The 57,671-nt window shown below is 69.3% G+C and carries 46 protein-coding genes and 1 pseudogene (2 of these 47 running past the window's edge); 26 read left to right on the forward strand and 21 right to left on the reverse strand.

Annotated elements, in window-relative coordinates; all coding sequences use genetic code 11:
• A protein-coding gene (locus J2739_RS17745) for a DUF4781 domain-containing protein (protein WP_309903962.1) crosses the window boundary here: on the forward strand, positions 1–1,895 show its end. The gene continues 6,883 nt to the left of window position 1, outside the view; the window shows 1,895 of its 8,778 coding nt (coding positions 6,884–8,778); its start codon lies beyond the left edge, outside the window; its stop codon occupies positions 1,893–1,895.
• A 6-nt stretch (positions 1,896–1,901) separates the two neighbouring features.
• Here the strand turns inward: J2739_RS17745 and metC are convergent, their stop codons facing one another.
• From metC to J2739_RS17765, 4 genes are all read right to left on the reverse strand, one after another.
• A complete protein-coding gene (metC, locus tag J2739_RS17750) occupies positions 1,902–3,101 on the reverse strand; it encodes a cystathionine beta-lyase (RefSeq protein ID WP_309903964.1) in 1,200 nt (399 codons plus the stop codon).
• A 23-nt stretch (positions 3,102–3,124) separates the two neighbouring features.
• On the reverse strand, positions 3,125–4,162 hold the full coding sequence (locus tag J2739_RS17755; protein ID WP_309903966.1) for a Bug family tripartite tricarboxylate transporter substrate binding protein: 1,038 nt from the start codon (positions 4,160–4,162) through the stop codon (positions 3,125–3,127).
• Between the two features lie 17 nt (positions 4,163–4,179).
• The gene (locus J2739_RS17760) at positions 4,180–5,763 is read right to left on the reverse strand and encodes a rhodanese-like domain-containing protein (protein WP_309903968.1); all 1,584 of its coding nucleotides are present in this window, start codon (positions 5,761–5,763) and stop codon (positions 4,180–4,182) included.
• Between the two features lie 100 nt (positions 5,764–5,863).
• Positions 5,864–6,454, reverse strand: a complete 591-nt coding sequence (locus J2739_RS17765) for a cysteine dioxygenase family protein (protein ID WP_309903970.1) — start codon at positions 6,452–6,454, stop codon at positions 5,864–5,866.
• A 96-nt stretch (positions 6,455–6,550) separates the two neighbouring features.
• Here J2739_RS17765 and J2739_RS17770 point away from each other — a divergent pair, with 96 nt between their 5' ends.
• The 5 genes from J2739_RS17770 to J2739_RS17790 all read left to right on the forward strand — a co-directional run bounded on the left by J2739_RS17770 (position 6,551) and on the right by J2739_RS17790 (position 18,507).
• Positions 6,551–7,441 carry a LysR substrate-binding domain-containing protein gene (locus J2739_RS17770; protein ID WP_309903972.1) on the forward strand — a complete coding sequence of 297 codons (891 nt, stop codon included), beginning with the start codon at positions 6,551–6,553 and terminating at the stop codon, positions 7,439–7,441.
• A gap of 172 nt (positions 7,442–7,613) precedes the next feature.
• Positions 7,614–15,149 (forward strand): DUF4781 domain-containing protein, encoded by a 7,536-nt coding sequence (locus tag J2739_RS17775; protein WP_309903974.1) that lies wholly within the window; start codon positions 7,614–7,616, stop codon positions 15,147–15,149.
• A 68-nt stretch (positions 15,150–15,217) separates the two neighbouring features.
• Complete coding sequence (locus J2739_RS17780; protein WP_309903976.1) at positions 15,218–15,667, forward strand: helix-turn-helix transcriptional regulator; 450 nt, start codon at positions 15,218–15,220, stop codon at positions 15,665–15,667.
• A 37-nt stretch (positions 15,668–15,704) separates the two neighbouring features.
• The gene (locus J2739_RS17785) at positions 15,705–16,115 is read left to right on the forward strand and encodes a VOC family protein (protein WP_309903978.1); all 411 of its coding nucleotides are present in this window, start codon (positions 15,705–15,707) and stop codon (positions 16,113–16,115) included.
• A gap of 4 nt (positions 16,116–16,119) precedes the next feature.
• Positions 16,120–18,507 (forward strand): excinuclease ABC subunit UvrA, encoded by a 2,388-nt coding sequence (locus J2739_RS17790; protein ID WP_309903981.1) that lies wholly within the window; start codon positions 16,120–16,122, stop codon positions 18,505–18,507.
• Between the two features lie 36 nt (positions 18,508–18,543).
• Here J2739_RS17790 and J2739_RS17795 read toward each other — a convergent pair whose 3' ends face one another.
• Complete coding sequence (locus tag J2739_RS17795) at positions 18,544–19,446, reverse strand: helix-turn-helix domain-containing protein (RefSeq protein WP_309903983.1); 903 nt, start codon at positions 19,444–19,446, stop codon at positions 18,544–18,546.
• Positions 19,447–19,670: 224 nt separating this feature from the next.
• Here J2739_RS17795 and J2739_RS17800 point away from each other — a divergent pair, with 224 nt between their 5' ends.
• The 7 genes from J2739_RS17800 (at position 19,671) to J2739_RS17830 (ending at position 27,523) form a co-directional block, all read left to right on the forward strand.
• Positions 19,671–21,248, forward strand: coding sequence for an ABC transporter substrate-binding protein (locus tag J2739_RS17800; protein WP_309903985.1), 1,578 nt, complete (start codon positions 19,671–19,673; stop codon positions 21,246–21,248).
• A 16-nt stretch (positions 21,249–21,264) separates the two neighbouring features.
• Complete coding sequence (locus J2739_RS17805) at positions 21,265–22,308, forward strand: M14 family metallopeptidase (RefSeq protein WP_309903987.1); 1,044 nt, start codon at positions 21,265–21,267, stop codon at positions 22,306–22,308.
• The gene (locus J2739_RS17810) at positions 22,293–23,270 is read left to right on the forward strand and encodes an ABC transporter permease (protein WP_309903989.1); all 978 of its coding nucleotides are present in this window, start codon (positions 22,293–22,295) and stop codon (positions 23,268–23,270) included. The genes J2739_RS17805 and J2739_RS17810 overlap by 16 nt, the downstream gene beginning before the upstream one ends.
• Positions 23,271–23,317: 47 nt before the next feature.
• A complete protein-coding gene (locus J2739_RS17815) occupies positions 23,318–24,280 on the forward strand; it encodes an ABC transporter permease (RefSeq protein WP_309903991.1) in 963 nt (320 codons plus the stop codon).
• Between the two features lie 5 nt (positions 24,281–24,285).
• Positions 24,286–25,284 carry an ABC transporter ATP-binding protein gene (locus J2739_RS17820; protein ID WP_309903993.1) on the forward strand — a complete coding sequence of 333 codons (999 nt, stop codon included), beginning with the start codon at positions 24,286–24,288 and terminating at the stop codon, positions 25,282–25,284.
• A gap of 4 nt (positions 25,285–25,288) precedes the next feature.
• Entirely contained in the window at positions 25,289–26,383 is a 1,095-nt protein-coding gene (locus tag J2739_RS17825) for an ABC transporter ATP-binding protein (RefSeq protein WP_309903995.1), read from the forward strand.
• 183 nt (positions 26,384–26,566) lie between these two features.
• Positions 26,567–27,523, forward strand: coding sequence for a helix-turn-helix transcriptional regulator (locus J2739_RS17830; protein WP_309903996.1), 957 nt, complete (start codon positions 26,567–26,569; stop codon positions 27,521–27,523).
• A gap of 267 nt (positions 27,524–27,790) precedes the next feature.
• On the opposite strand, the gene J2739_RS17835 is transcribed toward J2739_RS17830, so the two are convergent.
• The 6 genes from J2739_RS17835 to J2739_RS17860 are packed head-to-tail and all read right to left on the reverse strand — an operon-like array spanning position 27,791 to position 34,698.
• Positions 27,791–29,020, reverse strand: a complete 1,230-nt coding sequence (locus tag J2739_RS17835) for a porin (protein ID WP_309903998.1) — start codon at positions 29,018–29,020, stop codon at positions 27,791–27,793.
• Between the two features lie 33 nt (positions 29,021–29,053).
• Complete coding sequence (locus tag J2739_RS17840; protein WP_309904000.1) at positions 29,054–30,682, reverse strand: 3-(methylthio)propionyl-CoA ligase; 1,629 nt, start codon at positions 30,680–30,682, stop codon at positions 29,054–29,056.
• 37 nt (positions 30,683–30,719) lie between these two features.
• Entirely contained in the window at positions 30,720–31,703 is a 984-nt protein-coding gene (locus J2739_RS17845; protein ID WP_309904002.1) for a quinone oxidoreductase family protein, read from the reverse strand.
• A 43-nt stretch (positions 31,704–31,746) separates the two neighbouring features.
• A complete protein-coding gene (locus tag J2739_RS17850; RefSeq protein WP_309904004.1) occupies positions 31,747–32,718 on the reverse strand; it encodes a Bug family tripartite tricarboxylate transporter substrate binding protein in 972 nt (323 codons plus the stop codon).
• A 23-nt stretch (positions 32,719–32,741) separates the two neighbouring features.
• Positions 32,742–33,800, reverse strand: a complete 1,059-nt coding sequence (locus J2739_RS17855) for a beta-keto acid cleavage family enzyme (protein WP_309904006.1) — start codon at positions 33,798–33,800, stop codon at positions 32,742–32,744.
• Between the two features lie 49 nt (positions 33,801–33,849).
• The gene (locus J2739_RS17860; protein ID WP_309904008.1) at positions 33,850–34,698 is read right to left on the reverse strand and encodes a TauD/TfdA dioxygenase family protein; all 849 of its coding nucleotides are present in this window, start codon (positions 34,696–34,698) and stop codon (positions 33,850–33,852) included.
• A gap of 206 nt (positions 34,699–34,904) precedes the next feature.
• Here J2739_RS17860 and J2739_RS17865 point away from each other — a divergent pair, with 206 nt between their 5' ends.
• Positions 34,905–35,918 carry an AraC family transcriptional regulator gene (locus J2739_RS17865; protein WP_309904010.1) on the forward strand — a complete coding sequence of 338 codons (1,014 nt, stop codon included), beginning with the start codon at positions 34,905–34,907 and terminating at the stop codon, positions 35,916–35,918.
• 29 nt (positions 35,919–35,947) lie between these two features.
• Here the strand turns inward: J2739_RS17865 and J2739_RS17870 are convergent, their stop codons facing one another.
• The 3 genes and pseudogenes from J2739_RS17870 to J2739_RS17880 form a co-directional block, all read right to left on the reverse strand.
• Complete coding sequence (locus tag J2739_RS17870) at positions 35,948–36,721, reverse strand: glycosyltransferase (protein WP_309904012.1); 774 nt, start codon at positions 36,719–36,721, stop codon at positions 35,948–35,950.
• 170 nt (positions 36,722–36,891) lie between these two features.
• Positions 36,892–37,050 (reverse strand): annotated as a pseudogene (locus tag J2739_RS17875) (aldo/keto reductase); the annotation flags it as partial.
• Positions 37,051–37,064: 14 nt separating this feature from the next.
• Positions 37,065–37,604, reverse strand: a complete 540-nt coding sequence (locus J2739_RS17880; RefSeq protein ID WP_309904014.1) for a JAB domain-containing protein — start codon at positions 37,602–37,604, stop codon at positions 37,065–37,067.
• 156 nt (positions 37,605–37,760) lie between these two features.
• On the opposite strand from J2739_RS17880, the gene J2739_RS17885 reads away from it, so the two are divergent.
• Positions 37,761–38,630, forward strand: a complete 870-nt coding sequence (locus J2739_RS17885) for a helix-turn-helix domain-containing protein (RefSeq protein WP_309904016.1) — start codon at positions 37,761–37,763, stop codon at positions 38,628–38,630.
• On the opposite strand, the gene J2739_RS17890 is transcribed toward J2739_RS17885, so the two are convergent.
• From J2739_RS17890 to J2739_RS17910, 5 genes are all read right to left on the reverse strand, one after another.
• Complete coding sequence (locus tag J2739_RS17890) at positions 38,590–40,347, reverse strand: sensor histidine kinase (protein ID WP_309904018.1); 1,758 nt, start codon at positions 40,345–40,347, stop codon at positions 38,590–38,592. The genes J2739_RS17885 and J2739_RS17890 overlap by 41 nt on opposite strands.
• Positions 40,337–40,819 carry a putative pterin-binding protein gene (locus tag J2739_RS17895; protein WP_309904020.1) on the reverse strand — a complete coding sequence of 161 codons (483 nt, stop codon included), beginning with the start codon at positions 40,817–40,819 and terminating at the stop codon, positions 40,337–40,339. The genes J2739_RS17890 and J2739_RS17895 overlap by 11 nt, the downstream gene beginning before the upstream one ends.
• 83 nt (positions 40,820–40,902) lie before the next feature.
• Positions 40,903–41,670 (reverse strand): SDR family oxidoreductase, encoded by a 768-nt coding sequence (locus J2739_RS17900; RefSeq protein WP_309904022.1) that lies wholly within the window; start codon positions 41,668–41,670, stop codon positions 40,903–40,905.
• Positions 41,671–41,916: 246 nt separating this feature from the next.
• Positions 41,917–42,948 carry an aldo/keto reductase gene (locus tag J2739_RS17905; RefSeq protein WP_309904066.1) on the reverse strand — a complete coding sequence of 344 codons (1,032 nt, stop codon included), beginning with the start codon at positions 42,946–42,948 and terminating at the stop codon, positions 41,917–41,919.
• 42 nt (positions 42,949–42,990) lie between these two features.
• Positions 42,991–44,181: an MFS transporter gene (locus tag J2739_RS17910; protein ID WP_309904024.1), complete on the reverse strand. Its 1,191-nt coding sequence runs from the start codon at positions 44,179–44,181 to the stop codon at positions 42,991–42,993.
• A 79-nt stretch (positions 44,182–44,260) separates the two neighbouring features.
• On the opposite strand from J2739_RS17910, the gene J2739_RS17915 reads away from it, so the two are divergent.
• From J2739_RS17915 to J2739_RS17950, 8 genes are all read left to right on the forward strand, one after another.
• Complete coding sequence (locus tag J2739_RS17915) at positions 44,261–45,205, forward strand: LysR family transcriptional regulator (RefSeq protein ID WP_309904026.1); 945 nt, start codon at positions 44,261–44,263, stop codon at positions 45,203–45,205.
• Positions 45,202–45,825: a paraquat-inducible protein A gene (locus J2739_RS17920; RefSeq protein ID WP_309904027.1), complete on the forward strand. Its 624-nt coding sequence runs from the start codon at positions 45,202–45,204 to the stop codon at positions 45,823–45,825. Before J2739_RS17915 ends, J2739_RS17920 begins: the two co-directional genes overlap by 4 nt.
• On the forward strand, positions 45,822–46,484 hold the full coding sequence (locus tag J2739_RS17925) for a paraquat-inducible protein A (RefSeq protein WP_309904029.1): 663 nt from the start codon (positions 45,822–45,824) through the stop codon (positions 46,482–46,484). The genes J2739_RS17920 and J2739_RS17925 overlap by 4 nt, the downstream gene beginning before the upstream one ends.
• Positions 46,481–48,112, forward strand: coding sequence for a PqiB family protein (locus J2739_RS17930; RefSeq protein WP_309904031.1), 1,632 nt, complete (start codon positions 46,481–46,483; stop codon positions 48,110–48,112). Before J2739_RS17925 ends, J2739_RS17930 begins: the two co-directional genes overlap by 4 nt.
• The gene (locus tag J2739_RS17935; RefSeq protein WP_309904033.1) at positions 48,109–48,738 is read left to right on the forward strand and encodes a PqiC family protein; all 630 of its coding nucleotides are present in this window, start codon (positions 48,109–48,111) and stop codon (positions 48,736–48,738) included. Before J2739_RS17930 ends, J2739_RS17935 begins: the two co-directional genes overlap by 4 nt.
• A gap of 59 nt (positions 48,739–48,797) precedes the next feature.
• Entirely contained in the window at positions 48,798–49,340 is a 543-nt protein-coding gene (locus J2739_RS17940) for a methylated-DNA--[protein]-cysteine S-methyltransferase (RefSeq protein ID WP_309904035.1), read from the forward strand.
• Between the two features lie 109 nt (positions 49,341–49,449).
• On the forward strand, positions 49,450–50,886 hold the full coding sequence (locus J2739_RS17945) for an MFS transporter (RefSeq protein WP_309904036.1): 1,437 nt from the start codon (positions 49,450–49,452) through the stop codon (positions 50,884–50,886).
• A 169-nt stretch (positions 50,887–51,055) separates the two neighbouring features.
• On the forward strand, positions 51,056–52,624 hold the full coding sequence (locus J2739_RS17950; protein WP_309904038.1) for an MFS transporter: 1,569 nt from the start codon (positions 51,056–51,058) through the stop codon (positions 52,622–52,624).
• 39 nt (positions 52,625–52,663) lie between these two features.
• Here J2739_RS17950 and J2739_RS17955 read toward each other — a convergent pair whose 3' ends face one another.
• Complete coding sequence (locus J2739_RS17955; RefSeq protein ID WP_309904040.1) at positions 52,664–53,116, reverse strand: hypothetical protein; 453 nt, start codon at positions 53,114–53,116, stop codon at positions 52,664–52,666.
• Between the two features lie 322 nt (positions 53,117–53,438).
• On the opposite strand from J2739_RS17955, the gene J2739_RS17960 reads away from it, so the two are divergent.
• From J2739_RS17960 to J2739_RS17970, 3 genes are read left to right on the forward strand one after another with little or no spacing between them, the layout of a single operon-like run.
• Complete coding sequence (locus J2739_RS17960) at positions 53,439–53,636, forward strand: hypothetical protein (RefSeq protein WP_309904042.1); 198 nt, start codon at positions 53,439–53,441, stop codon at positions 53,634–53,636.
• A 25-nt stretch (positions 53,637–53,661) separates the two neighbouring features.
• On the forward strand, positions 53,662–54,960 hold the full coding sequence (locus J2739_RS17965; protein WP_309904044.1) for a hypothetical protein: 1,299 nt from the start codon (positions 53,662–53,664) through the stop codon (positions 54,958–54,960).
• Complete coding sequence (locus tag J2739_RS17970; protein ID WP_309904046.1) at positions 54,957–56,441, forward strand: Dyp-type peroxidase; 1,485 nt, start codon at positions 54,957–54,959, stop codon at positions 56,439–56,441. Before J2739_RS17965 ends, J2739_RS17970 begins: the two co-directional genes overlap by 4 nt.
• Before the next feature lie 128 nt (positions 56,442–56,569).
• Here the strand turns inward: J2739_RS17970 and J2739_RS17975 are convergent, their stop codons facing one another.
• A protein-coding gene (locus J2739_RS17975; RefSeq protein ID WP_309904067.1) for an MATE family efflux transporter crosses the window boundary here: on the reverse strand, positions 56,570–57,671 show its 3' portion. The gene runs 245 nt beyond the window's last position; the window shows 1,102 of its 1,347 coding nt (coding positions 246–1,347); the start codon falls outside the window, past its right edge — the gene reads right to left on this strand; the stop codon is at positions 56,570–56,572.

Here is a 57,671-nt window from a genome sequence, read left to right on the forward strand (position 1 = left end):
GCCGGGCCGACTACCGCCACGCCTTGGAGACGCTGGCGCGCGATCCGGCCGATGCCGCCGCGCTCGCGACGCTGGAGCGCGGCGCGGCCGAGCGCGCCGCGCGTCCGCTGATCGGCAAGCGCGGCTGGGTCAAGCGGGTGCCGCCGGCCTTGCGCACGCAGTACGCGCAGGCGCTCTCGAGGCTCGAGGCCGGCAAGGCCACGGTCGACGACCAGGCGCTGCTGCTCACCGCGCCCGAGGTGGGTCGCGGCACGCAGCACGCGGGTGCGTTGCGCGGTCGCGTGCTGCGCAACGTCCCCGGCGCCGACCGCGCGCGCTACCGCGAAGCCATCGACACGCTGAGCAGCCGGCAGGGCGATGTCAACGCTGCGCTCAAGACGCTGGAGGGCATCCCGCTCGACACCGTGCAGCGCCACACCACCGGCGCGCGCGGCGCCGTGCGCGGCATTCCGAAGGCCGACCGCCAGAGCGTCGCGATGGCGGCGGAGACGCTGCGCGCCAATCCCGCGGATCAGCGCTCGCAGGATGTGCTCGATGGCAGCCCGGGCGCACTGACCTCGCCGAATTCGCCGCTCGGCCGCGCGCTGTTCGGCGCGCGGGTGCTGAGCTTCGGCCTCAGCCACTCGGCCGGCACGCGGCTGTACCTCAATCCCTTCTTCGACGGCGCCGCGCATCAGTGGACCTGGAACATCAGCACCCTCGATGGCGCGCGGCAGTGGATCGGCAACGAGGGCAGCCTGCACTACGCCATCGGCAACGCCACCGGCCTGGGCGCCACCGTGGCCGGCCGCTACGCGACCATCGAGAAGGCGCGCAGCGGCCTGGACATCAAGGAGCGCGGCGAGACCCCGCCTGCAGCGGGCACCACGCCAGACCCGACCGCGGTGCCGCTGGGCAAGAACGGCAAGCCGGTGCCGGTCTACAAGGCGACCGACAGCAACCCGTGGTTCATTCGCTTCCTCAAGGGCCTGGGCAATGCCGACGCGGTCAAGCATGCGGGGGTCGATGCCGACGGCAAGCCGATGGTGAAGCCCTCTTTCGTGCAGCGGCTGCCGCAGTACTCGTCCTGGGGCGACTCCAGCGGCACCGTCGCGCTGACCATCGCCGACGGGATGCAGGGCCTGATCTACGCGAAGGCCGGTCAGTGGGACCTGGCCGCGCCGCAGATCCTCAAGGTGCTGTCGGACGTGGGCATCTTCCGCGGCACGCAGAAGGACTACCTCGACGAGTACGCCTCCAACCGCAAGATGGGCCCGCGGGTCTACCACACGCGCTGGACCAACTACGTGAATGCACCGCTGGGCGAGGCCAAGGTCACGCCGACGAAGATCTCCGACGGCTGGATTCGCCGCGGCTGGCCGCCGCTGGTGCTGCTGGGCGTCGCGGTCGGCGGGCGCGTGCTGGCAGAGGAATGGTCGGTGCACGAGAAAGAGAAGGCCGCGGCCGCGGGCATCACGCCGGGCGTGCGGCAGACGACGGGGCCGGCGACGCCGAGTCCGGCCCCGAGCAGCAGCACGAGCCCATCGCCGAGCGCATCGGCATCGCCCAGTCCCGCGCCTTCACCCGCGCCCACACCCGGCAACACGGCCACGCCGGACCCGGGCCCATCGCAGCCGACGAACCCACCGGCGCAGCAGCCCGATCCGCAGCAGCCGCAGCGCCCCGAGTACTGGATCGTCGACGGCCAGGTGCGCGAGCGATCCAGCTTCAGCCGCATGGCCGAAGCCAAGGGCGAGCGCGACGGCATGGGCTACGACGAGGCCCTGGCGCAGCTCTTCAACCTCAATCCGCAGTACCGGCGCTCGCTGATGGACGGCTATGTGGACCCGGTGCGGCTGGATGACCCGGACACGCTCAACAACGGCACGCGCATCCGGGTGGGCAGCCTGCCATGAATCGGCTCAGCACCGAAGCGACCCAAATGCGCGATCGAGGTCGTCCATCAGGTCGTCCGGCGATTCCAGGCCGATGTGCAGCCGGATCACCGGGCCGCGTGCGCGCCAGTCCGTGACGCTGCGCGCGCGCGTCATGTCGGCCAGGGTGGCGAGACTCTCGAATCCGCCCCACGAAGCGCCGAGGCCGAACAGCGACAGGCCGTCGATCAGGCGCTCCGCCGCCGGCACGTCGAACTCGCGCCGCAGCTCGAAGGACAGCAGCCCGTTGGTGCCGCTGCAATCGCGCAGCCAGAGCGCATGGCCCGGGTCGTCGGGCAGCGCGGGGCAGAAGACGGTGGCGACCTCGGGCCTGGCCTGGAGCCAGCCGGCAACGCGAAGCGCGTGCCGCTCGTGCATCTGCAGGCGTGCCGACAGCGTGCGCAGGCCGCGCATCACGAGCCAGGCATCGTCGGGGCTCACGGTCATGCCGAAGGCGTCGCTGCGCTCGGCCAGCGGCTGCCATGCCGCCTGCGTGGTGCAGACGGTCCCCATCATCACGTCGGCGTGCCCCGACAGGTACTTGGTGGCGGCCATGATCGAGATGTCCGCACCGAGCGCCAGCGGGCGGTACTGGCAGCCCGATCCCCAGGTGTTGTCGGCGGCGAGCAGGGCTCCGCGGGCGTGCGCCATTTCGGCCAGGCGCGGGAGATCGCACATCTCGTAGACCAGCGATCCCGGCGCCTCCGCATAGACCAGCCGCGTGGCCGGCTCCATGAGCGACTCGGCATCGCTGCCGTCGGCATTGAAGAAGGTGCAGCGAATGCCGTAGGGCGCGAGGAAGCTGTGCGCGAGATGCCGCGCCGGCTCGTAGACGCTGTCGGACATCAGCACGTGGTCGCCCGGCTTCAGGTAGGCGAGCAGGCTCATGCCGATCGCGGCCAGGCCGGTCGGGAAGAGCCGGGTCCGGTAGCCGCCTTCGAGTTCGCTCACCGCATCTTCGAGCGCAAAGGTGGTGGGCGTGCCGCGCGCGCCGTAGGTGAAGAGGCGCTCGCCGCCGCGGCGCGCACGCATCTCGCGCTGCTGGGCGACGTTGTCGAAGAGCACGGTGCTGGCGCGCACCAGCGGCGGGTTGACCGCGTGGCCGCCCTCGAAGGCCGGCGCATGTCCCGCGCGCAGCAGGCGGGTCTGCCATTGAAGGTCGTCGGGGGCGGGGTGGGGAATGGGCATGGAACGATTCTGTGCCGCGTCCTTCAGTCGACCCGTGCGCCGGAGAGCTTCACCACGCTGGACCAACGGTCGATGTCCTGGCTCAGCTGCGCCTTGAACTCCTCGGGCGAATTGCCGACCACTTCGCTGCCGCCCTCGGTGATCAGCCGCGCGACCTCCGGCATGCGCAGGGTCCGCACGATGGCATCGTGGAGGTAGGCCACGCGTTCGCGCGAGGTGCCGGCGGGCGCGAAGACGCCGTACCAGTCCTCGAAGCGCGCGTTCTTGTAGCCGAGCTCCTCGAGCGTCGGCACCTTGGCGAACACGCCGATGCGGCGCGGGCTGGTCACGGCCAGCGCGCGCAGCTTGCCGTTCTGGATCATGCCGGCCACGGAGGCGGTGGAGGTCACCAGCACGTCCACCTGGTGTCCCATCAGGTCCGTGATGGCCGGCGCCGCGCCCTTGTAGGGCACGTGCGTCATCTGCGCGCCGGCTTCCTTCTGCAGCACCACGCCGACCAGGTGCGACAGGGTGCCGTTGCCGGGCGAGGCGTAGGTCAGGCGGCCGGGCTGGGCCTTGCTGCGGCGGACCAGCTCATCGAAGTCCTTGAGCGGCGAGTCGGCCGGCACCACGATCGCGAGCGGCGCTGCGTTGAGCTGCGTGACCGGCACGAAGTTCTTCAGCGGATCGAAGCCTGCCGATGCGTAGAGCGTCGGGTTCACCGCCATCAGCGAGACCTGCGCGGTCAGCAGCGTGTAGCCATCGGGGCGTGCGTCGGCGACCGCCTTGGCCCCGATGTTGCCGCCGGCACCGCCCCTGTTCTCGACCAGCGCCGGCTGGCCGGTCACCTCGGGCAGGCGCGTGGTGACGAAGCGCGTGGTGGCATCGTTGCCGCCGCCGGCCGGGAACGGAGAGATGAAGCGGATCGGCTGGGACGGGAAGCCGTCGCGCGCGGCGAGCACTTCGGCAAGGGCCGGCGGCGGGCCGGCCGTTGCGAGGGCCGCCGCGAAGGCGGCGAAGGCGGCGAGCCGGCGAAGGGGCAGCGACGCGGAGAGGGGGCGGGGCAGGGCGGCAAGGGTCATCGTGAACTCCGGTGAAATCAGGTCAGGGCGGGCGCAGGCAGGCGGAAGGCGGCGAGCTCCTGCGCGTCGAGCTGCGCGACCAGGCCGGTTTCCCAGGCCAGGTAGCGGCGCGCGGCCTCCTTGTTGCCGTCGTGCCGGTCGTGCACGAAGAACAGGAAGTCGATGCACTCGGCATCGGAGGGAAGCGCGGGGCTCCGCTCGACCGGCAGGCCCGCGTCTTCCCAGGCCTGCATGCCGCCTTCGAGCAGCGCGGGCGGTGGCAGGGCCGAGGGCCAGTCCGACGCGGCAGCCCACCGCGCCGCCTGCGGCTGATCGGCGACCAGCACCACCGGCCGGGTCTCGCCCGCCAGCGCGCCGGGCAGCCGCGGACGGATCGACCAGCGCGCGCCCGCGATGTGTGCGGCGCGGAACTGCATGCTCGAGCGCAGGTCGAGCACCGCCGTATCGCCGCCGCGAAGACGCTGCGCCAGCGCCTGCACGCCGATCGTCGCGAGCGCCGGCGGCTGGGTGATGCCGGCCGGCGCCATTGCCAGGCCACTTCGAATGCCGTCGACGAGCACCGACGCGTCGTGGCCCATCTGCCGCAGCCAGCTCGCCACCGCGGGTGCGCGCACGCCGTCGTCGTCCAGCAGCACCAGCCTGGCGCCGCGCACGCCGACGAACTGGTCGGTCGCCTGCATCAGCTGCCCGCCGGGCGTGTGCTGCGCGCCCGGCAGGCTGCCGCGCGCGAATTCCTCCGGGGTGCGGACATCGCAGAGGAAGAGCGTGCGCTGCGGATCGTCGATCCAGCGCGCCACCGTGTCGGCGTCGACGAAGGGCACCTCGAAGCGCCGCGCCAGGGCGATCGCCTGTTCCTTCAGCGCGGTGCTGCCGCTGGCGTCGGCGTAGCGGCGCTGCCCGCCGTGCTCGAGGGCATGGTCCGCCAAGAACCAGCCCTGGGTGCCGTTCTCCAGCGCATAGACCGGGTTGGGCAGGCCGAGGTTGATCAGGGTCTGCGCGCCGATGATGCTGCGCGTGCGGCCCGCGCAGTTGATCACGATGGGCGTCGCGTCGTCGGGCACGAGATGACGGATGCGATAGGGCAGTTCCCCGTTGGGACAGCAGACCGCGGTCGGGATGTTCATCTTGCGGAACTCGCTCACCGGACGGCCGTCGAGGACCACCACCGGCTCGCCGCGCGCGATCATGGCGGCCAGCCGGTCGGCGCTCACGCGCGGCGTGTGATAGACCTGTTCGGCCAGCTCTCCGAAGGTCTTCGAAGGCAGGTTGACGCCCGCGAACAGCGGGTAGCCGGCGGCCGTCCAGCCTTGCGTGCCGCCGCGAAGCACAGACACCTCGGCATAGCCGAGGGCCGCCAGCCGCGCGGCGGCGCGCTGCGCGACGCCTTCGGCTTCGCCCGCCTCGTCGTACACCACGGTGCGGGTGGAGCGTCGCGGCACCAGCCGCGCCACCTCGGTCTCGAGCACGCTGTAGGGCAGCGGCGTGCCATGGAACAGGTGGGATTCGCCGAACTGGCCGTGCTCGCGCACATCGAGCAGTGCCAGTTCGGCACCGTCGTGCAGCCAGTGCTTGAGGGTTCGGGCGTCGATCTGTGGGTGCATGGGAACGAAGAGAGCGTGAGGAGGAACGGGACACGGCCGCGGCCGTGCGGTGCACGGCCCGAATCGGCCGCGCACGGCTTGCCGCGATCGGCGGGAGGGATCAGCGCCGGGTCTGCACGCCGATGCCCATGGTCTGGCAGGTCCCCTTCTCGAGGTCGTAGCCGGTGCGCCGGTCGAGGGTCTCGAGAGCGCGGCCGTACATGTGCAGGTGGCGGATCACCTGTTCGCCCTGGATCTCGACCGAATGGATGTCCTCGGGCATGAGCGCGATGCCGGTGCCCGGCGCGACCACCACGCAGTCCGTCTCGGCCAGTCTCGCGACGCCCGGCACGCTGCCGTCGTCGAGGCGCTCGTAGACGCGGTTGTGCTCGGTGCCCTCGACCGCGGCAATGCAGGCCCAGGTGGTGTGGTTGTGCGGCACGATGCGCTTGCCGGGCCGCATCACGTTCAGGTAGAGCGCGTAGCTCTGGTCCGGGTCTTCGGCGATCAGGTAACGGGCCTGGTGCTCGCCCGCCTCGGGCGCCGGGAAGTCGGCCTCGGTCCAGAGCTCCCGCCGTGCGGCCAGCGCCATCAGCGTGTCCAGCACGTCGGCCAGCGCCTCGCGGGTCGGCTCGCCCGTGCGCGTGGCCTGCTTCATGCGGCCGATCGATGCGGCGACGGCTTCGTCTCGTTGGGGGGATGGCTTGCTCAAGAGGTCTCCTGCGTTGACGATCGAGTGCCACTGTAGGCAGGACCGGGATCGCGAACAATCCAGCGCGGGCATTGAATCCATCAATAAGATTAATGGATGAAAACCCTCGACCTCGAACTGCTGCGTTCGCTCGACGCGATCGTCTCCCACGAAAGCTTTGCCGCCGCGGCCGTCCATCTCGAACGCACGCAGTCCGCGGTGACGCAGCAGATGCAGCGCCTGGAAGAGCAGATCGGCCACCCCCTCTTCGAGAAGCAGGGCCGGCAGAAGAAGCTGACCGAGCAAGGCCAACGATTGCTGACCTATGCGCGCCACCTGCTGGCCATCAACGACGAGGCGATACGCAACTTCCAGCAGGGCCGGCTCGAAGGCGTGCTGCGCATCGGCGCGCCGCACGACGTCGCCGATACCATGCTGCCGCCGCTGCTGACCGAGGTGGCACGCAGCTCGCCGCTGTTGCAGCTCGACATCCACGTGGGGCGCAGTCCTTTCCTGATGGAGTCGCTCAAGCGTGGCGAGATCGACATGGCGATCTCCAACCGCGTCGATCCGGAACTGGAGGGCGTGGTGCTGCGCACCTCGCCGACCGTGTGGCTGTGCAGCGCCACCTACCTGCACGACGAGGCCAAGCCGATCCCGCTGATCGAGGCCGACGGGCCGAGCATCTTCCGCCGCCTGGGCCGCGAGGCGCTCGACGCGATGGGCGTCGCCTGGACGCCGCGCTACACCTCGAGCAGTCTGATCGGCATCAAGGCCGCGCTGCGCGCCGGCCTCGGCGTGACGGCACGCGGCGTGGAACAGCTCGACGCCGGGCTGCGCGTGCTGGGCCTGAACGACGGCCTGCCGCGCCTGCCCGACCTCACCTACCACCTGTACGTGCGCAGCCACGTCGTGAACCCGGTGACGCGGGAAGTGTTCGAGATCCTCAAGAGCCGCATGCGCCTGCTGCGCACCGGCGCCCAGCGCGAGCCTTCGGCCGGCGCCTGAGGTGGTCTCGGAGCTCATTGCAGCGCTGGTCGAGGTCATGGCGCAGGCCGATCTGCGCCGGCATGTCGCATCCGCGCACTACGAGTTTTCGTGGTGCGCGGCCATGTGCGTGTCACGCGGGCCGGGCTAATCTCGGGAGCGCATCCCCCCGAGAAAAAGCCCAGGAGTCTTCATGGTCGCACCCGCATCCTCTTCCGGTTCCACCCAGGCGGCCATCGACCACGCGGCGGCGATGCGGGCTGCCGAGGAAGCCCGGCGCCGGGCGGAAGAAGCGGCGCGGCGCGCGGCGGAAGAGGCCAGGCGCGTGGCCGAGGAAGCCCGGCGGCAGGCCGAGGCAGCGCGCAAGAAGGCCGATGCGATCGATGCGCTGAAGAAAGAAGCCATCGCCAACCTGCGCGAGAAGGAGGCCAAGCTCGCTGCCTCGAGGCTCGACGATGTGCAGCAGCGCCGTCCGGCCAACGATCCCTCGGAAGCGACGCGGGCCGCGAAGACGGAGGTCGACGCGGCGCAGAAGACGGTGAACCTCTACGAGCCGCCGCCGGCCGGCCAGCAGCGGCCGGCGCTGCCGAGCGCCAACACGAAGGCCCTGCTCGACAAGGCGCAGAAAGCCGCCAAGCCAGTCTTCGAGGCCCAGGCGCGCGGCGGCGATGGCACCGCGGCGCAGAAGGCCGCGGTCAATGCCGCCGTCGACGAATGGCTGCAGGCCGCGCAGCAGGACATGCGCAATGCCGCCGTCCAGGCCCGTGCCGAGGGCAAGGACCCGAAGGCCGCCATCGACCAGGAGGCCGCGAAGGTCGAGCGTGCGGTCGACGAGGGCGGCGTGTTCGACCCCGAGTGGATGGGCGCTCAGATCGAGAAGGCCCAGGACGGCGTCAAGGCCGAGTCGCCGGCGGTCCGGCAACTGCGCAGCGAGCAGTACCAGGTCAACCAGTCCGGCAAGAAGCAGGTCGCCAATGCGCGCACCGAAGCCGGCGATGCCGAGGCCGCGGCCGTCAAGGCCGAGAAGTACGCGGCCAGCTTCGGTGAGGGGCCCGGCGGCAACGACACCCTCATCAGCGCCAAGCAGAACGCGAAGGACGAGGCGGCACGGCTGCGCGCGGTCGCGAGCCGCGCGAATGCGAAGCTGAATGGCCTGGTCAAGGCCTACGGCACCAGCGATCCTTCCGACCCGCAGAACCCCAAGACGAACGTGGTGGGCGCGGTCAACGCCGACTATGAGGCACGCGTGGCCGACCTGGAGGTGCAGGACTTCAGCGACAAGTACCAGCAGGCGGTGGCCGGCGGCGATGCCAAGAAGATCGCGCAGGCCGATGCCGCGCTGCGCGATGCGCAGGATGCGCAGCGCTATGCCCACGCACTCTCCGATGACGAAACGGCCCAGTTGGACCAGATCGACGCCGGCGTCGAATCCACCGACGCCGAGGCCGCTTGGAAGGCCGAGTCGCAGCAGCAGCCCGGCACCTACACCGTCACCGAGCGCAACGGCGACAAGACCAGCACGAAGACCGAGAAGGCCGAGGGCTACGACCCCGCCTTCTGGGCCAAGCCCGGCAGCGAGGAAGGCAAGAAGGTCCAGGCCATCGACGGCAAGTACTACTACGTGGACGGCGACAAGAAGACCGAGCTGCACCCGGCGACTGCGAGCCTCTGGGCCGCGCACGACAAGGGCGAAGCTGCGAAGGCGCAGGCGGTGGACACCGGCAAGACGCTGGCGCAGGTCAAGGAAGACCTGGTCGGCGGCGCCGACGGCAGCGGCCCCAAGCTGGACGAGGCGCTGTACCTCGACAACGCCGACGCCATCAACCAGCGCCTGGCCGATGCCAATGCCGCCGTGAAAACGGCGCAGGCCGGCCAGAACGCAGCCGAACGTCCGCCCGGTTTCATCGGCCCCGTGGTGGCGCCCAGCACGCCGCAGCAATTGGGCAAGGCGCTCGAGACGCAGCGCGTCGCGCAGGCGGAGGCCGATGCACTGAAGGCCATGCAGGATCTGCGCGGGGCCGAGCGCGACCAGGCCGCGGGCAAGGCGGTGGATGCCGGCCAGCTGCAGGGCCTGCGCGACGCCGCGCGCGAGGCGCAGCGCAAGCATGAAGAGGCGCAACCCAAGCTCGCGCCGCAGGACGAGAAGAAGATGCGCGACACGCTGCTGCCGCAGGCGCGCACCGATGCGAAGACCAAGAGCGACACGGTCGACAAGCTCACCGCCCCCGGCAGCACCGCCACCGAGGCCGAGCGCAACAAGGCGATGGACGCGCTCGATGCCGCCAAGCTCACGGTGCGCGACTACGAGACGAAGCTGGAGCTGATCGATGCCGAGCGCGACTGGTACGCGGCGCAGTACCAGTACGGACAAGCCCACTTTGCCAAGCCGCAGCTGTCGATGTTCATGAAGGACGGCGAGTCGGTCACGGCCGACATCTATCCGGAGAACTACGACCCGACGTGGAACCTCAAGCCCGGCGCCGACGGCAAGGTCAGCGCCGAGGGCCTGCCGCGCGGGCTCTCGCCCGATGACATCGAGGTGCGCCACGACGCGTGCGGCGGCGGCTACACGGTGATCGTCAAGAAGGACTCCGAGGTCGTGGGCTGGCAGAAGTCCGAGCGCTATGGCGACCTGCGCCACTTCACCGTGCGCGAGGGCGAGTACAAGATGAACCCGGCCACGGCGCGGCTGTGGGACACCTCCGAGTTCGGCAACGGCCGGCTGGCGCAGGCGCGCAGCGAGCGCGGCAAGGTCGAGAAGCTGCTCGGCGATGCCGCGGCCGAGGCGCCGCCGCCGCCGGAGGCCCAGCCGCTGCTCGGACCGGACGGCAAGCCGGTACCCACGCTGCGGCTTGGAGACGACCTCGGTCCGCGCAAGAAACAGGTGGACCAGAGCGTCGCCGACGCGACCACCGCGCGCGACCAGGCCCAGCACGCCTACGAAGCCGGCACCGGCGACCGCACGCAGCTCAAGAACGCGCTGGACGATGCCAACGCGCGCCTGTCCATCGCACAGAACGAGCAGGCCGCGGTCGATGCGGTGCTGCTGTGGCAGGAGGCCCACCGCACCCGCCAGCTCTACGAGGCCAACGAACGCGCCGGCCGCGCGCAGACCGCCTGCTACGCCAAGCCGCCCTCCGAAATGGAAAGCGACGCGCGCGCCAAGGCTGTCGCGGCACGCAGCCAGTGGCTGGACTCGCACAACAAGTTCTACACCGACACCGCGCAGCGCGACCTGGGCACCGCGCAGGCCGCGCACGACACGTGGAAGCGCGCGCATCCCGGCCTGGCCGAAACCGGCAGCACCACCTGGGAGGCCTTGCAGGCCGCGCAGGCCAAGGTGGACACCGCCAAGCGCTACCAGGTGGCCGGGGCGACCGAAAGCGCCAGCGCACGCGAGCAGAACTTCATCGCGCAGAACCTGCGGCCCGACCAGCACGAGAACGGCGCCGAGCTCTACAAGCTCTTCATGCGCGACCCGACGCTGATGGGCCAGTCCATCATCAACAGCCACTACGTGCAGTACGGCGGGCAGTTCACGCAGATGCAGGGTCGCACGCAGCTCGAGAACGCAGTCGCGACCGCGCTGGGCTGGAAGCCCGACGTGACGCTGGACCCTTCGACGCCGGCCAACAACGAGCGGCTGCAGCAGACGCAGAGCCTGTTCACCAAGCTCACGAAGGAGCAGCAGGCGGTGCTGGACCGCACGGTCGACAAGATCGTCGAGGAAGGCGGCGACAAGGCGCGCGTGATGGCGCTGCCGGTGGTCTACGGGCTGGAAGGCGAGCAGGGCGGCATCGTCAAGACCGCCGTGTTCAAGGTCGAGACCAAGCCGGGCGAGTCGAAGCTGGTGGACGAGCAGGGCTGGGTCTACGACGACCTCGACGACTACCGCGCCAACAACAGCCTGCCGGTGCAAGGCGTGAACCTGGTCACGCCCGAGGACGGCAACTTCAAGCTCGACGCCGGCGGCAACGTCAAGCTCTTCGCCGGCGACGCACGCACCGAGACCGGCTGGGAGAGCTTCCGGCGCACGACGCACCTCGACGTGGTGGCCGGCGTGGTCGGCGTGGTGGCGGGCGTGGTGCTGACGGTGGGTTCCTTGGGCACGCTGTCGGCGCCCGGCGTGATGCTGATCGCCGGCTCGGCCACGGCGCTGGCGGCCGGCTACGGGATCGCCACCTCGGCCGAGAGCCTGTACCGGCAGGGCAGCCATGGGCAGGACATCAATCCCTTCAGCAGCACGCAGGCGCGGCTGGACTGGCTCAACCTCGGGCTGTCGGCCGTCAGCGTTCCCGTGGTGGGCGCGTCGACGCGCGCCACCATCCAGGCCATGCGTGCCGGCAATGCGCTCAAGGCCGCGGCGGCGGCGCGCGGCGCCAAGGACATGGTGGCCGCCGACAAGCACCTGGCGGACTTCGCGCGCTACTCGCAAAGTGCCCAGGGCTGGGGCCGGCCCGCTGCGGCGGCCGCCAAGCCGCTGGGCGTGGGCAGCGTCTACGCTTTCGAGGAAGGCGCGCGCTACATGATCGACAACTGGGAGCACATGACGCCCGGCGAGCGCCAGAAGCAGCTGGGCATGCTGGGCCTCAATGCCGCCGGCTTCGCCTCGCCGGTGTTCGCGCGCGGCTATGCGCGGGTGCACAACGCGCTCAAGCCGCAGACGGTGGCGGCGGCGCAGCCGGAGACGGTGAAGGCCGGCAGCACCGCGGCGACGAAGAGCGATGTGACGGACGGGGCGGAAGTGATCTCCTTGGCCAGCCGGCGGCCGGCCCAGGCGGCCGACGATCCGCAGGCGCCCACCGCGGCGCAGGACGCCTTGCAGCCTTTCCGCGAATCGCCGGCGGCGCGCGGCGAGGACGCGATGCAGGCGCCCGCCGAGATCGTTCCCCTGCATCCGGATGGCCCGCCGCCGGTCGTGGTGGCCGAGTCGCCCGATGCGGCACTGGCGCCGGTGATCCCGCTGGTGCTGCGGCGGCCCGCGGGCGATGGGCCCGACCCCGGGCCCGGGGCGGTGCCGGCATCCGCGCGCCGGCCGCAGGAACAGCAGCTGCCCTTGGCTGCAGGCGGCGAAGAGCAGGCCGCCAATGCCCCCTACACCCGCTCGCCGCATCGGTTGGCAACGGTGCGCGAGCTCAGCCCGCAGGCCTCGGCCAACGCGGGCGGACAGGGCACGCACGGACAGGGCGGATCGGGCCAGCCGGGAGGCGCGGTCCCGCCCACCGGCGCCCATGCGAGCGGCGTGCCGCAGGGCTCGTCGTCGCCGTCATCGTCCGCGGGTTCCGGGTCTGGCTCCGGCTCCGGCTCTGGCGGTCCCAAGGGACCTTCGGCGCCGGCCGCATCGACGCCTTCCGGCGGCGGCTTCCGCGGTTGGGTCGCGCACATCACCGGGCCGACCAAGGCCCTGGCTGCCTTCGCTTTCACGCAGGGCACCGCCATCACCGCCAAGATCTTCGGCGCCGGCGGCTTCTTCGACCACGTGACCGGCGGCCCCTGGGCCACCTGGATCAATCAGACCCGGGGGCTGGGCACGCGGGGCGCCTACTACACGGGCAAGCGCGGGCTGGAGAACGCGCTGGAATTTGCCCGCAAGGGCGACGCCGCATCGGCCGTGCAGCAGGTCGAGCGGGTGGCCAAGCGCGCGCCGCTGCGCGGCCTGTCGCCCGCGGAGATCGCGAGCAAGAAGCAGAAGGCGGTCGACCAGCTCGGCGAGTTCGGCGAGGCGGTCGCGCGCTACCGGAAGGGGCTGGACGACGCGGCCGTGCCCAAGGACGTCGCCGAGGCTTACCCGGTGCGCCTGGCCTCCGAGGCCGAAATCAAGGCCGGCGCCGATCAGCAACTGCCGGAGATGGCGCCGGGCACGCTGCTCGATGCGCTCGGCAAGCGCGCGCTGCTAGGCCGCGCGCTGCACGACCCGAACGCCTCGCCCGCGGCGCTGGCGCGTGCCGTCGATGCCTACAACGCCGGCGACGCGCAGACCGTGGCCGCCTTCAACCGCCTGCGCCCCGAGACGCGCGACCGCGTGCTCGCCGCGCGGGAGGCCGAGCTGGGCTACGGCCGGGCGCGCGAGATGGTCAACGAGAAGGGCAACCTGATCGACATGAAGGACGTGCAAGGGGCGCTGGGCAGCACCATGCACATGGGCTCCAGGGTGGGCGTCACCTTCAAGTACCTCGCGCTCGGCTTTGCCACCAACTCCGGGCTCGGCGCCAGCTACAACTTCGTCAAGCAGGCCTTCACGCCCGGCTCATGGACCAGCATGAAGGGCGGCCTGCGGACCGCCGGCATGTCGGGCGAGGTGGTGGGCAACGTGCCGAACATCGGCATCCAGTGGAGCTACCTGCGCGCGCTCAACACGCGAACGAAGTTCTCCGATGCCGGGCCCGACAGCCAGGTGCCGATCGCGGAGGTCAAGGCCTACCTCGACAAGCGCCTGAAACGCATGGAGTACCTGCGCGACACCTGGTGGACGAACCGCGAGAAGTGGATGACGCAAGGGGCCCGCGACAAGGCGGAGGCATCCATCCAGGCCGACAAGAAGGCACTCCAGGACGCGAACGATCGCGGCGACCCGCCGCCCGCGGAGGACCGCACCTGGGGCAAGCACGTGCTGCTGCGCAAGGCGCAAGCCAACGAGCGCGTGGAGGCCATCGAGAAGGCCATCGCCGAGGCCGAGCGCACCGGCGACGACAGCCCCCTGCGCGCAATGGCCAAGACCGAGAGCGAGAAGGCCGCCAAGTCGATGAACACGGCCGGCGACTTCATGGCGCTGCCCAGCATGTACCGCTACACCTTCATGGGGGTGCTGCTGGCTTCCACGGGCCATCCGGTGCTGGCGGGCATCACCATGTTCCACGGCATCGTCTCCAACGGCGGCTGGCTGCGCGCGCAGCAGGGCAAGGGCACGATCTACGGCGTGCGCATGGCGCCGCGCGGCCTGTATGAGGGCAACGGCCTGTTCGGCGTGGGCAAGCGCATCGGCCGCGGCTACAACCAGGCCCTCGACCAGGTGCCCGACAGCGTGGGCGAGACGCTGGCCGGCCTGGCGAAGAAGACGCCGGTGGTCAAGCGCTTCGCGAAGAGCGACAACCTCGTCGATTCGCTGAAGCTCGACGGCACGACCGAGGGCGCCGCCAACCGCCGGCGTGTCCGCCTGCTGCTGACCGGCGCCACCGCGCCGACGGTGAACCTGATCAATGCGCTGTTCGCGGAAGATGACGGCAAGAAGAAGGCGCCGCCGTCCACGCCGCCGACGAGCGGGCCCGGTTCATCGCCGACGAGTCCGCCGACGGCATCGCCGACAACACCGCCGAGCACAACGCCGAGCACAACGCCGACGACACCGCCGCCGACGACACCGACGACGACACCGACGACGCCACCAACAACACCGCCGAAGACGCCGCCGGATGACCCCGATGACCCCGGGACGGAACCCACGCCCACGCAGCCGCCGGTCAAGCCTGTCCATGTCGTCGTCGACGGCGACCGGCGCGAGAGCGCCACGCTGTGGGGCATCTCGGAGCACAACCTGCAGACCCTGCTCACGCCCACGGCGCTGGCCGAGGCGCGCGAGGAGGGCGGCGAGAACCACGTGGTGAGCGAGGCGCTGTCGCAGCTCTTCAACCTCAACCCGCGCTTCGACAAGCGGCTGATGGACGGCGTCGTGACCCACGTCGAGGGCGATCCCGACACGCTGATCGACGGCTGGCAGATCCGGGTCGGTTGACGGATTCGCTGCGCCGTGCACCGCCCACGCGCTTGAGCGCGCGGGTGCGGCGTGGCACGATCGTCCGGATGAGCACCAGACCCGAAGAAGCGACGAAGCTGCGCGAGCTCGCACGCCTGCGCAGCGTTCGCGACCGGATCGACCGGGAGTACGCGCAGCCGCTGGACGTCGAGGCGCTCGCCCGCGGCGCGTCCATGTCGGCCGGGCACCTCAGCCGCCAGTTCAAGCTCGCCTACGGCGAGTCGCCCTACGCCTACCTGATGACGCGGCGCATCGAGCGCGCGATGGCGCTGCTGCGCCGTGGCGACCTCAGCGTCACCGAGGTCTGCTTCGAGGTCGGCTGCGGATCACTGGGCACCTTCAGCACGCGCTTCACCGAGCTGGTCGGCATGTCGCCCGGCGTGTATCGGCGCCACGCTGCGGCCGCGACGGTGGGGATGCCGTCGTGCATCGCGAAGCAGGTCACGCGGCCGATCAGGAATCGAGAAGCGCCGGCCACCGAAGCGCAACTAGACTGACCGCCATGGACCCCTTCATTCACTTCGATTGAGCACCATGGACATCACCATTCACTCGAGCTTCCTCCCGCACAACGACCCGGACGCCTCCCTGGCCTTCTACCGCGACACGCTCGGCTTCGAGGTCCGCAACGACGTCGGCTACAAGGGCATGCGATGGATCACGGTCGGCCCTGCCGGCCAGCCCGGCACGTCCATCGTCCTGTACCCGCCATCCGCCACCCCGGGCATCACCGAGGACGAGCGCCGCACCATCGCCGAGATGATGGCCAAGGGCACCTTCGCCACGATCCTCCTGGCGACCCGGGACCTCGACGGCACCTTCGAGCGCCTGCAGGCCAGCGAGGCCGAGATCGTGCAGGAGCCCACCGAGCAGCCCTATGGGGTGCGTGATTGCGCCGTTCGCGATCCCGCGGGCAACATGCTGCGAATCCAGGCGCTGCGCTGAAGCGATGAGCAAGGCCAGGAACCAGAAGAGCGAGCCGCCCGCGACCCACGCCGCCGACAGCCACGACCTGATCCGCGTGCACGGCGCGCGGGTGAACAACCTCAAGGACATCAGCATCGAGCTCCCGAAGCGCCGGCTGACGGTGTTCACCGGCGTCTCCGGCTCGGGCAAGAGCTCGCTGGTGTTCGGCACCATCGCCGCGGAGTCGCAGCGGCTGATCAACGAGACCTACAGCGCCTTCGTGCAGGGCTTCATGCCGACGCTGGCGCGGCCCGAGGTCGACGTGCTCGAAGGGCTGACGACCGCGATCGTCGTCGACCAGCAGCGCCTGGGCGCCGACGCGCGCTCCACCGTCGGCACCGCCACCGACGCCAACGCGATGCTGCGCATCCTCTTCAGCCGGCTCGGCAAGCCGCACATCGGCTCGCCCAGCGCCTTCGCCTTCAACGTGCCCTCGGTCCGGGCGAGCGGTGCGATCACGATCGAACGCGGCGGCGGCAAGACCGTGAAGCAGACTTTCTCGCGCACCGGCGGCATGTGCCCGCGCTGCGAGGGCATGGGCTCGGTAACCGACTTCGACCTGGCGGCGCTGTACGACGACAGCAAGTCGCTCAATGAGGGCGCGCTCACCATCCCCGGCTACAGCATGGACGGCTGGTACGGCCGCATCTTCCGCGGCTGCGGCTTCTTCGACCCGGACAAGCCGATCCGCAAGTTCACCAAGCGGGAGCTGCACGACCTGCTGCACAAGGAGGCGACCCGGATCAAGGTCGACGGCGTCAACCTGACCTACCAGGGCGTCATTCCGCAGATCCGGAAATCCTTCCTGTCGAAGGATGTCGACGCGCTGCAGCCGCACGTGCGCGCCTTCGTGGAGCGGGTGGTGACCTTCAGCACATGCCCCGAGTGCGGCGGGACGCGGCTCAGCGAAGCCGCGCGCTCGTCGCGCATCCGCAAGCTCAACATCGCCGATGCCTGCGCGATGCAGATCACCGACCTGGCCGAATGGGTCCGCGGCCTCGACGAGCCGTCGGTGGCGCCGCTGCTCGCCGCGCTGGCGCGCACGCTCGACGCCTTCGTCGAGATCGGGCTGGGCTACCTCTCGCTCGACCGGCCCTCGGGCACGCTGTCGGGCGGCGAGGCGCAGCGCGTCAAGATGATCCGTCACCTCGGCTCGTCGCTCACCGACGTCACCTACGTCTTCGACGAGCCGACGACCGGCCTGCATCCCCATGACATCCAGCGGATGAACGAGCTGCTGCTGCGGCTGCGCGACAAGGGCAACACGGTGCTGGTCGTGGAGCACGAGCCGGAGACGATCGCGATCGCCGACCACGTCGTCGACCTCGGACCGGGCGCCGGCACCGGGGGCGGCACCGTCTGCTTCGAGGGCAAGGTCGCAGGGCTGGTGGCCAGCGGCACCGTCACCGGCCGCCATCTCGACGACCGGGCCTCGCTCAAGAAGACGGTGCGCAAGCCCACCGGCCAGCTGCCGATCCGCGGCGCGGCGGCGCACAACCTGCGCGAGGTCGATGTCGACATCCCGCTCGGGGTGCTGGTCGTGGTCACCGGCGTTGCCGGCTCGGGCAAGAGCTCGCTCGTGCACGGCTCGATCCCCGCCGGCGCGGGCGTGGTGGCCGTGGACCAGGGCGCGATCCGCGGGTCGCGCAGGAGCAACCCGGCGACCTACACCGGGCTGCTGGACCCGATCCGCAACGCGTTCGCGAAGGCCAACGGCGTGAAGCCGGCGCTGTTCAGTGCCAACTCCGAGGGTGCTTGTCCCCACTGCAATGGCGCCGGCGTCGTCGACACCGACCTCGGGCCACTGGGCAGCGTCGCCACGCCGTGCGAGGTGTGCGAGGGGAAGCGCTACCAGCCCTCGGTGCTCAAGCATCACCTCGGCGGCCGCGACATCAGCGAGGTGCTCGCGATGTCGGTGACCGAAGCCCAGGCCTTCTTCGGGGACGGCAAGGCACGCACGCCGGCCGCGCACGCGATCCTCGAACGGCTCCAGGATGTCGGGCTCGGCTACCTCGGCCTCGGGCAGCCGCTCACGACGCTGTCCGGCGGCGAGCGGCAGCGGCTCAAGCTCGCCACGCACATGGCGGAGAAGGGCGGGATCTACGTGCTCGACGAGCCGACCTCCGGCCTGCACCTCGCCGACGTGGAGCAGCTGCTGGGCCTGCTCGACCGGCTGGTGGATGCCGGCAAGTCGGTCATCGTCATCGAGCACCACCAGGCGGTGATGGCGCGCGCCGACTGGATCATCGACCTCGGGCCAGGTGCAGGCCACGATGGCGGGCGGGTCGTGTTCGAGGGTACGCCGGCGGCGCTCGTCGCGGCGCGCTCGACACTCACCGGCAAGCACCTTGCGGCTTACGTGGGCGGCTGAGCGGTCTTGAATGCGAAGGTCGGATTTCCAAACACATCACTCCACGATGCCGTTGCGCGCCGAAGGCGGCTGCAGCGCATCGAGCGCCGACAGCCGCCGGTACTCGCCCGGTACCACCGCGTAGGTGCTCAGGAAGGTCTTGTGCAGATGGCTCTGGTCGCTGAAGCCGGCCGCGTGCGCCGCGTAGGTGACGCGCGCGCCGCCGGCGATCAGGTCGCGGGCGTACTCGATGCGGTGGCCCACCAGCAGCTCGTGCGGCGTGAAGCCCCAGGCGCTCTTGAAGCGGCGCTGCAGGTGCACCGGATGCCAGCCCACCGTCTCGGCGAGGCCATCGAGCGTGAGGCGCTGGTGGAAGCCCGAGGCGATCAGGCCGTAGAGGCGGTTCACCCGGTCGTCGCCGCTGTCGACGGCGAGCATGGCGGCCGGTTGCGCGTCGTGCGCATCCGCGCCTTGCAAGGGCATCCATTGCGCGAGGCGTTCGCGCATCAGCGCACGGCCGACTGCACCGGCTTCTTCGTTGCCGCTGCGCGCGGCTTCCTGCAGCAGGCGGTGGCATTCGAGGAAGTCGTGCGCCGCTGAAGGCTGCGAGAAGACGGCGACCGCCGCGTCGCCTTCGACCGGCTGCACCTGCGCGCCGCCGGCATCGGCGGGGCTCACGCATCGCGCGACCGCGAAGCTGCAGTACATCGCGTCTTCGCGCCAGGGGGTGCTGCGGGCCTGCACCGAATGCCACACCTGCGGCGCGATGCGCAGCAGCGTGCCGCGCGGCACCACCATCACGCCGCCGGGCGTGCGCACCTGCAGCTCGGTGTCGCACACCGCGAGCGTGAAGCCCCCGTGACGGTGCGGCCGGATCTCGCGCTGCAGGAAGCGGTTGGCTGTGAACTGAAGCCCCGCGAGTTCAGCGTCTCGCCAATAGCAGGAGTCGAGGAGTTCCATCGAAGGCCCAGGTCCAGCGGACCTTAAGAATCTACAAGGCGAAAGATTCGCCCCTTGGTAATTTCGCGGTCATCGATTGCGGCGCAGTCGATTCACCGATTCGAAGGGCTCGAAGCATGCCAGTGCCGATCGATTCTGTGAAGGGCGATCGGCATCTTCGACACGCTTCGCACGCGTGGGGGATGCGCTCGTGCAAACCAACGTTTTCGAATCGGAGAAGACCCATGAGATGGAGACAAGGGCGCCTGCGCGACTGGCTGTGCGCGGCATCGGTGGCGCTCGCCGCCTGCGCGCTGCCGGCGCAGGAACTGCGCATCGGGCTGGCCAGCAATCCCGGCACGGTGGACCCGCACTTCTACAACAACGATGCCGTCAGCGCGGTGGTGAGCCACGCCTACGAGACGTTGGTGGCATTGGACCCCGACACGCGCCTGGTGCCCGCACTGGCCACCTCGTGGCGCGCGGTCGACGACCGGACCTGGGAGTTCAAGCTGCGCGATGGCGTGAAGTTCCACGACGGCAGCAGCCTGAGCGCGGAGGACGTGCTGTTTTCGCTCGACCGTCCCGCGGCGATCGCCAACAGCCCGAGCTCCTTCGCCACCTACACGCGCAGCATCACGGGCAAGAAGGCGATCGACCGGCTGACGGTGCAGCTCACCACCGCCGCGCCCGCACCGCTGCTGCCGAACGACCTGACACGCATCTTCATCGTCTCGAAGAAGGCGGCGGAGAAGGCGAGCACCGACGACTTCAACCAGGTGAAGGTGGATGCCGGCACCGGTCCCTTCAGGCTGGTGAAGTTCAGCCCCGGTGCGTCCGTGCAGTTCGCGCGCTACGACGGCTACTGGGGCGCGAAGCCGGCCTGGTCGGCGCTCACGCTGCGCATGCTGCCGGCCGATGCGGCGCGCATGTCGGCGCTGCTGTCGGGCGACGTGCAGCTGGTGGAGAACGTGCAGGCCAACCTGGTCGCGCAGTTCCGGCAGAACAAGGACCTGAGCGTGTTCGACAAGGTGTCGAGCCGCGTGATGTTCCTCTACACCGACCACCGCGACAGCTCGCCCTTCGTCACCGACAAGGAGGGCCGGCCGCTGGCCAGGAACCCGCTGAAGGATGCGCGGGTGCGCCACGCCATCTCGAAGCTGATCGACCGCAAGGTGCTGGCCGAGCGCGTGCTGGACCGGCTGGCCGTGCCCACGGCCAACATCGCCGCGCCCGGCATGTTCGGCTTCAACCCCAAGCTCGAGCCCGAGCCGGCGGACGTGGCCGGCGCGCGCCGGCTGCTCGCGCAGGCGGGCTACCCCGAGGGCTTCGGGCTCACGCTCTTCGGCCCCAACGACCGCTACATCAACGACGAGCAGGTGGTGCAGGCGATCGGGCAGATGCTCACGCGCGGCGGCATCGCGACCCGGGTGCAGGTCTCGCCGATGTCGACCTACGTGGGGCGGGCGTCGAAGAAGGAGCTGGGCTTCGGCCTGCTGGGCTGGGGCGTGGGCGGCGGCGAGCCCTCGGGCGCGATGCGCGGCCTGCTGGGCACGCCGGACAGGGAAAAGGGGATGGGCGCCACCAACTGGAGCAGCTACGCCAGCCCGCAGTTCGATGCGCTGCTGACCGAGGCCCTGCGCACGGTGGACGACCGCAAGCGCGAGCAGCTGCTGCAGGACGCGGCCGAGCAGGCGCTGGCGAAAGACTTCGCCATCATCCCGCTGTACCACCAGGTCGCGACCTGGGCCGGCCGCAAGGGCATCGCCTTCGTGCCACGGGTGGACGAGTTCACGCTGGCCTACCAGGTCCGGCCGGATTGAGGGGAAGGGGAACGCGATGCTGCAGCAGCTCGACCACCTGCCTCCGGGCTTCATGACGGCTTCGGCGCGCGAGCTGCATCGCGTGCTGCCGGGGCCGACGCTGATCCATTTGCCCGGCGATGCGCCGGAGCCCTTGTTCGTCTCGATCCTGCTGCACGGCAACGAGGATGTGGGCCTGCTGGCACTGCAGTCGGTGCTGGCCAGCCACGGCGCGCGCCGGCTGCCGCGCGCGCTCTCCATCTTCGTCGGCAATGTCGAAGCGGCACGCGCCGGCGTGCGCCGGCTCGACGACCAGCCCGACTTCAACCGCATCTGGTCCGCGTCGCCGCCGGCCACGCCCTTCGAGCACATGGCCGCCGCCGTGGTCGAGGTCATGCGGCAGCGCACCGTCTTCGCCACGCTGGACCTGCACAACAACTCCGGACGCAATCCGCTGTACAGCTGCCTGAGCAGCATCGACAGCCGGCAGCTGCGGCTGGCGCGCCTGTTCTCGCCGCTGGCCGTGCTGATCGAATCGCAGGCTTCGCTGGGCGCGGCCTTCGCAGCCTTCTCGCCGAGCATCAGCTGCGAATGCGGCGAGATCGGCAGCGCGCAGGGCGTGTTCCGCGCGGCCGCGCTGATCGAGAAGTGCCTGCGTGCCACGTCCGAGATCTTCGAGGCCGGCGAGGGCGAGCCGCTCGACATCTTCCAGGCCTTCGCGATGCTGAAGGTGCGCGATGCGCTCACCATCTCCTCCGACGGCGCGGAAGGGGGCGATGTGCGGCTCGTGCCCGACATCGAATCGCTCAACTTCTGCGCGCTGCAGGCCGGCCATGTGATCGCGACCACGGCCGCGCACCTGGACATCGAGCCGCTGCAGGCGCTGCGGCTGGACGGCCGGCCGATCGAGGGCTTGCTGCTGCGCGAAGGCACGCGGCTGAGCCTCGCGCAGCCCGCCGTCGCCGCCATGCTCACCCGCGACCTGCGCGCGATCCGCCAGGACTGCCTGGGCTACCTGATGCGGCGCGTGCGCGTGCCGCGGTCTGAACAACTTTCGCCCGACCCATGCTCGCCTTCGTGATACGCCGCCTCGGGCAGAGCCTGCTCGTGCTCTTCGCCATGTCGCTGCTGGTCTTCGCCAGCGTCTACCTGATCGGCAATCCGGCCGACATCCTGATCAGCATGGATGCCGACCAGGCCGAGCGCACGCGGCTCGCGCAGGCCATGGGCCTGGACCGCTCGCTGCCATGGCAGTACGCGCAATTCCTGTGGCGGGCGCTGCATGGCGACCTGGGGCAGTCCTTCGTCCATGGCGTGCCGGCGGTGGCGCTGGTCTTCGAGCGCCTGCCGGCGACGCTGGAGCTGGCCGCGGTCGCGATGGCGATCGCGATGGGCATCGGCCTGCCGCTGGGCCTGTGGGCCGGGCTGAAGCCCGAGTCCTTCGCCGGCAAGGCGATCATGACCGGCTCCATCCTCGGCTTCTCGCTGCCGACCTTCTGGGTGGGGCTGATGCTGATCATGGTGTTCTCGGTGCAGCTGGGCTGGCTGCCGGCCGGCGGGCGCGGACCGACCCGGGAACTGCTCGGGCTTCAGCTCTCGCTCTTCAGCCTCGAAGGCTGGAAGCACCTGCTGCTGCCGGCGCTCAACCTCGCGCTCTTCAAGCTGGCGCTGGTCACGCGGCTGACGCGGGCCGGCACGCGCGAGGCCCTGACGCAGGACTACGTGAAGTTCGCGCGCGCCAAGGGCCTGTCGCCCGTGCGGGTCGTCGGCGTGCACGTGCTGAAGAACATCCTGGTGCCCATCGTCACGGTGGTGGCGCTGGAGTTCGGTGCGCTGGTCGCCTTCGCGGCCGTGACCGAGACCATCTTCGCCTGGCCCGGCGCCGGCAAGCTGATCATCGAATCGATCGGCCTGCTCGACCGCCCGGTGGTGGTGGCCTACCTGCTGGTGGTGGTGGCGATGTTCACGCTGCTCAACCTGCTGGTGGACATCGCCTATTCGGCGCTGGACCCGCGGGTGCGCGTGGGCGATGCCGCCGCCTGAGCGGCACGCGCCACCGCTTTCACGACAACAACGAACGATCCAACCACATGAGTACACAGTTCGCCTCCCTCGGGGAGGGCACCGCGGTGCCCGCCTCGCCGGTCCCGAAGCCCGCAGCCGCCGCGGCACCGGCCGATTCGCCGCTGCGCCTCTTTGTCCGCCAGTACGCCGAATCCAAGATCGCCTTGATCGGCGCGGCCCTGCTGCTCCTGCTGGCACTCGCCGCACTGCTCGCGCCGGTGCTCGCGCCGCAGAACCCCTACGACCTGGCGCAACTCGACATCCTCGATGCGCGCCTGCCGCCGGGCTCGCACGCGGGCGAGGGCGGCCGCCTCTATCTGCTGGGCACCGACGAGCAGGGGCGCGACATGCTCTCCGCCATGCTCTACGGCCTGCGCATCTCGCTGGCCATCGGCATCGTCGCGACGGTGGCCGCGCTGTCGCTGGGCTGCACGCTGGGCCTGCTCGCGGCCTATGCGGGCGGGCGGCTCGATGCCTTCCTGATGCGGGTGGTGGACATCCAGCTGTCCTTCCCGGCGATCCTGCTGGCGCTGGTGCTGATCACGGTGCTGCAGCCGGGCGTCGGCAACGTCGCGCTGGCGCTGGTGGCGGTGCAGTGGGCCTACTACGCACGCACCGTGCGCGCCGCCGCGCTGGTCGAGCGCAAGCGGGAGTACATCGAGGCGGCGCAGGGGCTGGGCCTGTCGGGCGCGCGCATCGTGTTCCGCCACCTGCTGCCCAACTGCCTGCCGCCGGTGATCGTGGTGGCGGCGCTGCAGGTGGCCAATGCGATCGCGCTGGAGGCCACGTTGTCCTTCCTGGGCATCGGCGTGCCGATCACCGAGCCCTCGCTGGGCCTGATGATCGCCAACGGCCAGCAGTCGCTGCTGGCCGGGCAGTACTGGATGTCGGTGTACCCGGGCCTGCTGCTGCTGGCGACCATCCTCGCCATCAACCTGGTGGCCGACCAGCTGCGCGACGTGCTGAATCCGCGGTTGTCGAGGCAATGAGCGCCATGACGACCCCCACGCTGATCGTCGAAGGGCTGCAGACCCGCTTCTTCACGCGCGCCGGCGTTGCGACGGCAGTCGACGAGGTCTCGTTCACCGTCGGCCGCGGCCAGGTGATGGGCCTGGTGGGTGAGTCCGGCTCGGGCAAGTCGATGACGGGCTACTCGATGCTGGGCCTGGTCGATGCGCCGGGCCGCGTGACCGCCGGCAAGGTGCTGCTGACGCAGCGCGACGGCGAGGTGCTGGACCTGCTGCGGCTGGCGCCGCGCGCATTGCAGGCGGTGCGCGGCAACCGCGTCGCGATGATCTTCCAGGACCCGATGATGACGCTCAACCCGGTGCTGCGCATCGACACGCAGATGATCGAGGCGGTGCGCGCGCATCACCGGGTGAGCCACAGGGCGGCGCGCGAGCGCGCGGCGGCGGCACTGGCGAAGGTGGGCATCGCCTCGCCGCACGAGCGGCTGCTGGCCTACCCGCACCAGTTCTCGGGCGGCATGCGGCAGCGGGTGGCCATCGCGATCGCGCTGCTCAACGAGCCCGACCTGATCATCGCGGACGAGCCGACCACGGCCCTGGACGTGACCATCCAGGGCCAGATCCTGGCGGAGATGCAGGCGCTGTGCCGCGCGTCGGGCACGGCGCTGATCTGGATCACGCACGACCTCTCGGTGGTGGCGGGGCTGGCCGACACGGTGTCGGTGATGTATGCCGGGCGCATCGTCGAGCAGGGCTCCGTGGCCGAGGTGCTGGAGCGGCCGCGCCATCCCTACACGCGCGGGCTGATCGCCAGTGCGCCTTCGCGCAATCCGCGCGGCCGGCCGCTGGCGCAGATTCCGGGCATGACGCCGTCGCTGCTTGCGCTGCCGCCAGGCTGTGCCTTCCAGGCCCGCTGCGCGCGCGCCGATGCGGCGTGCTGCGCTTCGCCGCCGCTCGTGCGGCTGCCCGAGCGGCAGCTGCGCTGCTTCCACCCCCATGCCCCGGCGGCTCCAACAACGGCTTGAAACCATGCACCCCTCGACACCCTTGCTGGAACTGCGCGCCGCCTCGAAGCGCTTCGTGAAGAAAGCCGATGCCGCGGCCCGCCTGGCGGGCCTGCTGGGCGCGCCGCCACGGGCGCAGACGGTGCATGCGGTCGATGCCGTCTCGCTCGCGGTCCGAAGCGGCGAGGTGGTGGGACTGGTGGGCGAATCGGGCTGCGGCAAGTCCACCCTGGGGCGGCTGGCGGCCGGGCTGCACGGACTGAGCGAAGGGGAGCGCTGGTGGCAGGGCGAGAACACCGCGGCGCTGGCACAGCGGCTGCCGCGCGCCGATTACCGGCGCCACATGCTCGGCATCCAGATGGTTTTCCAGGACCCCTACGCCAGTCTCAACCCACGCCTGCGGGTGCAGCAGATCGTGGGCGAAGCGCCGCTGGCGCACGGCCTGGTCGATGCCGGGCAGCAGCAGGAACTGGTCGCCGGCCTGCTGCGCCGGGTCGGGCTGGACCCGCAGCTCATGCGCCGCTATCCGCACCAGTTCTCGGGTGGGCAGCGCGCGCGCATCGGCATCGCGCGGGCCCTCGCGGTGCGGCCGCGTCTGCTGATCTGCGACGAAGCCGTGGCCGCGCTCGACGTCTCGATCCAGGCGCAGGTGATCAACCTGTTCATGCAGCTGCGCGAGGAGCTCCGGCTGACCTACCTCTTCATCAGCCACGACCTGGGCGTGGTGCGGCACATCAGCGACCGCGTGCTGGTGATGTACCTCGGGCGGGTGGTGGAGTCGGCGCCGGCCGAGGCCCTCTTCGAAGCGCCGCTGCACCCGTACACGCAGGGCCTGCTGGCCGAGGCGCCGACGCTGGAGGTGCGCAGGAAGCGCTTCGTCGCCATCCGCGGGGAGATCCCCTCGCCGATGAATCCGCCGCGAGGTTGCCACTTCCACCCGCGCTGTACGCAGGCGCTGCCGCGCTGCGCCGAGGAGGCGCCGCTGCTGGCGCCGGCGGGGGGCGATCGCTGGGTGGCCTGTCATCGAATCGACACGCAGGCGTTAGACGGGGCGGCGTCCTACAAAACCAGGTCAGGCGGGGTTAAGAATTTACAAGGCGCTGTCACCGGGCTTTGCTAACTTGCCGGACGCGTGGCGGCCTGCCGTGGCCGCCGACCGATGCATGCAGCGCATCGAACTGGCCCATCAATTTCACTGGAGGCCCTCGCCGGGCCGAATGATCATGAACGTTTGCCGTGGCGCACCTGCGCCTTGCCGGGAATCCGCAACCATGATGAACACGCCAGCGGCCGGGGGCAGGCCATGATGCTGTCCTCCTTGCTGCAACGTGCCGCGGCCTCGTCGATGCCGGGTGCGCGGGCCGGCGAAGCGGCGCCTTCGGCCAGCGAAGGTCGCGTGTCCGGCGGACCGCCGCCGCAGCTCTATGCCGAGGAGCAGCTGTGCCGGCCCGAGACCGTGGGCCGCCATGCCGAGATGCCCGGGATCGTGCGCGACCTGGTGGAAGCCGGCAGCATCGACGCCCGGGCGCGCCTGGTGCGCGGCATGCTGCACGCGATCGGCTTCGAGTGGCTGGGCTACGGCATGGTCACCTATGTGCGTGGCCAGTCCTGGCCGCTGAGTTTCTTCACCAGCTATGCCAATGGGCACTGGGTGCGGCGCTACTTCGCGCAACGCCACTACGAGGTGGATGCGCGGCATCAGGAAGCGCCGGCCTCCAGCCTGCCGCTGCTGTGGGACGTGGGCCAGCTGGAAGCCTCGCTCACCGGGCCGGACCCCAGCGAGCGGCGCCACCGCTTTCTCGACGACCTGCACGCCAGCGGCATCCGCAGCGGGCTGTTCTTCCGGCTGGCCTCGCCCACGCATGTGAACGAGCACACGGTGATCAGCCTGACCTCGAGCGCGCCCAGCCGCAACTGGATCACCGAGGGCGTGGTCGGCCAGGCGCTGGTGCTGGGCCTGAGCGTGCACGAGTACCTGTCGCGCCACGCGCGCGTGCCGGCCGCGCCGGCGGCGGCGCGAGCCGAGATGTCGGGCATGTCGCCGACGCAGCAGTACATCCTCGAGCACCTGCTGCAGGGGCGCAGCGACAAGGAGATCGCCTACCGCCTGCAGCTGTCCTCGCACACGGTGGACTACCACATGCGCCAGCTGCGGCGCCGCTTCGCGGCCCGCAACCGGGTGCAGCTGGTGAAGGCGGCGACGCAATCGCAGCACGGGGAGAGCGGGTTCGGCGGGGTCGGCCAGCTGTCGACGCTCTAGGGCCTGTCAACGCTATGGAAGGGGTCGCGTTGCCCCGCCAAGGGGCTGGATGCAAGGCGCCCGCGCGCAGCAAGGCTGGCCGCCTTGCAAGCGCGGGCAACGCCGCAGACGGCCCCTTGGCGGGGCAACCCGAAGGGAAGCTCACCACAGCCCGCCCCTCGGCGTTGCGCTCCTTGTGCGTGCGCATGCACGCACGGCGTCGCGCGCCTTGATGGGCGGGCTGTGGTGAACTTCGCGACCCCTTCCATAGCGTTGACAGGCCCTAGATCAGAAGGCGTGCCGGATGCCGAAGTCGTAGCCCATGGCGCTGCGCGGCTCGAGGCCGCCGGTGCTGATGTAGCCGGGCTGGGGCAAGACCGCAGGCAGGCTCAGCACCAGCGGGGTGACGCCCATCACGGTCGGGTTGTTGTGGCCGTTGTGGACGCGGATGCGCGTCACCGTCGCATACAGCGCGGTGCGCTTGGACAGGTGGTGCACGTAGCCGAGCGCCAGCTTGTTGACCGAGGCGTCGCTGTCCGGCAGGCCATTGCCGTTGTCGAAGTTCACGCGCGCGAGCGACGCGCGGATGACGCCCGGCCCCACCGGCACATTCACGCCGGCCATGACGCCGTCGTAGCGGTCGGTCAGGCGAGGCGCGAGGGCTGCGGCGCCGTCGCGCACGTCGCGCACCCGCGACCATTCGCCGAAGACCTTCACCATGCCGAAATCGTAGGAGCCGCCGAGGTTCAGGCTCTTGATCTTCTCGCCGCCGGTGAAGGTGCTGGTCAGGGTGCTTTCGCCGTAGCCGAGCGCCACGTCGGCCTGGGCGTTGGACCATCCTGCGCGGCCGCCTGCGTAGCGTCCCCGCTGCGACGGGCTGCCGGGCAGGCCGCCGGTGTCCACGTTCTCATGAAACGCGTACTGCACCTGGCCATAGAAGCCCCCCAGCCCCGGCGGCAGGAAGTAGCCGATGGCGTTGCTGGTGCGCAGGTAGCTGTCGGTGGCGGCGGACAGCCCGCCGTTGAGCGGTCCGCCGGTGGCCAGCGCCCGCGAGGCGGCCAGGTTGCTGTTGACCACCGCGATCAGGTTGGTGCCCACGCCATTGACGCCGAAGGGATCGAACACGCCGTCGTTCCAGAAGGAGGGCGTGTAGTCGCGGCCCAGGCGCACTTCGCCGAAGGGGCCGGACAGGCTGACGGTGGAGCGGCGCCCGAAGTTTGCGATGCCGGTGGCGCCCGAGTCGTTGGCCACCGGCGCCTCGAGCCAGAAGCTGGCCGCGAGCCCGCCGCCGAGGTCCTCCGTGCCGCGGAAGCCCAGCCGGCTGGAGTTGTAGCCCGAGTTCGACAGCACCGTCTGGCTGTGCGTGATCTGCTGCGGCGGTGCCAGGCCCCACGATCGGCTCTTGGTGCTGTAGTGGCTGACGCCGGCATCGATGACGCCGAACACCGTGAGGGACGATTGCGCCGCGGCGGAGCCGGCAGCGGCGAGCGCCGAGAGTGCCAACAACAGCTTCTTCATGGAGGGGTTTCCTGAAAGGGTGGTCATGGTGCCTCAGGCCTGGGCCAGCAAGTGGTCGCGCCAGGCATCGCGCAGCAGGTTCTTCTGTATCTTGCCGGTGCCGCCCAGGGGAATGCTGTCGACGAACACGACGTCGTCCGGCGTCCACCATCGGGCGATCCGGCCTTCGTAGAAGCCGAGCAGCTCGTCGCGCGTCAGTTCGTGTCCGGGCTTCTTCACCACCACCAGCAGCGGGCGCTCGTCCCATTTGGGGTGGCGCGCGGCGATGCAGGCGGCCATGGCGACGCCGGGGTGCGCCATGGCGATGTTCTCCAGGTCGATGGAGCCGATCCACTCGCCGCCGGACTTGATCACGTCCTTGCTGCGGTCGGTGATCTGCATGAAGCCGCCGGCGTCGATGGTGGAAACATCGCCGGTCGGAAACCAGCCATCCACCAGCGGGCCGGCGCCCTCGCCATGGAAGTAGCCGGCCGCGATCCAAGGTCCCCGGACCATCAGCTCGCCGGCGGCATGGCCGTCGTGCGGCAGGCGCTCGCCATGCGCATCGACGATCTTCATCTCCACGCCGAACACCGCGCGTCCCTGCTTGGACTGGATGGCCAGGCGTTGCGGCGCATCGAGCGCCAGGTGGTCCGGCGTGAGCCGGCACACGCTCCCCAGGGGGCTGGTTTCGGTCATGCCCCAGGCGTGCACCACCTGCACGCCATGGCGCTCCTGGAAGGCCTGCAGCATGGCCGGCGGACAGGCGGAGCCGCCGATGATGGTGCGGCGCATGGTGCTGAAAGCCAGTCCGTGCCCTTCCACATGCGCCAGCAGGCCCTGCCACACGGTCGGCACGCCGGCGGAGACGGTGACGCCTTCGGCCTCGAAGAGGTCGTGCAGCGACTTGCCGTCGAGGCTCGGGCCGGGGAACACCAGCTTGGCGCCCACCATGCACGCGATGTACGGGATGCCCCACGCGTTCACGTGGAACATCGGCACCACCGGCAGGATGACGTCGTTGCCGGAGTAGCTCAGCGCATCCGGGAGCGCGGCGGCATAGGCGTGCAGCAGCGTCGAGCGGTGGCTGTAGAGCACGCCCTTGGGATGGCCCGTGGTGCCGGACGTGTAGCACAGCGACGAAGCAGCCCGTTCGTCGAACTCGGGCCATTCGAACGCGGGCGAATGGGCGGCGAGCAGGTCCTCGTAGCACAGGAGGTTCGGGATCGTGGTGGCGTCGGGCATGTGCGCCCGGTCCGTCATCGCGACGAAGGTCTTGAGGGTGGCCAGCCGCGGCGCGATCGCCTCGACCAGCGGGAGGAAGCTCAGGTCGAAGAACAGGACCCGGTCTTCGGCGTGATGGGCGATCCACGCCAGCTGGTCCGGATGCAGGCGGGGGTTGATGGTGTGCAGCACGGCGCCGGAGCCCGAGGCCGCGTAGTACAGCTCCATGTGGCGGTAGCCGTTCCAGGCCAGCGTGGCCACGCGCTCGCCGTGCGCGATGCCGAGCGCCGCCAGGGCATTGGCCAGCCTGCGCGCGCGCTGGCCGAGCTCGCGATAGCTCGTGCGGTGCACGTCGCCTTCGACGCGGCGCGACACGATCTCGCGCTCGCCGTGCTGGCTCTCGGCATGGGTGAGCAGGCCGGAGATCAGCAGCGGCCGATCCATCATCAAACCGTTCATGGAAAACGTCTCTTTCTGGAAGGCCTCATCGGCGCGATCAGGGCACCAGGATGGTCGACCCGGTGGTCTTGCGGGACTCGAGCGCGCGGTGCGCCTCGGCCGCCTCCGCGAGCGCGAACACCTGCTTGGGCTCGCTGGCGATGCGCCCGGCCAGCACGTGGCCGAACAGCTCGCCGGCCATCTCCAGCATGTGCGAGCGCGGCTGGATGTAGTGCACCATCGCGGGCCGCGTGACCCACAGCGAGCCCTTGGCGGCCAGCAGGCGCGTGTCGATCACGACCGGGCCCGAGGACGTGCCGTTGCTGACCAGCGAGCCGCGCGGCTGCAGGCAGTCCAGCGATGCTTCGAGCGTGTCCTTGCCGACCGAGTCGTAGACCACGGGCACGCCCTTGCCGTCGGTGATCTCCCTGACGCGCTGGACGATGTTCTCGCGCGAGGTCACGATGGTGTGGGTGCAGCCGCTGTCCCGCGCCAGTGCGGCCTTCTCGTCGGTGCTGACGGTGCCGATCATCGTCACGCCCATCGCCCGCGCCCACTGGCAGGCGATGAGGCCCACGCCGCCCGCGGCCGCGTGGTAGAGGATGGTCTCGCCGCCATGCAGCGGGTACACCTGGCGGAACAGGTACTGCGCCGTCATGCCCTTCATCATCAGCGTGGCAGCGGTGCGGTCCGCGATGCCGTCGGGCAGCGGGATCAGCACCTCGGCCGGCAGCACGCGGGCCTGCGAATAGGCGCCCTGGGGGCCGATGAGATAGCCGACGCGATCGCCGGCCCTGACCTCCGTCACGCCGGGGCCCACGGCCTCGACCACGCCCACCGCGTCGGAGCCCAGGCCCGAGCCCACGCCCTCGGGCAGCGCCAACGGATAGCGGCCGGTGCGGAAGTAGATGTCGATGAAGTTCAGCGCGATGTAGGTGTGGCGCACCCGCGCCTGCCCCGGGCCCGGGTCGCCCACCTCGACGTCTTCGAACTTCAGTACTTCCGGACCCCCGGTCTCGTGGAAGCGGATGGCTTTGACCATGTCATGTCTCCTTTTTTTCGATCCTGCGCGGCAGCGTCTGCGCTCAGTCGAGCTTGATGTTGAAAGTCTTCACGATCTCGGCGTTGCGGTCGTACTCCTGGCGCAGCTCGGCTTGCGCCTGCGCAAGCGAACGCTCGGGCACGGGCTCGAACCCGGCGCCGACCATGCGCTCGCGCACGGAGGCATTCGCGGCCACCTTCTGCAGCGCCGCGTGGATCTTCTCGGCCAGCGGCGCCGGCATCTGCGACGAGGCGATCACGCCGGTCCAGTTGCCGAAGTTCAGCTCCGGGTAGCCCAGCTCCGCCAGCGTGGGCACGTTGGGGAACTCCGGCATGCGGGCCTTGGTGGCGACGGCGAGCAGGCGCACCTTGCCGGCCGCGATCAGGTTCTTCGACGTGACGGCGCCGTCGAACATGAGCGGAATCTGCCCGCCCATCACCTGGGCCAGCGCCGGCGCCGAACCGGGGTAGGGCACGTGCTGCATGTCCAGGCCCGCGGCCTTGTTGAGGATCGCCCCGGCGTACTGGGACGCCGTCCCCGCGCTGTAGGAGGCATAGGAGACCTGGCCGGGATGCGCCTTCACGTAGGCAATGGCTTCCTTCGCATCCTTGGCCGGAAACTGCGGCGCGCTGATGAAGAGCAGGGACGAGCGCGCCATCAGCGAGAGGGGCTTGACGTCCTTGAGCGGGTCGAAGCCGCCCTTGAGCACGTGCGGCACTTCCGTGAGCACATTGCTGGCCGTCATCATGAGCGTCTGGCCGTCCGCCGGCTGCGAGAGCAGGTACTTGACGGCGATCGCGCCGCCGGCGCCGGGCTTGTTCTCGACCACCACGGGCTGGCCGATGTCGCGCGCGAGCTGGTCGCCCACGATGCGCGCCATCACGTCGATGGTGCCGCCCGCAGGGGCGGGCACGATCATCTTCACCGGCTTGTCGGTGTACGCGGATGCGAAGGGCGAGCCCAGCGCCGCAACGGCGGCGAAGAGCACGGAGGCGAGATGGGAGATGCGCTTCATGATGACTCCGGTGCGGTGAAGGATCAGGCCGCCTTGCGCAGGAAGCCCTGCTGGCCGCCGTTGCGGTTGGGTGCGAAGCCGTTGGCCAGCAAGGTCTCTTCGGCCGTCCCGTAGAACACGCCGATCTTGCAGATCTCGCGCGCCTGCCCCGCGGTGGCGATGGGCCGGCCGAACTCGCGCGAGATGCGCACGAGCTGCTCGATCTGCGCCACGGTGCCGATCTTGGCCGTGCGCGACTGGTTCCACAGGTTGTCTTCCGTGCCGCAGCGCACATGCAGCCCCATCGCGATGCCCATCATGTTGACCGGCAACACATTGAGCACCGAGCTCTCCACCGTGAGCATCGCGCCGTCGGGCACGGCGCGCACGAAGTTGGCCAGGTTGTAGATGTTGGGCGCATCCATGCCGCCGCCGATGGCCACCCAGTTCAGCACCAGCGGGCCCTTGTAGATGCCACGGCGCATCAGGCGCTCCACCGATTCGAAGCTGTTGATGTTGTAGCACTGGAAGGCGCTCTGGATGCCCGCGGCGGACAGGCGCCGGATGTGCTCCTCGGCCCAGCCCGGCTGCGCGGGCACCGTCATCTCCTTGTAGGCATTGAACACCGCCGGGTCTTCCATCGAGGTGCCCTGGATGTCGCGCTGGTCGAACTGCTCCAGGATGTTCATCTGCGATGTGTTGATGGTCACCGTCACCTGGTCCGGCTTGGGATCGAGCTCGGCCAGCATGTGGCGCGTGTCGTCCGAGAGCCACTTGGCGGCGGCGCCTTCGGTTTCGGGCGCGAAGCTGATGGAGCCGCCGACCTGGATCACCATCTCGGGCACACGGTCGCGCACGCCGGCGATCAGTTCATTGAATTTGGACAGGCGCTTGGACCCCTTGCCGTCCAGTTCGCGCACGTGCAGGTGCAGCACCGTGGCGCCGGCGTTGTAGCAGTCCACGGCCTTCTGGATCTGTTCTTCCATCGTCACGGCGATCTCGCCGGGAAAATCGGAAGGCAGCCAGGAGGGGGCATAGGGAGCGGCCGTGATGACGAGCGGCTGCTGGTTCTCGGGGTAGAGGTGACCGTCGAGGAAGTTCATCGTGAGCTCCGTGAGTTTGCGTGTGGGGTTGAAGCGGAAGATCGGAAGGTCAGAAGGTCGTCGTGCCGACGATCCCGGCGCGTTCCATCTTGCGGTGGCAGGGCGGGTAGTCCATCACGGCGTAATGCTGCGTGGCCCGGTTGTCCCAGATCGCCACGCTGTTGGGTTGCCAGCGCCAGCGCACCTGGTATTCGGGAATGGCGGCCTGGTTGATCAGGTACTGCAGCAGCGACGACGCGCCCTGCGTGAAATCCTGCCCGTAGCGCACGTTGGCCGGCGTGTGGAAGTTGGTGAAGTGGGTGGTGAAGGCGTTGACGAACAGCACCCTTTCCCCGGTTTCGGGATGGGTGCGCACCACCGGGTGTTCGGCATCGGGGTACTGCGCCTTGAGTGCGTGGCGCTTCTCGATGGGCATGGCCGCGCCGAAGGTGCATTCGATGCTGTGGCGGGCGCGCAGCGGAGCGATCAGTGTCTTGATGTGCTCGGGCAGCCGCTCGTAGGCCATCGCCATGTTGGCCCACATCGTGTCGCCGCCCACCGGCGGGCACTCGACGCAGCGCAGCACGCAGCCCATCGGCGGCGCCTCGCGCCAGGTCGCGTCCGTGTGCCAGCTGTTCTCGTAACGGTCGTTCGGTGCGTCCGGCGTCTTGTAGATGCGCACCAGGCCGGGATGCTCCGGGTCGCTGCCTGCCACCGGATGGTCCTCCAGTTCGCCGAAGCGGCGGGCGAAGGCGACGTGTTCCGAACGGCTGATGTCCTGGTCGCGCAGGAACAGCACCTTGTGCCGCAGCAGCAGGGACTTGATCTCCGTGAACAGGCCGTCATCCCGCGCCGCATCGGCCAGGCTGACGCCGCTGAGCTGGGCTCCGATGACGCAGGTCAGTTGCTCGACTCGCATGCTTGTCTCCATGTGGGCCACGACAGGCTGCGGCCGGGTCCGCAGAACATCTTGTCGTCGCGCGTTTTCTTGTCTCATTCCGCCCTCCGGTGGTGGTCCGGGGGCATGGAGGAACTGTAGAAGTGCGGGCCTGGCGGCGCTTTGCATTTCGTGCCATTCGCTTGACATTCGATGCCAGAATGGCGGTCGAAGCGGAGAGGCTGACCATGACGGCTTTGGTGCGTGCAGCGGCGCTGACGAATTTCGCGGAGGTGGCGCAGGAGCTTGGCTACGACCCGGGTGCGGCCTTGCGCAAGGCGGGGCTGCGCGCACAGCTGATCCGGCAACCGGACCAGCTGGTCGAGGCGGACCGGGTCGCCCGGCTCCTCGAAGAGGCGGCGCGCCATACGGGCTGCGAGTCCTTCGGCCTGCGCATCGCGGCCCGGCGCCAGTTGTCGAACTTCGGTCCGATCAGCCTGCTGCTCATGCACCAGCCCACGCTGCGGCAGGTCCTGCTCACGCTGATCGAGCACCTGCACCTCCTCAACGAAAGGCTGGCGATCCAGGTGGAAGACGTGGGCAGGATGGTCGTCCTGCGCGAAGAGCTGACGGTGTCTGCGGCGGGTCGCCAGTCCATCGAACTGGCGATCGGGGTGCTCTACCGGATGTGCGGGGCGCTTCTCGGCGAGCAATGGCAGCCGGCCAGCGTGAGCTTCACGCACGGGCCGCCTTCCAGCCAGGCCTTTCACCGAAGGTTCTTCAAGTGCCGCATCGAATTCGACGGCGCCTTCAACGGGCTGGTGTGCCAGGCGGCGGACCTGGACGTGCCGAATCCCGGGGCCGATCCGGTCCTGGCCGACTATGCGCGGAAGATGATTGCGGCGCTTCCCGGCGATCGGGAGCGCTCGATCGAGCAGGAGGTGCGCAAGGCGATCTACCTCATGCTGCCGACAGGACGTGCCACCTGCAAGTCGGTGGCAATGGGCCTGGGCATGAGCATGCGAACGCTGCAACGCGAACTCGATGCGCGCGCGCTGACCTTCAAGCAGTTGATCAACGAGGTCCGCCAGGATCTCGCGCGACGCTACGTGGTCAACGCTCGCTACAACCTGGGCGAGGTGGCTGCCATGCTGGGCTACAGCACGCACAGCGCGTTCACGCGGTGGTTCGGCACCCAGTTCGGCTGTTCGCCGGAATCATGGCGCAGCCATTCGGCCCGGCCGCCTGATCGCGCTGCCTGAGCGCGACGTGTCGACGCCGCCGGGGCAGTTCACTCGCGCCAGTGGTGGGCCACCCATCCCGCCGAGCGGACGAAGCGCAAGACACGGTTGCGCTGCCCCGCGATCGCGCCCGGTGGAGTGCACCCGTCATGAAAGACCACGATGCGCGCATCCGGCGGCACGAAGGGCGCGCGCAAGTAGTTGCTCGGCCAGGTGGGAATGCTGTGGTACTTGAAGCTCGGGCACCAGGCGGCCGGCCAGTACGCAAGCTTGCCTTGTCGATGGAGGAAGTCGGAGAGGTAGGCCTGCGCGTCGGGGAAGGTCGAGCGCACTTCGGCGGCGTTGGCGCGGAAATGTTCGAGCACATCCGCATGGGCACCGATGTCGAATCGGCAGACCGATGAAAGGGCCGTCACGCGCTGACCGCGCCCCTTGTAGTCCCGGATCATGAGGAACTTGCCGGGGTAATCGAAGAAGGGGTCCAGCCCGCCGACGATCACCACGTTCAGGTCGAGGTAGATCGCCGTGCCGCGCAGGCCGAAGAGATCGGCGGCGAAGCAGGCCAGCTGGGTCCAGCCGCCGTCGCTCGGGTCCGTGGGCAGGTCGAGCGCGGGAATGGGCTGGCACTCCACTTCGGACCGGATGCCTTGCGGGTCGTCCGTCAGGCAGGTGAAGCGGAAGCCGCTGCGCAGGTGGCGGCGCACCATGGCATAGAGGCGGTTGACGTACTCGGGGCCGTGCTCGTTGCCCCGTTTCATGCAGAGGAAGTGGCGGCGTTGTGCTTCGCGCAGGGTGATGTGGAAAGGGATTCGGTCTTCGGACATTCGGGCATGGGTCGTTTCGGCGAGGAAGGCGGTGCACCGCGGGTTCGCGCGCGTGCGCGAAGCCGGTGTCTGCGCCTTCGCGAGACGTGGATGCTAGGAAGGTCCGAAGCGCTGCGGGAGATCTCGCGACAATTGGCGACCTTTCGCGCCGCAGCTCTCACTCCGCAGCCTTACACCGCCACCGGGCTGCGCTCCGCGAACTGGCCGTTCCAGTACAGGTAGTACGGGTAGGGCGGCGTCACGGCGCTCGCCGCATCGAGGCGCGCCATCTGCTCCCGGGTGAGCTGCCAGCCCAGCGCGCCGAGGTTCTGCTTCAGCTGCGCCTCGTCGCACCCGTCAATCGTCACAGCAGGCCATGCTCGGCAAAGGACAAGGTGCGGGTGCCAGCGACGATGATGAGATCCAGCACGCGCACATCGATCATTGCCAGCGCGGTCCTCAGCAGATGCGTCAGGGCCTCGTCCTCGCGCGTCGGCTCGGGGTCTCCGCTCGGATGGTTGTGAGAGAAGATCACCGCCGCAGTATTGAGCCGCAGTGCTTCCTTGACGACTTCGCGCGGATAGACGGCTGCCTGATTGATGGTGCCGCGGAACATTTCCACGTATTCGATCAGCCGGTGCTGACTGTCCAGGAACAGCGCAGAAAAGACTTCGTGCTCGAAGCCTGCGAGCTTGGCGCACAGGTATTCATGGGCTGCCTGGGCCGACTTGAACGAAGCGCCGCGCTGAACCTTCTGGTCGATGGCGTGGCGCGCCGCATTCAGAATCTGATCGCTCGTTGCCTGGAGATAGCGACCCTCCTCGTCACGGACCAGCAGCGGCGGAGTGAAGCATGGGACGAGGGCTGTGACGTGGCGATGCTGTGGCCCTCTTCTTGGCTTCATGACCTCTCCTGAGTGAATACGGGCGAGCTTCCTGGCACGCCGTAATGGTTTTTCTCGATTCGATCCAGCGGCTGAATTTTGTCAAAACATGCAACTGGTGCGAGTTATTGCATCATATGCGAGCTTTCCCTCCAAATACTAGAAGGCGCGCCCTGCGTGCACCTCACCGCAAAATCCGCCATGTCCCATTCAACCTCCAGCGAGTTGATTTCCGAGTCTCTGGCCGCCCAGTCCGTTCGGGCACTGCTCGATCGACACTCGGTCCCTCGGCGCAAACACGCGACCGTCGTGACCGACGTGCTCAAACTGTCGTACTCGCAGGGACACCGCCGACTGACCACCGATGCGACATGGACCCTGGAGGAACTGCGCGCACTCGCCGAACACTATGGCGAGTCTCTGGCCAGCATGGTGTCGCTTGGACAGTTGGGAGAAATGCAGAAGGGCACGCTGAAGATCGGCACGACCATCGTTCCATGCCGTTTTGCGCGCGGACGTGCGGTCCACCGGCCGCGTGCGGGCGCTCTTGTCGCGGCCCTGATCGATTCGGATTGGTACGTGGTGCCGGCCGAACACAACCTGGCCACGCAGGCCTATGACATCGTGCGGCTGGTCGTCGAGCCTTCGTCCGCCGTCAGCCGGCGCATCGCCGTGCTCGACGATCACATCGACACCGCCAAGACGGTCGGCAGCTATCTGAAATCCGCCGGTTACGAGCCGGCCCTGTTTGCTGATCTTGGCGCCATCACGGCGGCTCTCGGTGATCGCGATTTCGATGGCTATGTATTGGACTGGATCATCGAGAAGAACGGCGTCAAGGACACGGCGAGGGATTTGGTGAAATCGATCCGGTCGCGCGACGCGCATTGCCCCATCGTGGTCCTCACGGGTGAAGTGGAGACGGGCGCGGCCGATGAATCCGACATCGCCAGCGCGATGGCCAAGTACCGGCTCAAGTTCTTCGAGAAGCCGGCTCGGTTGTCCATCATTTCAGCTGCGCTGGCTGGCTCCCTTGCGTTCGCATGATCGCTAGCGCCTGCTGACGACGGATCGGCTTTTCCAGCACCGCGTCGAAGGTATCGCGGGCATCGGCAAGCCTGCGGCTCGAAGCCATCGCGACCAGGCGCGCGCTGCTGTTCAAGCCGGCTGTCCTGACTTGCGCAGCCAATTCGGCACTGGTCGTTCCGGGCAGATCGAAATCGATCACCACCGTGCCGTAGGCATGGGCCGCCAGAAGATTCAATGCCACTGCGGCCGACATGGCCGTGTCGCAGCCCAAGCCCAGTTCCATGGCTGTGTCGGCGACTTTCTCCAGCAGTTCGGGCCGATCGCTCACCGCCAAGAGTCGCCTCATCCCGCTGCCTTCGGCGGGCGTGCGCTCCTCAGCCGCTACTGCCGGGATGGCCAGATCGATCGTGGTGCCGCCGGCGGGCGTCTGCGACACTTGGGTCGAGCCACCGAGTTGCAGGAGCAGCGCCCGCACCACGGCCAGCCCGATGCCGCGACCCCTGCCGGGTTGATGCGGCACCGGCTCGGTCCCCCGCGTCACCGTGTCGGCAGCGGCGGCAGGCAGTCCGGGTCCAGTGTCCGCAATGCGCAGTCGCAGCTGGGCCATCGATGCGTCAAAGGCCTGCAGGCTGACGGTCACGCCCCCGTGATCCGTATACCTGACGGCGTTGCCGATCAAGTTGTGCAGCAACTGGCCGATCCTGGCGCCGTCGGCGACGACGAAGACCGGCTCCGATGGGATCTCCACCGTCAGCCTCAGCCCCTTGGCCTCGGCGATCATGGCCGCGTCCTCGGCCATCTCGCGCACGAGCTCGGTCGCCTCGAACACTTCGGGCCGCAACTCGATGCGGCCGGCCTGCCCACGCGCCAGGGTCAGGAGATCCCGGAGCTGCACCGCGAGCTCGTCGGCCGATCGCCGGATGCGCCGTGTGACTTCCGCCTGATCGGGCAATGCCTGCCCGCTCTCCAGCACATCGAGTGCCGACACGATGCTCTGAAGCGGGGATCTCAGCTCGTGGCTCACCATGCCGAGGAACTGGGTCTTGGCCTGCACGGCCTGGCGCTCGGATTCCAGGGCGCGCTCACGCCCCCTGGCTTCGCGCAGGTAGCGCGACCACGACAGGCTCATGCTCAGGACCCAGAGCAGCATCACGCCGAAGCCGATCCATACTGCAATCCAGAGCAGTCGGCGCTGTGTGAGCAGGCTTTCCAGGGCCGCACTGCGAGCCTCCAGCTCTTCGACCCTGACGGCATTCGCGAGAGTGAGGATGGTCTCTTCCATGTCCGCAAACTCCTTCACCAGGTGCGGTGCATGGAGACGCAGAACCTCGGGGGAATCCAGCATGTGATTCACCCGACGATGGAAGGCGTCGACCTCCTGCCTACCGCTTGAGAAACCGGTGATGCTCTCGAAGAATGCCGTGAGTTCCGACGCGCCGGTAAGGATGAGCGCTTTGGACATCAGGACCGCGCTGCGCTTCGACAGCTCGTCATCATCCATGTCGCCTCCGAGTGCCAGAACCTCGATTGCTTCCCGCATGCGCAGGTATGCCAGCTCGTATTGCGCAACAGTCCAGTAGTAGCCCTCGTCAGGCCCGGCCTTCTCCATGATCTGCTCGTCGAGCCGCGAGATACACACGCTGACCGCCATGAAGGAAATCGCAATCATCGCCACCACGGCGGCAATGATGTTGCGCCCGCGGAGGAGCGCGGACCATGATTCTCTAATGGACAACGGTGATGCGCCTGACCTGCCAAATGAACTTGGCCTGCGCTGGCGGTGTATTGAGCTTGCTCGGGTATTTGTCGCGCGGGTACATCACGAACAACGGGCCGTGATCGCGCGCGGTCATGCGCTTGCCGTCTCGGCTGTGCGCCAGGATGGGACCGAAGGCGTCCAAGTCTGACATGGGAATACTTGCGCTGTAGTCATCCAGCGCCTGCACATCCAGGCGCGATCCGCTTGCTCCAACGTGCTCCAGCACGCTCGACAGCAGGGGCCCATCGAACCTTGAACGCGTGGTCCATGTGGTCGAGGTGGTGATCGAATTTTGAGGAAGCGACATAAATTCTTCTTCGCTGAAGCGGTAGATCTTGGCTTTCTCGTCCGTGAACTTGCTGATGTTTCCGCGGACGATCAGGATAGCGCGTCGTTCCTCTTTGGCGTGCGCGAGTCGAGCCAGGGTGCCAACACCTGCGAGCGTCACGAGCTGCCTTCTTCGAAGCATAGTTTCCCCTTTTTCTAATAGCGGCAATGCTCCTCGCGCGAACTGATGCTGGCTGGCTTCGGTCAGTACAGCTGCCGACTTCGCCCACCGTCGACGGCGAGCACTTGGCCTGTCACGTAGGTGGCATCAATGGCGAGGTACGCGACAGCGCCGGCAAGTTCCTCGAAAGTGCCGATGCGGCCGAGCGGTATGGACTCGTTGATCCTCTTGGCTCGCTCGATGTCTGACCAGCTCTCGGGATAGAGCAAGGTGCCCGGCTGAACGACGTTGAAGCGCACATGCGGTGCCCAGTCGTTGGCGAGCGCGAGGATCATCGATTGCAGTGCGCCCTTGGCTGTCGTATACGACACATATCCCTTGGGTGCGCGGTCGACGGAGATATCCGTGACGGCAACGACCGAGCGAAGGGCCAGAAGCTGGTTGGGTCTCGGACGCAGCATGGCGAGGATGGCGGCGTGGGCACCGAGATGAATGGCGATGTCGATGTCCGTGCGTTCGATGTTGCCGACGTCGCTTGCGTGGTAGGCCGAGGCATTGCACACCAGGACTGTCACGCCCCTCGACGCGAGCCACGCCGGCACCGAGAAGTCTTCTGCAGTGAAATCGGCCGCCCAGCGTTCAGTGGATCTGGGCCGCAACAGCTCGAGTTCAGCTTGCAAGGCCATCGCTTTGTCGAGCGACCTGGGCGTGTGGTGAATGACGACCGACAAGCCGCGCGCATGCAATGCACGGACGATGGCGGCGCCGCCGCGCCCCGAGCCACCGGTGACGAGAGCCCAACCTTGGCTGCTACCGTCAGACAAGGACAGGCTCTCGGGGATAGAAGTCATATCTTTTTTGCAGTGGATGCGGAAGTCGCGCGGGCGAGGTCGGTGTCTGCGCCGAAGCGCGACGTGGATGCTAGGTAGATCTGATGAGCCCCGGGAGATCTCGCGACAATTGGCGACGATTCAGGCAAGGTGTCGCGCCTGCGCATGCGCCTGCGCAGGCGCAGCCTCACGCGGAGGTGTGCGGTTGTATGCACGCCTCGATTACCCAGCGAGCTGAGCCCACTCCGCTGTCCTCACACCGCAGCCTCACACCGCCACCGGGCTGCGCTCCGCGAACTGGCCGTTCCAGTACGGGTAGTACGGGTAGGGCGGCGTCACGGCGCTCGCCGCATCGAGGCGCGCCATCTGCTCCCGGGTGAGCTGCCAGCCCAGCGCGCCGAGGTTCTGCTTCAGCTGCGCCTCGTCGCGGGCACCGATCAGTACGCTGGCGACGGTGGGGCGCTGCAGCAGCCAGTTGAGCGCGATCTGCGGCAGGGTCTTGCCGGTCTCTTCGGCCACCTGGTCCATGGCATCGACCACGCGGTAGAGCCGCTCCTCCTCGACCGGCGGCGCAAAGCCTGCGGTGTCGTGCAGCCGGCTGCCGGGCGGCAGCGGCTGGCCGCGCCGGATACGGCCCGTGAGCCGGCCCCAGCCGAGCGGGCTCCAGACGATCGCGCCCACACCCTGGTCGATGGCCAACGGCATCAGCTCCCATTCGTAGTCGCGGCCGATCAACGAGTAATAGGTCTGGTTGGCGACGTAGCGCGAGAGCCCCAGCCGGTCGGAGGCGGCCAGTGATTTCATCAGCTGCCAGCCCGAGAAGTTCGACACGCCGATGTAGCGCACCTTGCCCGCGCGCACCAGGTCGTCGAGGGTGCGCAGCACCTGCTCGACCGGCGTCATTGCGTCGAAGGCGTGCAGCTGCAGCAGATCGATGTAGTCGGTGCCCAGGCGCTCGAGCGCGGCATCGGTCGCCGCGATGAGGTGATGGCGCGACGAGCCGACGTCGTTGGGACCATCGCCGGCGCGCAGCGCCATCTTGGTCGAGAGGATCACCTTGCTGCGCCGGCCTTTCACGGCCGCGCCGAGGATGGACTCCGAGGCGCCGTTCGAATACACGTCGGCGCTGTCGAAGAGGTTGACGCCGGCATCGAGGCAGATGTCGATCATGCGGCGCGCGCCGTCGACGCCGGTGTTGCCCCAGGCGCTGAAGAGCGGCCCTTGCCCGCCGAAAGTGCCCGCGCCGAAGCCGAGGGCTGGCACCTTGAAGCCGGCGTTGCCGAGGTAGCGTTGTTCCATCATGAGGAATCCTTGGTTTGAAACGGGTTGGAGAAGCGTTTTTCAGGTGCGCAGCGGTGTGCAGTCCGCGAGCGCCGGCTCGCGCCTGTCGAGCGCGCGGCTCCACAGCGCGATGCCCAGGCCCACCAGCGTGAGCAGCGACGCCACCCAGCCCAGCGCGCCGAGGCCGGGGCCGCGCTCGATCACCGCGCCGCCGACCCACGCGCCCAATGCATTGCCCAGGTTGAAGGCCGCGATGTTGAGGCTGGAGGCGAGGTTCTGGCCGGCGCCGGCCGCTTTCTCGAGCACGCGCAGCTGCAGCGGCGCCACCGTGGCGAAGGCAGCGATGCCGAGCAGGCCGACGAAGAGGGCCGCCGTCGCGCCGGTCCGGAGCGCCGGCTGCATCAGTGCCATCACTCCGGCCAGCGCAGCGAGCGTGCCCAGCACCGCCGGCATCAGCGCCCGGTCCGCCAGCTTGCCGCCGAGGATGTTGCCGACGGCCAGCCCGCCGCCGAAGAGCAGCAGCAGCGGCGAGACCGCGGATTCGGGCAGGCCGGTGATGCGCGTCAACAGCGGCTGGATATAGGTGAAGACGACGAACACGCCGGCATAGCCCAGCACGGTCATCGCGAGGCCGAGCAGCACCTGAGGCCGGCCCAGCACCGCGAGCTCCTCGCGCAGCGGCGCCGGGGCCTGCCGGTCCGCGCCGCGATCGCGCGGCACGAAGAGCGCGAGCACCGCGAGCGCGAGCACGCCGATCAGCGCCACCGCCCAGAAGGTCGAGCGCCAGCCGAGGTGAAGGCCGAGCCAGGCGCCGGCCGGCACACCCAGCATGGTGGCAGCCGTGAGGCCGGTGAACATGGTGGCGATCGCCGAGGCGCGCTTCTCGGGTGCCACCAGGCCGGTGGCCACCACCGAGCCGACGCCGAAGAAGGTGCCGTGCGCGAGCGAGGTGATCACCCGCGCGGCCATCAGCATCTCGTAGTTCGGCGCCAGGGCGCAGGCCATGTTGCCGAGCGTGAAGATCGCCATCAGCGCCAGCAGCACGGTCTTGCGCGAGACGCCCCGCGTCGCGATGGTGAGCAGCGGCGCGCCGACCGCGACGCCGAGCGCATAGCCCGAGATCAACAGGCCGGCGGCCGCGATGGAGACATGAAGATCCGCCGAGACCTGCAGCAGCAGGCCCATGATGACGAATTCGGTGGTGCCGATGCCGAAGGCACCGGCGGTGAGGGCGAGGAGGGCGATGGGCATGATGTCCTGTACTGTGCGGGCGCCTCGCATGCATGACTAGAATGCCTGCCGGACACAGAACTGTGAGTTGAATTCACATATGGCGCGGATCGAAGTCAACCGCTCCGGCGAAATGGAAGCCTTCGTGCAGGTGGTCGACCGTGGCAGCTTCTCGGCCGGCGCGCGGGTGCTGGGCATGACGCCCTCGGCGGTCAGCAAGCTGGTGGCGCGGCTGGAGGCCCGGCTGGCGACGCAGCTGGTGCATCGCTCCACCCGCAAGCTGCAACTCACGCCGGAGGGCCAGAACTTCTACGAGCGCAGCGTGCGCGTGCTCGCCGACATGGACGAGGCCGAGCGCTGCGCCGCCGCCGGCGCCGCGCCGCGCGGGCGGGTCCGCATCAACGCCAGCTACTCCTTCGGCCATTGCGTGCTGATGCCGCTGGTGCCGCGCTTCCTCGAACTGCACCCGCAAGTCACGCTCGACATCGTGCTGACCGATCGCGTGGTCGACCTGATGGACGAGCGCACCGACGTCGCGATTCGCTGGGGCCCGCTGCCGCCGTCCGACCTGGTGGCGCGCCACCTGTTCGATACCGGCCAGGCGATCGTCGCCTCGCCCGCCTACCTGGAGCGCTACGGTACGCCGCACACGCCCGAGGAGCTGGAGGCGCACAACCGCATCGGCTCTACCTACCGCCGCTTTGCGCCCGACTGGCCGCTGCGGCTCGACGGTCGCCAGATCGAGATGCCGGTGGCCGGCACGGTGCGCGCGGGCGACGGCGAGACCCTGCGCCGGCTGGTGCTGGAAGGCGTGGGCCTGGGGCGGCTCTCGCTGTATCACATCCAGCCCGACCTCGACGCCGGGCGGCTGGTGCCGGTGATGGAGGAGTTCAACCCCGGCGACAAGGTGCCCGTCCACGCCGTCTACCTGGGCAAGCCCGGACGGCTGCCGGCGCGCATCCGCGCGCTGCTCGACTACCTGGCGGCGCGCCTCGCGGACAATAAGGCGAACAGGGCCGCAGGCCCGCGCCATCCACGACCATGAAGGAAGTTCCCGACGCCATCGTCTGCGAGGGCTGCGACGCCGTCTACCAGCGCCAGCCGCTGCGCCGGCGGCAAGTCGCCCGCTGTGCGCGCTGCGGCTCCGAACTGGACCGCCATGCCGGCGAGCAGGGCGCACGCGTGCTGCCGCTCACGGTGGCCAGCCTGATCCTGTTCGCGATCGCCAACCTGTTCCCGATCGTCGAGATCCAGGTGAAGGGCCTGCACAGCCAGACCACTCTGGCCGGTGCGGTGGTGGTGCTCAGCACAGAGGGCATGTCGCCGGTGGCGCTGCTGGTGCTCGCGACCACCATCCTGTTCCCGCTGCTGCAGCTGTGCATCCTGTTCTACCTGCTGGTGCCGATGGCGCGCGAGCGCAGGCCGGCGGGCTTCGGCGTCCTCGTGCGGACGCTGCAGACCTTGCGTCCGTGGGGAATGATCGAGGTCTTCCTGCTGGGCGTGCTGGTCGCCATCGTCAAGCTCTCGAGCCTGGCGCAGGTGGTGGCCGGGCCGGCGCTGTGGGCCTTCATGGGCCTCACCGTGCTGCTGACGGCGGTGCTTTCCTTCAATCCGCGCGCCTTCTGGGAAATGGCGTTCGAGCCCCGGCCGGGGCAAGAGGCATGACGACCCCGACGGCCGCCAGGCTCGGCCTGCTGAGCTGCCATCACTGCGGGACGGTGTGGCGCGACGCGGCCGAGGGCGCGCCCTGCGGGCGCTGCGGCACGCACCTGCACCGGCGCAAGCCCCAGAGCATCCAGCGCACCTGGGCCTACCTGATCGCGGCCTGCATCATGTACGTGCCGGCCAACATGCTGCCGGTGATGATCACCCGGAGCCTGCTCGGCGCGCAGTACGACACCATCCTCTCCGGCGTGATCTACTTCTGGGTCTCGGGCGCGTACGGGCTGGCGGCGATCATCTTCATCGCCAGCTTCCTGGTGCCGCTGTTCAAGCTCACCTCGCTGATCCTGCTGGCCGTGCTGGCCCAGCGCCACAGCGACTGGCGGCAGCCGGAGCGGGCGAAGCTCTACCAGGCGCTCGAGATCATCGGTCGCTGGTCCATGCTCGATGTGTTCGTGGTGTCGCTGCTGGCGGGGCTCGTGCGCATCCAGGGCTTCGCCGAGATCACGGCCGGCATCGGCATCGCGGCCTTCGGCGCGGTGGTGGTGCTGACCATGCTGGCCTCGCTGAGCTTCGATCCGCGCCTGACCTGGGACAGCAAGAACGTGATGGACGACGAGGAGGCCGACCCCCGCATGGCTAGCAAGGAATCAACGGCATGACCGAACCGCAGGACGAAACGAGGCCACCGCTGGCCAGGCCGGTCATCGTCAGGCGCCGCAACTGGCTGCCTTCGCTGATCTGGCTCATTCCCATCGTGGCCGCCCTGGTCGGCATCGCATTGGTGACGCGCATCCTGCTCGGCCGCGGGCCCGAGGTGGTGCTGACCTTCAAGACCGGCGAGGGGCTGGAGGCCGGCAAGACCGCAGTGCGCTACAAGAACGTGCAGATCGGCACCGTGCAGAACATCCGCCTGGCCCCCGACCGCTCGAACGTGCGCGTGACGGTGCAGCTCAGCAAGGAGGCCAGGAGCTTCACCGCCCAGGACACGCGCTTCTGGGTGGTGCGCCCGCGCCTGGACACCACCGGTATCTCCGGCCTGGGCACCTTGCTCTCGGGCGCCTACATCGGCGCCGACGCCGGCGCCTCCGACGAGTCGGCGAGTGAATTCACAGGGCTGGAGGCGCCGCCCATCGTCACGCGCGACGCCTCGGGCAAGCAGTTCCTGCTGCGCGCCCGCGACGTCGGGTCGCTGGACATCGGCTCGCCGGTCTATTTCCGGCGCATCAAGGTCGGCCAGCTCGCGGCCTACGAGCTCGACAGCGACGGCCGCGGCGTGACGCTGCGCGTGTTCATCAACGCGCCCTACGACAGGTTCGTCGGGGCCAACACGCGCTTCTGGCATGCCAGCGGATTCGACGTGCAGGTCAGTGCCAGCGGCGTGAAGCTGCGCACGCAATCGCTCGCCACCATCGTGCTCGGAGGCATCGCCTTCCAGGCGCCCGATGATGTGCAGGGCCCGGTGGCGCAGGAGAACACCACCTTCGCGCTGGCCGGCGACGAAACCACCGCTATGAAGGAGCCGGACGGGCCTTCGCAGGCCGTCCTCCTGTACTTCAACCAGTCGCTGCGCGGACTGACGCCAGGCGCGGTCGTGGACTTCCGCGGCGTGGAGATCGGAGAGGTCAAGTCGATCGGCGTCGAGTTCGACCCGCTGGGCCGCGAGTTCAAGATGCCGGTGCTGGTCCAGGTCTACCCCGACCGGCTGCGCCGCGGCCAGAGCCTCGGGACGCTGGAATCGCGCTACACGCAGACCGAGCGCCTGAAGTTCCTCATCGACAAGGGCCTGCGTGCGCAGTTGCGCACCGGCAACCTGCTGACCGGCCAGGTCTACGTGGCGCTCGACTTCTTCCCGAAGGCGCCGCCTGCGAAGGTCGACCTGAACCAGAACCCGATCGAGCTCCCCACCGTGGCCAACAGCCTGGACGAGATCCAGGCCCAGGTGGGCGACATCGCGCGCAAGCTCAACAAGGTGCCCTTCGACGAGATCGGCCGCGACCTGCGCAAGACGCTGGCCACGCTCGACAAGACGCTGGTCGGCGCCGAGCAGCTGACCCTCAGCCTGAAGAACGACGTGAGTCCCGAGATGGCCGCCGCGATGAAGGATGTGCGCAAGACCCTGAACAGCGCCGAGAAAACACTGGCTGACGATTCGCCCCTGCAGCAGGACATGCGCCAGACGCTGCAGGAAGTGACGCGCGCGGCGGGCTCGCTGCGGGTGCTGACCGACTACCTCGAGCGCCACCCCGAGTCGCTGCTGCGCGGCAAGCCGGAGGACAAGAAGAAATGAGCACGAGCACGACCCGGGCATGCGCCCTGGCGCTGGCCGCCGCCGCGCTGCTGGCTGCCTGCGCCAGCCCCGCGCCCCAGTACTACAGCCTGGCCGATGCCGAGCCCGCCCCGCCCGCCGCGGCGAAAGGCAGCGCCACGGGCTACATCGAGCTCGCGCCCGTCGCCATGCCCGAACGCTTCGCGCGGCCGCAACTCGTGGTGCGGCAAAAGGATGCGGGCGAGGGGCCGGAGGTCGACATCCTGGAACAGCACCGCTGGTCCTCCTCCTTCGAGAACGAGTTGCGCGACGCGCTCGGCAGCGGCATCGCGCAGCGGCTCGGCGCCGTCGATGCGACCAAGGGTGGTCGGCCGCGCGGCCAACCGGTGCTGCGCATCGCAGTGCAACTGCGGCAGTTCGATGCGGTGGAGAACAGCCGCGTCGACGCAAGCTTCAGCTGGACCTTGCGCCGCACCGAGGAGAGCGTGCCCGTCGGCTGCCAGCTCTTCGTCTCCGAGCGGGCCGGAGGGCGCGGCATCGAGGCGCTGGCCCGCGGCGCGCAGCGCGCCACGGCACGGCTGGCCGATGCGATCGCGCACAGCGCGAACGCGATGCAGAACAACGCGGTGAACGCCTGCCCGGGATGAGATCGATCGTCCCCACGCTCATCGCTGGCGCGTGTCGCTGCCGCCCGAGGGGGCGCTGAATGAACGCCGAAGGCTTCGCGCTGTTCGACACCGCCATTGGCGCCTGCGGCATCGCCTGGTCCGCTTGGGGCATCGCCGGCGTGCAGCTGCCCGAGGCGGGGGAGGGCGCCACGCGTTCGCGCATGCAGCGGCGCTTTGCCCAGGTGCCGGAGGCGCCGCCGCCGCCCCAGGTGCAGGCCGCCTGCGAGGCGATCCGCGCGCTGCTGGCCGGCGAACCGCGCGACCTGGCGGAACTGGTGCTGGACGACGAAGGCGTCCCCGACTTCCATCGGCGCGTCTACGAGATCGCGCGCCGCATCGCGCCCGGCCACACGCGCAGCTACGGCGACATCGCGGCCGAGCTCGGCGACAAGGGGCTGTCGCGTGCTGTCGGCCAGGCGCTGGGCCACAACCCGTTCGCGCCGGTCGTGCCCTGCCACCGGGTGCTGGCCGCCGGCGGCAAGCCCGGCGGCTTCTCGGCGCATGGCGGCGCGACCGCGAAGCTCAGGATGCTGATGATCGAAGGCGCGCGGCCGCCCAGCGATACGGCGCCCCTGTTCTGAGGGCCGCAACCAGGCTTCGACAGTGCGGTGCAGGTCGCACATGCTCACCTAGCACAGCAGGTCGCATCGCGCTCGCCCCAGCCATTGCGGCCTTGGCGACAATCGGCCGATGACTTCCTCGCATGCTGAGCCGGCCTCCCTTGCCGAGGCGCCCGCCACGGACGGGCTGCCGCAGCCGCAGCGCCGCTGGGCCATGCTGGTGATCATCCTCGGCATCATGGCCGCCGTGCTCGACGGCACCATCGTCAACCTGGCGCTGCCGGGCATCGCGCGCGAACTTCATGCCGACCCGGCGCATGCGATCTGGGTGGTCAACGCCTACCAGATCGCGACCCTGGTGATGCTGCTGCCGCTGGCCTCGCTGGGCGACCTGGTCGGCTACCGGCGCGTCTATCTGGTGGGCATGGCGCTGTTCGCCGTGGCCTCGCTGGTGGCAACGCTCGCCGATTCGCTGGCCACGCTGATCGCCGCGCGCGCCCTGCAAGGGCTGGGTGCCGCCGGACTGATGAGCGTCAACTCGGCACTGGTGCGGCTGGTCTATCCGCGGGCAAGGCTGGGCCGCGGCATGGCCATCAACTCGATGGTGGTGGCGTGTGCCTCCGTGGCCGGCCCCTCGGTGGCGGCCGCCATCCTCTCGGTGGCTTCGTGGCCCTGGCTGTTCGCGATCAACGTGCCGCTGGGCGTGCTGGTGCTGGCGCTGGGCCGGCGCGCGCTGCCTGCGCAGCGCGCGGATGTCGCCACCGGCGAGCGCTTCTCCTGGGTCGACGTGCTGCTCAACGTGCTGATGTTCTCGCTGGTCTTCGTCGGCGCCGATCGGCTGGGCGTGCGCGCCGAGGCGGGGCAGGGCGCCCAGGCCGGCGCGTGGCTGCTGCTGGTCGCCGGGGTGGCGGTGGGCTTCCTGTATTTGCGGCGGCAGCGTGCGCTCGCCGTGCCGCTGTTCCCGGTCGACCTGCTGCGCATCCCCGTGTTCGCGCTGTCGATGGGCACGTCGGTGGGCGCCTTCTGCGCGCAGATGCTGTCTTTCATCGCGCTGCCCTTTCTGCTGCTCGAGACCTATGGACGGTCCCACGTCGAGGCCGGCCTGCTGATCACCGCCTGGCCGCTGGCCATCGTGGTCACGGCGCCGATTGCGGGACGGCTGATCGGCCGCTACCCCGACGGCTCGCTGGGCGGCATCGGCCTGAGCCTGCTCTCGCTCGGCCTGGTGCTGCTGGCAACGCTGCCCGCGCAGCCGCGCGATGCCGACATCGTGTGGCGCATGGCGCTGTGCGGCCTGGGCTTCGGTCTCTTCCAGTCGCCCAACAACCACACCATCGTGACCTCGCCGCCCGTGCATCGAAGCGGCGCGGCCAGCGGCATGCTCGGCACCGCGCGCCTCACGGGGCAGACCCTGGGCGCGGTGCTGCTGGCCGCGATCTTCAGCATCTGGCCGCCCAATGCGGGCCGCGGCCCCTTCATTGCGCTGGGCCTGGCCGCCGCCTGCGCGGCCGTGGCCGCGGTGTGCAGCACGCTGCGCGCGCGCGAGCCCCGCGTGCGCCACGCCTGAATTGGGTCGTGGCTTTCAAGGGCGCGCACCGGGCTTGAACGCCGGCGGCCTCGGCGTCCATACTCGGGCCATGAACCGCACGACCGCTGCGAAGGCTCGTCGCACCGCAGCCCGTTGGGCGGAGGTGATTCAATGAGTCAGATCGGCAAGCCCCCGGGGCGACGACGCCTTGATCCAGCATGGCTGCGAAGCCGCGCCATGCCCGCAGACCTCGAAGCCCTGGGTGCTGGCCGCGGCCATCATCGGCTCGAGCATGGCCTTCATCGCCGGCACGGTGGTCAACGTGGCGCTGCCCGCGATTCAGCGCGAGCTGAACGCCACGGCGTTCCAGGCGCAGTGGGTGGTCGAGTCCTATGCGCTTTTCCTGGCCGCGCTGCTGCTGGTCGGCGGTGCACTGGGCGACCTGTTCGGGCGGCGGCGGATCTTCGCGCTCGGCGTGCTGCTGTTCGCGCTGGCGTCGGTGGGCTGCGCGCTGTCGGGCACGGTGCAGCAGTTGATCCTCGCGCGCGCGGTCCAGGGCATCGGCGGCGCCTTGCTGGTGCCGGGCAGCCTGGCGCTGATCAGCGCCAATTTCACGGAGAAGGAGCGCGGCCGCGCCATCGGAAGATGGTCCGGCGCGAGCGGCATCACCGCGGCCGTGGGGCCGGTGCTCGGCGGCTTCCTGGTCGACCACTACGCGTGGACCTGGGCCTTTCTGGTCAACGTGCCGATGGCGCTCGCGGTGCTGTGGATCGCGTGGCGCCATGTTCCGGAGAGCCGCGGCCGTTCGGCCGGCAACGGACTGGATGTGTGGGGCGCCGCGCTCGCCACGGCAGCATTGGGGGGCATCGTCTATGCCTTCATCGAGGCGCCCACGCAAGGATGGCACTCCACGCCCGTGCTGGCGGCGCTGACCATCGGCATCGGCGGCAGCCTCGCCTTCGTCGCGGTCGAGCGCCGTGTGCGTTCGCCGATGCTGCCTTTGTCGCTGTTGCGCATCGGCAATTTCGGGGGCGCCAACCTGCTGACCCTGCTGCTGTATGCGGCGCTCGGGGGCGGGCTGTATTTCTTTCCGCTCAACCTGATCCAGGTGCAGGGCTACTCGGCGACCGTGGCCGGCGCGGCGCTGCTGCCTTTCATCATGATCATGTTCGCGCTCTCGGGATGGGCGGGGCAACTCGTCGATCGCTTCGGCCCGCGCTTGCCGCTGATGGTGGGGCCGAGCATTGCGGCAGCGGGCTTCGCGCTGTTCGCGGTGCCGGGGGTCGGGGCGAACTACTGGACGGCCTTTCTGCCGGCGGTGGTGGTGCTGGGCTTCGGCATGACGATCACCGTGGCGCCGCTCACGACCACGGTGATGAATGCGGTGGGAGAGGAGGCCGCGGGCATCGCTTCGGGCGTGAACAACGCCGTGTCGCGTGCGGCCTCGGTGCTGGCGATCGCGGTGTTCGGCGTGGTGATGGCCTGGGCCTTCGATGCGGCGCTGGCCGAGGGGCTGCGCGAGGCGGGCGCGTCGGCGCAGGCCAGTGCTTTCATCGAGGGGCAGCGCAGCAAGCTGGCGGGGGCGGCGTTGCCGCCGGGCATCGATGCGGCTGCGGCGGCTGCGCTCAAGCGGGCCGTGGCCGAGTCCTTTGTGGCGGGGTTTCGGCGGGTCATGCTGATCTGTGCGGGCCTGGCGCTGCTGAGTGCGTTGAGCGCCTGGGTCATGATCGGGCGAGGGCCGAGCAAGGCGAGGGCGGCGGTGCCGAGACCGCGTTAGCAGTCAGCGCGGCGACGATTTCGCGCGACGGCTTGGCCTCTAAGAGCGCCTGGATGCCTGATCCAGGACTTTGAGAAGCCGGTATGCGGAAGATTGGGTGGCTTGTGCGATGTCGAGCGCAAGCTGCACGGGGTACGCCAACAGGTCGACGTCTGCGGCCTCGATGCTTTCGACGAAACCCGCGGCACGGCCGATTTCTTCGTCGAGTTCGGTGGGCGTGAAATGAGCCGCGCTTCGAATCATGCGCACGTACTGGGCGGGGGCGAGTGTCGCGATGAAGTCCTTGTCTTCCTCGTCGAGACCGAGCAGTGCATGGATCGAAAAACCGAGCATCGAGCAGAACAGCAGCGCTCTGCGGACTGGCGTTGCCAGTGCCAACTCATGAGCACGCGCTTCGATGTCTTCGGGTTCGTCGTCGTCGCGCACGAAGGCTTCTCGCTCGCTGGAATCAAGCCGGATCCAGGCACCTTCAATGCGTGCGTGCATGCTCATGTCGTGCTCCATTGCAGGTGCGAATCGGGTGAGTGAGGAGCTCGTGCGGCGGCTTCTTTTGTGGGTGCCGACAAGCTGAGGCATTAGACGGGCTGGGCGGCGTGTCGTCAAGGACGTTGAGGCAGCTGGGCAGAATCTGGCATCGATCTTCGGGCGGGCCAAAGTGGCGCGCACCATCCACGCCTGACCAGCAAATCAAAGGACGCGTCCACCTACGACCTTTGGTTAGCCCACATGGCCGATACCCAATCCCACCCCCCGCACCCACACTGCGCCTCGTGTCCCCCGTTCACCGACCTCGTCGGACGCAGGAGGAATGGCCATGATCCCCACACGCTGCTCTGCGACGAAGCGAGTGCCGTTGCCGCCGGCAGTCATCGTGTGCCTCGCGGCCTGCAGCGAGGGACCGCGTCCCGGCGAGGTGCTCGACGGAGCCGGACTGGCCGGCCGTGATGCGGGCTCCTTCCCGCACGCGACCGAGGACTGCTTCCACGTGATCGACTCCTGCCTCGAGTTCTAGGGGTCTGACGACAGATCCTCGTGCAGTGACTCCTCAATCGCACTTCGTAGTGGTCGCCGCCATCGCCCCGGGACGCGAAGCAGGGCTGCGCAAGCTCCTGGCCGAGATGAACCAGGCGCCGGGCGTGGCCGATGCGGCCAACGCGGTGCTGCCTTTCGGCGCCTTTGCGAACCTCCACTTCGCCCGCTTCGCGATCCTGGGCGACGCGACCATGGCGGACCTCGAAGTCTTCGGCTTGCCGCGCCCCAAGCTGCCGACCTACCTTCTCTTCATGGGTGACTGCGACGGCACCGCCGAGGCCCAGCTGACCGAGCTGGTGCAGCGCGCCGGCGAGGGCCTGCGCCGCATCTTCTCGCACTGCCGCGGCTTCGACCTGCGCGACGACCTGCTCGAATGGCTGGTCGAGCACGACCGGCCGGTGGCCGCGCCTTACATCCACCGCCTCGGCCGCACCGTGCGGCAGATCCGCGAAGAGAGCGCGCTGCAGCGGGCACTGTCGGCGCGCGTGCCGCGCGGCATGCGCGACGCGGCCGTCGATCCGCAGGCGCTGCGGCGGGATCTGCTGAACTTCGTGCGCGCCCGGCAGGCCGAAGGTCGTCTGCCGCTCACGCCGCCCGCGCCCACGCCGCTCGGCTGGTGGATCGGCAACGCGCTGCATGCGATCGGCCTGCCGCTGGCGGCTTTGCTGCTGTCGCCGCTGCTGATGGTGGCGATGCCCTTCGTGCTCGTGTTGCTGCGGCGGCACGAACGCACCGAGCCCGAATACTGCCCGCGGCCCCGCGCCGCTGCGGTGGGCGAGATGCAGGAGCTCGAGGACCACGACCTGAGCAACAGCTTCACCGCGCTGGGGGCAGTCAAGCCGGGCTGGTTCCGGCGCGCGCTGGTGCAGGTGCTGCTGCTGGCGATCGCCTGGGCCTGCCGCCATGTGTTCGGGCGCGGCCACCTGGGGCGCGTGCGTACGATCCATTCCGCGCACTGGGTCTTCCTCGACAACAAGCTGCGCGTGCTGTTCGCCAGCAACTACGACGGCAGCCACGAGGCCTGCATGGACGACTTCATCAACAAGGTCGCGTGGGGTCTCAACCTGCTCTTCAGCAACGGCTTCGGCTGGCCGCGCACCGCCTGGCTGATCAAGGAGGGCGCGCGCCGCGAGCAGCTCTTCAAGTACTACCAGCGCGGCCACCAGTTGCCGACGCAGGTCTGGTACAAGGCCTACCCCGGCCTCACGCTCAGGGATCTGGAGCGCAACCGGCGCATCCGGGAAGGCTTCGAGCGCGTGGGCATGAGCGATGCGGAAGCGCTCGCCTGGCTGAGGCTGCTATGAGCCTGAGCGCGGCCCCAACCCACGTCGACTTCGACGACATCCAGGGCCTGGTGCGCTACGGCTACAAGCGACTGACGCAGGCCTGCTTCCTGCTGCTGCGCATCCGCAATGCCGCGGCCGCGCGCGCCTGGCTCGCCTGCGCGCCCGTCACCCCTGCTGTCGAGCGCAGCCCGCCGCCGCGCACCGTGCTGCAGATCGCCATCAGCGCGCCGGGCCTGCACAAACTGGGCGTGCCGAGGGACATCGTCGAGGGGTTCTCGGCGGAGTTCCTGGCGGGCATGAGCGGCGATGCCAGCCGAGCGCGGCGGCTGGGCGACCTCGGCGCGAACGATCCCGCCGGCTGGCGGTGGGGTGGCGCGCTGCACGAAGTGCCGCATGTGCTGCTCATGCTCTATGCGATGCCGGGCGAGCTCGATCCGTGGCTCGCGACGGTGCGCGCCGAGTGCACCGCCGCCTTCGAGGAAACGGATCGCCTCTTTACCACCAGGCTGGGCGAGACCGAACCCTTCGGCTTCATCGACGGCATCTCGCAGCCGCGCGTCGACTGGGAACGCACGCGCGCGGCGCGCGACGAGGAGCAGTTCAGCTTCACCAACCGCTCCTGCCTCGGCGAGTACCTGCTGGGCTATCCGAACGAGTACGGCGCCTACACCGACCGGCCCTTGCTGGAGCCGCGACGCGATCCCGACGCGATGCTGCCGCGGGCCGAGGATGACCCCGGGCTGTCCGACCTGGGGCGCAACGGCAGCTATCTGGTGATGCGCCAGCTGTGCCAGGACGTGGGTGGCTTCTGGCAATTCATCGATCGCCAGGCCGGCGGCGACCCGGCACTGCGGCGCAGGCTGGCCGAAGCCATGGTCGGGCGAAAAATGGAGGGCGGCGAGGCGCTGGTGGGCCCGGGGCGCGAGCGCATCGACGGCATCGAAGAGGACGAGCGGCGGCGCAATGGGTTCACCTACCGCAGCGATCCCGACGGCCTGCGTTGCCCGCTGGGTGCGCACATCCGCCGCGCCAATCCGCGCAATGCCGATCTGCCGCCGGGCTGGGCGAATCCGCTCTCGCGCCTGTGGCGCCGGCTGGGCTTCGGCGCGGACCCGCTGCGTCCCGACCTGGTGGCATCGACACGCTTCCATCGCCTGCTGCGCCGCGGCCGCGAGTACGGCGGGGGCCCTGGCGAGGAGACCGGACTTCACTTCATCTGCCTCGGCGCCAACATCGCGCGCCAGTTCGAGTTCGTGCAGAACGCATGGCTGGCCGGCACCCGCTTCGACGGCCTCTCCGGCGAAGCCGATCCGCTGATCGGCCATCGCCTGCCCGATCCCGACGGCAGCCCGACCGACAGCTTCTCGATGCCGGTGGGGACGGGCCCCGACCGCCGGATCGCGGGCCTGCCGCAGTTCGTGACCGTGGTGGGAGGCGCGTACTTCTTCCTGCCCGGCATCAGCGCGCTGCGCTATCTGTCGAAGGTCCAAGCTTCATGAACGACTCGAACGCCACGCGTCACGCCCGACGTCAAGGCCAACGCGCGACGCGACGCTGCAGATCGAGAGCGTGAAGAACGCGCACGACGAGCCGACGGGGGACGAGCCCTTCGACGCGGCGCCCGTGCTCAGATCAATCGGCGTATCGCCTTCTTGCGCCACACGAAGCGGTAGTAGCTCGCCTGCAGCGTCAGCATCGCCGCGAACGCCACGGGGTACGACATCCAGATCCCGTTGAGCCCTAGACGATGGCTCAGCCACCACGCCACCGGCACCTCGATGAGCGCGATGCAGAAGATCGAGATCGAGGTTGGTACCAGAACCGAGCCGCTCGCGCGCATGATGCCCGACAGTGCCGCGCCCATGCCGAAGATCACCGTGCTCCACAGCATGATGTGCAGCAGCGTCTGCGCCACCTCGATCACCGGCTCGCTGGTGATGAAGAAGCCCATCAGCGGCCGCGAGAAGAGGTAGCCCAGCAGCACCAGGCCGCCGGTCAGCACCACGTTCATCATCAGCGCGGTGCGGGCGATGGCGCCCAGGCGCTTCACCTGGCCGGCGCCGATGGCTTGCGCTCCGAGCACCGAAGCCGCGATGGCGATCGAGATGGCCGGGAACTGCACATAGGCCACCACCTGGTTCACTGCGCCATACGCCGCGGTGGCCGCCGAGCCGTAGCCGTTGACGAAGGAAAGCAGGGCGAGCTCGGCCAGCGAGACCACGATCATCTGCACGCCCGTCGGCACGCCCACCTTCAGCACCGCCTTCAAGAGCGCGGGCCGAACGCGCAGGTGCCGCACGAAGCCCGCGTCCGGCGCCAGCGGGCTCTTCTTGCGCCGCAAGTGGAAGGCCAGCCAGATGGTCGCGACCACGAAGGAGACGACCGTGGCGCAGGCGCCGCTGGCCACGCCCATCTGCGGCAGGCCGAACCAGCCGCGGATCAGGGCCGGCGTGATCACCAGGCCCAGCGTGGTGGAGATGATCAGCGTGTAGAGCGGCGCCACGGTGTCGCCGACGCCGCGCAGCATGGCGGTGGAGAGCAGGAACACGAAGAGGCCCGGCATCGCGATCAGGATGATGCGTGCGTAGCGCGTCGCATCGGCCAGGATGTCGGGTGGCGTGCCCAGCGCGGCCAGCATCGGCTGCGTGAAGGCGCCGCCGAAGACCGCGACGCAGAGCGCGAAGAGCACGCCCACCGTCAGCGTGGTGCCGGCCACGGCGCGCGCCTTC

Source organism: Variovorax soli (genome assembly GCF_031454625.1).
In the GTDB taxonomy this organism is placed as follows: domain Bacteria; phylum Pseudomonadota; class Gammaproteobacteria; order Burkholderiales; family Burkholderiaceae_C; genus Variovorax; species Variovorax soli_A.

Excerpts from the sequence above, each read along its gene's own strand:
- metC (WP_309903964.1), bottom strand. The coding sequence starts at position 3,101 with ATGCCCATTCCCCACCCCGCCCCCGACGACCTTCAATGGCAGACCCGC.
- J2739_RS17755 (WP_309903966.1), bottom strand. The coding sequence starts at position 4,162 with ATGACCCTTGCCGCCCTGCCCCGCCCCCTCTCCGCGTCGCTGCCCCTT.
- J2739_RS17760 (WP_309903968.1), bottom strand. The coding sequence starts at position 5,763 with ATGCACCCACAGATCGACGCCCGAACCCTCAAGCACTGGCTGCACGAC.
- J2739_RS17770 (WP_309903972.1), top strand. The coding sequence starts at position 6,551 with ATGAAAACCCTCGACCTCGAACTGCTGCGTTCGCTCGACGCGATCGTC.
- J2739_RS17775 (WP_309903974.1), top strand. The coding sequence starts at position 7,614 with ATGGTCGCACCCGCATCCTCTTCCGGTTCCACCCAGGCGGCCATCGAC.
- J2739_RS17780 (WP_309903976.1), top strand. The coding sequence starts at position 15,218 with ATGAGCACCAGACCCGAAGAAGCGACGAAGCTGCGCGAGCTCGCACGC.
- J2739_RS17785 (WP_309903978.1), top strand. The coding sequence starts at position 15,705 with ATGGACATCACCATTCACTCGAGCTTCCTCCCGCACAACGACCCGGAC.
- J2739_RS17790 (WP_309903981.1), top strand. The coding sequence starts at position 16,120 with ATGAGCAAGGCCAGGAACCAGAAGAGCGAGCCGCCCGCGACCCACGCC.
- J2739_RS17795 (WP_309903983.1), bottom strand. The coding sequence starts at position 19,446 with ATGGAACTCCTCGACTCCTGCTATTGGCGAGACGCTGAACTCGCGGGG.
- J2739_RS17800 (WP_309903985.1), top strand. The coding sequence starts at position 19,671 with ATGAGATGGAGACAAGGGCGCCTGCGCGACTGGCTGTGCGCGGCATCG.
- J2739_RS17805 (WP_309903987.1), top strand. The coding sequence starts at position 21,265 with ATGCTGCAGCAGCTCGACCACCTGCCTCCGGGCTTCATGACGGCTTCG.
- J2739_RS17810 (WP_309903989.1), top strand. The coding sequence starts at position 22,293 with ATGCTCGCCTTCGTGATACGCCGCCTCGGGCAGAGCCTGCTCGTGCTC.
- J2739_RS17815 (WP_309903991.1), top strand. The coding sequence starts at position 23,318 with ATGAGTACACAGTTCGCCTCCCTCGGGGAGGGCACCGCGGTGCCCGCC.
- J2739_RS17820 (WP_309903993.1), top strand. The coding sequence starts at position 24,286 with ATGACGACCCCCACGCTGATCGTCGAAGGGCTGCAGACCCGCTTCTTC.
- J2739_RS17825 (WP_309903995.1), top strand. The coding sequence starts at position 25,289 with ATGCACCCCTCGACACCCTTGCTGGAACTGCGCGCCGCCTCGAAGCGC.
- J2739_RS17830 (WP_309903996.1), top strand. The coding sequence starts at position 26,567 with ATGATGCTGTCCTCCTTGCTGCAACGTGCCGCGGCCTCGTCGATGCCG.
- J2739_RS17835 (WP_309903998.1), bottom strand. The coding sequence starts at position 29,020 with ATGAAGAAGCTGTTGTTGGCACTCTCGGCGCTCGCCGCTGCCGGCTCC.
- J2739_RS17840 (WP_309904000.1), bottom strand. The coding sequence starts at position 30,682 with ATGAACGGTTTGATGATGGATCGGCCGCTGCTGATCTCCGGCCTGCTC.
- J2739_RS17845 (WP_309904002.1), bottom strand. The coding sequence starts at position 31,703 with ATGGTCAAAGCCATCCGCTTCCACGAGACCGGGGGTCCGGAAGTACTG.
- J2739_RS17850 (WP_309904004.1), bottom strand. The coding sequence starts at position 32,718 with ATGAAGCGCATCTCCCATCTCGCCTCCGTGCTCTTCGCCGCCGTTGCG.
- J2739_RS17855 (WP_309904006.1), bottom strand. The coding sequence starts at position 33,800 with ATGAACTTCCTCGACGGTCACCTCTACCCCGAGAACCAGCAGCCGCTC.
- J2739_RS17860 (WP_309904008.1), bottom strand. The coding sequence starts at position 34,698 with ATGCGAGTCGAGCAACTGACCTGCGTCATCGGAGCCCAGCTCAGCGGC.
- J2739_RS17865 (WP_309904010.1), top strand. The coding sequence starts at position 34,905 with ATGACGGCTTTGGTGCGTGCAGCGGCGCTGACGAATTTCGCGGAGGTG.
- J2739_RS17870 (WP_309904012.1), bottom strand. The coding sequence starts at position 36,721 with ATGTCCGAAGACCGAATCCCTTTCCACATCACCCTGCGCGAAGCACAA.
- J2739_RS17880 (WP_309904014.1), bottom strand. The coding sequence starts at position 37,604 with ATGAAGCCAAGAAGAGGGCCACAGCATCGCCACGTCACAGCCCTCGTC.
- J2739_RS17900 (WP_309904022.1), bottom strand. The coding sequence starts at position 41,670 with ATGACTTCTATCCCCGAGAGCCTGTCCTTGTCTGACGGTAGCAGCCAA.
- J2739_RS17905 (WP_309904066.1), bottom strand. The coding sequence starts at position 42,948 with ATGGAACAACGCTACCTCGGCAACGCCGGCTTCAAGGTGCCAGCCCTC.
- J2739_RS17910 (WP_309904024.1), bottom strand. The coding sequence starts at position 44,181 with ATGCCCATCGCCCTCCTCGCCCTCACCGCCGGTGCCTTCGGCATCGGC.
- J2739_RS17915 (WP_309904026.1), top strand. The coding sequence starts at position 44,261 with ATGGCGCGGATCGAAGTCAACCGCTCCGGCGAAATGGAAGCCTTCGTG.
- J2739_RS17920 (WP_309904027.1), top strand. The coding sequence starts at position 45,202 with ATGAAGGAAGTTCCCGACGCCATCGTCTGCGAGGGCTGCGACGCCGTC.
- J2739_RS17925 (WP_309904029.1), top strand. The coding sequence starts at position 45,822 with ATGACGACCCCGACGGCCGCCAGGCTCGGCCTGCTGAGCTGCCATCAC.
- J2739_RS17930 (WP_309904031.1), top strand. The coding sequence starts at position 46,481 with ATGACCGAACCGCAGGACGAAACGAGGCCACCGCTGGCCAGGCCGGTC.
- J2739_RS17935 (WP_309904033.1), top strand. The coding sequence starts at position 48,109 with ATGAGCACGAGCACGACCCGGGCATGCGCCCTGGCGCTGGCCGCCGCC.
- J2739_RS17940 (WP_309904035.1), top strand. The coding sequence starts at position 48,798 with ATGAACGCCGAAGGCTTCGCGCTGTTCGACACCGCCATTGGCGCCTGC.
- J2739_RS17945 (WP_309904036.1), top strand. The coding sequence starts at position 49,450 with ATGACTTCCTCGCATGCTGAGCCGGCCTCCCTTGCCGAGGCGCCCGCC.
- J2739_RS17955 (WP_309904040.1), bottom strand. The coding sequence starts at position 53,116 with ATGAGCATGCACGCACGCATTGAAGGTGCCTGGATCCGGCTTGATTCC.
- J2739_RS17960 (WP_309904042.1), top strand. The coding sequence starts at position 53,439 with ATGATCCCCACACGCTGCTCTGCGACGAAGCGAGTGCCGTTGCCGCCG.
- J2739_RS17970 (WP_309904046.1), top strand. The coding sequence starts at position 54,957 with ATGAGCCTGAGCGCGGCCCCAACCCACGTCGACTTCGACGACATCCAG.